70 protein-coding genes, 2 rRNA genes and 2 other annotated features (1 of these 74 cut by a window edge) are annotated in these 55,941 nt (G+C 41.6%); all 72 genes read right to left on the bottom strand.

Annotated elements, in window-relative coordinates; genetic code table 11:
* Positions 1 to 48: 48 nt before the first annotated feature.
* Entirely contained in the window at positions 49 to 1,065 is a 1,017-nt protein-coding gene (locus tag ISX45_RS16510) for an Mrp/NBP35 family ATP-binding protein (RefSeq protein WP_194519425.1), read from the bottom strand.
* Between the two features lie 108 nt (positions 1,066 to 1,173).
* A complete protein-coding gene (gene cwlD / locus ISX45_RS16505; protein WP_181557588.1) occupies positions 1,174 to 1,881 on the bottom strand; it encodes an N-acetylmuramoyl-L-alanine amidase CwlD in 708 nt (235 codons plus the stop codon).
* Between the two features lie 65 nt (positions 1,882 to 1,946).
* Entirely contained in the window at positions 1,947 to 2,387 is a 441-nt protein-coding gene (locus ISX45_RS16500; protein ID WP_194519424.1) for a YbaK family protein, read from the bottom strand.
* A gap of 128 nt (positions 2,388 to 2,515) precedes the next feature.
* Positions 2,516 to 2,908 (bottom strand): 30S ribosomal protein S9, encoded by a 393-nt coding sequence (gene rpsI / locus ISX45_RS16495; protein ID WP_181557590.1) that lies wholly within the window; start codon positions 2,906 to 2,908, stop codon positions 2,516 to 2,518.
* A gap of 21 nt (positions 2,909 to 2,929) precedes the next feature.
* Complete coding sequence (gene rplM, locus ISX45_RS16490; RefSeq protein ID WP_181557591.1) at positions 2,930 to 3,367, bottom strand: 50S ribosomal protein L13; 438 nt, start codon at positions 3,365 to 3,367, stop codon at positions 2,930 to 2,932.
* Between the two features lie 149 nt (positions 3,368 to 3,516).
* Positions 3,517 to 4,260: a tRNA pseudouridine(38-40) synthase TruA gene (gene truA / locus ISX45_RS16485; RefSeq protein ID WP_194519423.1), complete on the bottom strand. Its 744-nt coding sequence runs from the start codon at positions 4,258 to 4,260 to the stop codon at positions 3,517 to 3,519.
* Between the two features lie 13 nt (positions 4,261 to 4,273).
* Positions 4,274 to 5,071 (bottom strand): energy-coupling factor transporter transmembrane component T family protein, encoded by a 798-nt coding sequence (locus tag ISX45_RS16480; RefSeq protein WP_194519422.1) that lies wholly within the window; start codon positions 5,069 to 5,071, stop codon positions 4,274 to 4,276.
* Complete coding sequence (locus ISX45_RS16475) at positions 5,061 to 5,936, bottom strand: energy-coupling factor ABC transporter ATP-binding protein (RefSeq protein ID WP_194519421.1); 876 nt, start codon at positions 5,934 to 5,936, stop codon at positions 5,061 to 5,063. The genes ISX45_RS16480 and ISX45_RS16475 overlap by 11 nt, the downstream gene beginning before the upstream one ends.
* On the bottom strand, positions 5,912 to 6,742 hold the full coding sequence (locus ISX45_RS16470; protein WP_181557595.1) for an energy-coupling factor ABC transporter ATP-binding protein: 831 nt from the start codon (positions 6,740 to 6,742) through the stop codon (positions 5,912 to 5,914). The genes ISX45_RS16475 and ISX45_RS16470 overlap by 25 nt, the downstream gene beginning before the upstream one ends.
* 132 nt (positions 6,743 to 6,874) lie before the next feature.
* Entirely contained in the window at positions 6,875 to 7,237 is a 363-nt protein-coding gene (gene rplQ, locus ISX45_RS16465; RefSeq protein WP_181557596.1) for a 50S ribosomal protein L17, read from the bottom strand.
* Between the two features lie 61 nt (positions 7,238 to 7,298).
* The gene (locus ISX45_RS16460; RefSeq protein ID WP_194519420.1) at positions 7,299 to 8,243 is read right to left on the bottom strand and encodes a DNA-directed RNA polymerase subunit alpha; all 945 of its coding nucleotides are present in this window, start codon (positions 8,241 to 8,243) and stop codon (positions 7,299 to 7,301) included.
* 163 nt (positions 8,244 to 8,406) lie between these two features.
* Positions 8,407 to 8,796 carry a 30S ribosomal protein S11 gene (gene rpsK / locus ISX45_RS16455; RefSeq protein ID WP_181557413.1) on the bottom strand — a complete coding sequence of 130 codons (390 nt, stop codon included), beginning with the start codon at positions 8,794 to 8,796 and terminating at the stop codon, positions 8,407 to 8,409.
* 25 nt (positions 8,797 to 8,821) lie between these two features.
* The gene (gene rpsM, locus ISX45_RS16450) at positions 8,822 to 9,187 is read right to left on the bottom strand and encodes a 30S ribosomal protein S13 (RefSeq protein ID WP_044895215.1); all 366 of its coding nucleotides are present in this window, start codon (positions 9,185 to 9,187) and stop codon (positions 8,822 to 8,824) included.
* A gap of 22 nt (positions 9,188 to 9,209) precedes the next feature.
* Positions 9,210 to 9,323: a 50S ribosomal protein L36 gene (gene rpmJ / locus ISX45_RS16445; protein WP_000868344.1), complete on the bottom strand. Its 114-nt coding sequence runs from the start codon at positions 9,321 to 9,323 to the stop codon at positions 9,210 to 9,212.
* Between the two features lie 34 nt (positions 9,324 to 9,357).
* Positions 9,358 to 9,576 carry a translation initiation factor IF-1 gene (gene infA, locus ISX45_RS16440; RefSeq protein ID WP_003247618.1) on the bottom strand — a complete coding sequence of 73 codons (219 nt, stop codon included), beginning with the start codon at positions 9,574 to 9,576 and terminating at the stop codon, positions 9,358 to 9,360.
* Positions 9,554 to 9,889, bottom strand: a complete 336-nt coding sequence (locus ISX45_RS16435) for a KOW domain-containing RNA-binding protein (RefSeq protein WP_181557414.1) — start codon at positions 9,887 to 9,889, stop codon at positions 9,554 to 9,556. Before ISX45_RS16435 ends, infA begins: the two co-directional genes overlap by 23 nt.
* A 21-nt stretch (positions 9,890 to 9,910) precedes the next feature.
* Positions 9,911 to 10,657, bottom strand: coding sequence for a type I methionyl aminopeptidase (gene map / locus ISX45_RS16430; protein WP_181557415.1), 747 nt, complete (start codon positions 10,655 to 10,657; stop codon positions 9,911 to 9,913).
* Positions 10,657 to 11,307 (bottom strand): adenylate kinase, encoded by a 651-nt coding sequence (locus ISX45_RS16425; protein WP_181557416.1) that lies wholly within the window; start codon positions 11,305 to 11,307, stop codon positions 10,657 to 10,659. Before ISX45_RS16425 ends, map begins: the two co-directional genes overlap by 1 nt.
* A 54-nt stretch (positions 11,308 to 11,361) precedes the next feature.
* Positions 11,362 to 12,654 (bottom strand): preprotein translocase subunit SecY, encoded by a 1,293-nt coding sequence (gene secY, locus ISX45_RS16420; RefSeq protein WP_194519419.1) that lies wholly within the window; start codon positions 12,652 to 12,654, stop codon positions 11,362 to 11,364.
* Positions 12,654 to 13,094: a 50S ribosomal protein L15 gene (gene rplO, locus ISX45_RS16415; protein WP_194519418.1), complete on the bottom strand. Its 441-nt coding sequence runs from the start codon at positions 13,092 to 13,094 to the stop codon at positions 12,654 to 12,656. Before rplO ends, secY begins: the two co-directional genes overlap by 1 nt.
* A 30-nt stretch (positions 13,095 to 13,124) precedes the next feature.
* Positions 13,125 to 13,313, bottom strand: coding sequence for a 50S ribosomal protein L30 (rpmD, locus tag ISX45_RS16410; protein ID WP_181557419.1), 189 nt, complete (start codon positions 13,311 to 13,313; stop codon positions 13,125 to 13,127).
* 13 nt (positions 13,314 to 13,326) lie between these two features.
* Positions 13,327 to 13,827 (bottom strand): 30S ribosomal protein S5, encoded by a 501-nt coding sequence (gene rpsE / locus ISX45_RS16405; RefSeq protein ID WP_003397684.1) that lies wholly within the window; start codon positions 13,825 to 13,827, stop codon positions 13,327 to 13,329.
* Positions 13,828 to 13,846: 19 nt separating this feature from the next.
* A complete protein-coding gene (gene rplR, locus ISX45_RS16400) occupies positions 13,847 to 14,209 on the bottom strand; it encodes a 50S ribosomal protein L18 (RefSeq protein ID WP_181557420.1) in 363 nt (120 codons plus the stop codon).
* Between the two features lie 32 nt (positions 14,210 to 14,241).
* Complete coding sequence (gene rplF / locus ISX45_RS16395; protein WP_181557421.1) at positions 14,242 to 14,778, bottom strand: 50S ribosomal protein L6; 537 nt, start codon at positions 14,776 to 14,778, stop codon at positions 14,242 to 14,244.
* Positions 14,779 to 14,808: 30 nt separating this feature from the next.
* Positions 14,809 to 15,207, bottom strand: coding sequence for a 30S ribosomal protein S8 (rpsH, locus tag ISX45_RS16390; protein ID WP_181557422.1), 399 nt, complete (start codon positions 15,205 to 15,207; stop codon positions 14,809 to 14,811).
* 33 nt (positions 15,208 to 15,240) lie between these two features.
* Complete coding sequence (rpsN, locus tag ISX45_RS16385; protein WP_003397678.1) at positions 15,241 to 15,426, bottom strand: 30S ribosomal protein S14; 186 nt, start codon at positions 15,424 to 15,426, stop codon at positions 15,241 to 15,243.
* Between the two features lie 33 nt (positions 15,427 to 15,459).
* Positions 15,460 to 15,999, bottom strand: a complete 540-nt coding sequence (rplE, locus tag ISX45_RS16380) for a 50S ribosomal protein L5 (RefSeq protein WP_181557423.1) — start codon at positions 15,997 to 15,999, stop codon at positions 15,460 to 15,462.
* Positions 16,000 to 16,026: 27 nt separating this feature from the next.
* Positions 16,027 to 16,338: a 50S ribosomal protein L24 gene (gene rplX / locus ISX45_RS16375; RefSeq protein ID WP_181557424.1), complete on the bottom strand. Its 312-nt coding sequence runs from the start codon at positions 16,336 to 16,338 to the stop codon at positions 16,027 to 16,029.
* 37 nt (positions 16,339 to 16,375) lie between these two features.
* Positions 16,376 to 16,744: a 50S ribosomal protein L14 gene (gene rplN / locus ISX45_RS16370; RefSeq protein ID WP_181557425.1), complete on the bottom strand. Its 369-nt coding sequence runs from the start codon at positions 16,742 to 16,744 to the stop codon at positions 16,376 to 16,378.
* 44 nt (positions 16,745 to 16,788) lie between these two features.
* Entirely contained in the window at positions 16,789 to 17,052 is a 264-nt protein-coding gene (gene rpsQ / locus ISX45_RS16365; protein WP_181557426.1) for a 30S ribosomal protein S17, read from the bottom strand.
* A gap of 23 nt (positions 17,053 to 17,075) precedes the next feature.
* Entirely contained in the window at positions 17,076 to 17,276 is a 201-nt protein-coding gene (gene rpmC, locus ISX45_RS16360) for a 50S ribosomal protein L29 (protein WP_181557427.1), read from the bottom strand.
* Positions 17,266 to 17,700, bottom strand: a complete 435-nt coding sequence (gene rplP / locus ISX45_RS16355; protein ID WP_181557428.1) for a 50S ribosomal protein L16 — start codon at positions 17,698 to 17,700, stop codon at positions 17,266 to 17,268. Before rplP ends, rpmC begins: the two co-directional genes overlap by 11 nt.
* A gap of 2 nt (positions 17,701 to 17,702) precedes the next feature.
* A complete protein-coding gene (rpsC, locus tag ISX45_RS16350; protein WP_181557429.1) occupies positions 17,703 to 18,359 on the bottom strand; it encodes a 30S ribosomal protein S3 in 657 nt (218 codons plus the stop codon).
* A 3-nt stretch (positions 18,360 to 18,362) separates the two neighbouring features.
* Positions 18,363 to 18,704 (bottom strand): 50S ribosomal protein L22, encoded by a 342-nt coding sequence (rplV, locus tag ISX45_RS16345; protein ID WP_181557430.1) that lies wholly within the window; start codon positions 18,702 to 18,704, stop codon positions 18,363 to 18,365.
* A gap of 17 nt (positions 18,705 to 18,721) precedes the next feature.
* Positions 18,722 to 19,000, bottom strand: coding sequence for a 30S ribosomal protein S19 (gene rpsS, locus ISX45_RS16340; RefSeq protein ID WP_181557431.1), 279 nt, complete (start codon positions 18,998 to 19,000; stop codon positions 18,722 to 18,724).
* Between the two features lie 57 nt (positions 19,001 to 19,057).
* On the bottom strand, positions 19,058 to 19,888 hold the full coding sequence (rplB, locus tag ISX45_RS16335; RefSeq protein WP_181557432.1) for a 50S ribosomal protein L2: 831 nt from the start codon (positions 19,886 to 19,888) through the stop codon (positions 19,058 to 19,060).
* 34 nt (positions 19,889 to 19,922) lie between these two features.
* Complete coding sequence (rplW, locus tag ISX45_RS16330) at positions 19,923 to 20,210, bottom strand: 50S ribosomal protein L23 (protein ID WP_181557433.1); 288 nt, start codon at positions 20,208 to 20,210, stop codon at positions 19,923 to 19,925.
* On the bottom strand, positions 20,210 to 20,833 hold the full coding sequence (rplD, locus tag ISX45_RS16325; protein ID WP_181557434.1) for a 50S ribosomal protein L4: 624 nt from the start codon (positions 20,831 to 20,833) through the stop codon (positions 20,210 to 20,212). Before rplD ends, rplW begins: the two co-directional genes overlap by 1 nt.
* Before the next feature lie 27 nt (positions 20,834 to 20,860).
* Positions 20,861 to 21,496: a 50S ribosomal protein L3 gene (rplC, locus tag ISX45_RS16320; protein WP_181557435.1), complete on the bottom strand. Its 636-nt coding sequence runs from the start codon at positions 21,494 to 21,496 to the stop codon at positions 20,861 to 20,863.
* Positions 21,497 to 21,521: 25 nt separating this feature from the next.
* Positions 21,522 to 21,830, bottom strand: coding sequence for a 30S ribosomal protein S10 (gene rpsJ / locus ISX45_RS16315; RefSeq protein ID WP_003247558.1), 309 nt, complete (start codon positions 21,828 to 21,830; stop codon positions 21,522 to 21,524).
* 307 nt (positions 21,831 to 22,137) lie between these two features.
* Positions 22,138 to 23,325: an elongation factor Tu gene (gene tuf, locus ISX45_RS16310; RefSeq protein WP_181557436.1), complete on the bottom strand. Its 1,188-nt coding sequence runs from the start codon at positions 23,323 to 23,325 to the stop codon at positions 22,138 to 22,140.
* Positions 23,326 to 23,459: 134 nt separating this feature from the next.
* Positions 23,460 to 25,538, bottom strand: coding sequence for an elongation factor G (gene fusA / locus ISX45_RS16305; RefSeq protein ID WP_181557437.1), 2,079 nt, complete (start codon positions 25,536 to 25,538; stop codon positions 23,460 to 23,462).
* 149 nt (positions 25,539 to 25,687) lie between these two features.
* Positions 25,688 to 26,158: a 30S ribosomal protein S7 gene (rpsG, locus tag ISX45_RS16300; protein WP_181557438.1), complete on the bottom strand. Its 471-nt coding sequence runs from the start codon at positions 26,156 to 26,158 to the stop codon at positions 25,688 to 25,690.
* Positions 26,159 to 26,205: 47 nt separating this feature from the next.
* Entirely contained in the window at positions 26,206 to 26,628 is a 423-nt protein-coding gene (rpsL, locus tag ISX45_RS16295) for a 30S ribosomal protein S12 (RefSeq protein WP_027410231.1), read from the bottom strand.
* A gap of 104 nt (positions 26,629 to 26,732) precedes the next feature.
* Positions 26,733 to 26,981 (bottom strand): 50S ribosomal protein L7ae-like protein, encoded by a 249-nt coding sequence (locus ISX45_RS16290; RefSeq protein ID WP_181557439.1) that lies wholly within the window; start codon positions 26,979 to 26,981, stop codon positions 26,733 to 26,735.
* Positions 26,982 to 27,114: 133 nt separating this feature from the next.
* A complete protein-coding gene (gene rpoC, locus ISX45_RS16285) occupies positions 27,115 to 30,717 on the bottom strand; it encodes a DNA-directed RNA polymerase subunit beta' (protein ID WP_181557440.1) in 3,603 nt (1,200 codons plus the stop codon).
* A 172-nt stretch (positions 30,718 to 30,889) separates the two neighbouring features.
* The gene (gene rpoB / locus ISX45_RS16280; protein ID WP_181557441.1) at positions 30,890 to 34,456 is read right to left on the bottom strand and encodes a DNA-directed RNA polymerase subunit beta; all 3,567 of its coding nucleotides are present in this window, start codon (positions 34,454 to 34,456) and stop codon (positions 30,890 to 30,892) included.
* 233 nt (positions 34,457 to 34,689) lie between these two features.
* The gene (locus tag ISX45_RS16275) at positions 34,690 to 35,292 is read right to left on the bottom strand and encodes a class I SAM-dependent methyltransferase (RefSeq protein WP_181557442.1); all 603 of its coding nucleotides are present in this window, start codon (positions 35,290 to 35,292) and stop codon (positions 34,690 to 34,692) included.
* Positions 35,293 to 35,397: 105 nt separating this feature from the next.
* Positions 35,398 to 35,766: a 50S ribosomal protein L7/L12 gene (rplL, locus tag ISX45_RS16270; RefSeq protein WP_181538847.1), complete on the bottom strand. Its 369-nt coding sequence runs from the start codon at positions 35,764 to 35,766 to the stop codon at positions 35,398 to 35,400.
* A 55-nt stretch (positions 35,767 to 35,821) separates the two neighbouring features.
* The gene (rplJ, locus tag ISX45_RS16265; protein WP_194519417.1) at positions 35,822 to 36,322 is read right to left on the bottom strand and encodes a 50S ribosomal protein L10; all 501 of its coding nucleotides are present in this window, start codon (positions 36,320 to 36,322) and stop codon (positions 35,822 to 35,824) included.
* Positions 36,323 to 36,364: 42 nt separating this feature from the next.
* Positions 36,365 to 36,511 (bottom strand) — a sequence feature (ribosomal protein L10 leader region).
* A 50-nt stretch (positions 36,512 to 36,561) separates the two neighbouring features.
* Entirely contained in the window at positions 36,562 to 37,263 is a 702-nt protein-coding gene (gene rplA / locus ISX45_RS16260) for a 50S ribosomal protein L1 (protein ID WP_181557444.1), read from the bottom strand.
* A gap of 111 nt (positions 37,264 to 37,374) precedes the next feature.
* Positions 37,375 to 37,800, bottom strand: coding sequence for a 50S ribosomal protein L11 (rplK, locus tag ISX45_RS16255; protein ID WP_027410223.1), 426 nt, complete (start codon positions 37,798 to 37,800; stop codon positions 37,375 to 37,377).
* Positions 37,801 to 38,104: 304 nt separating this feature from the next.
* Positions 38,105 to 38,638 (bottom strand): transcription termination/antitermination protein NusG, encoded by a 534-nt coding sequence (gene nusG, locus ISX45_RS16250; RefSeq protein WP_181557445.1) that lies wholly within the window; start codon positions 38,636 to 38,638, stop codon positions 38,105 to 38,107.
* Between the two features lie 124 nt (positions 38,639 to 38,762).
* On the bottom strand, positions 38,763 to 38,945 hold the full coding sequence (secE, locus tag ISX45_RS16245; protein WP_181557446.1) for a preprotein translocase subunit SecE: 183 nt from the start codon (positions 38,943 to 38,945) through the stop codon (positions 38,763 to 38,765).
* A 69-nt stretch (positions 38,946 to 39,014) separates the two neighbouring features.
* Positions 39,015 to 39,164, bottom strand: coding sequence for a 50S ribosomal protein L33 (rpmG, locus tag ISX45_RS16240; protein ID WP_194519416.1), 150 nt, complete (start codon positions 39,162 to 39,164; stop codon positions 39,015 to 39,017).
* A 113-nt stretch (positions 39,165 to 39,277) separates the two neighbouring features.
* On the bottom strand, positions 39,278 to 39,925 hold the full coding sequence (gene sigH, locus ISX45_RS16235; RefSeq protein WP_181557448.1) for an RNA polymerase sporulation sigma factor SigH: 648 nt from the start codon (positions 39,923 to 39,925) through the stop codon (positions 39,278 to 39,280).
* A gap of 68 nt (positions 39,926 to 39,993) precedes the next feature.
* Entirely contained in the window at positions 39,994 to 40,506 is a 513-nt protein-coding gene (locus ISX45_RS16230) for an NYN domain-containing protein (protein ID WP_181557449.1), read from the bottom strand.
* 5 nt (positions 40,507 to 40,511) lie between these two features.
* Complete coding sequence (gene rlmB / locus ISX45_RS16225) at positions 40,512 to 41,249, bottom strand: 23S rRNA (guanosine(2251)-2'-O)-methyltransferase RlmB (RefSeq protein WP_194519415.1); 738 nt, start codon at positions 41,247 to 41,249, stop codon at positions 40,512 to 40,514.
* Positions 41,250 to 41,251: 2 nt separating this feature from the next.
* The gene (locus tag ISX45_RS16220; RefSeq protein ID WP_194519414.1) at positions 41,252 to 41,671 is read right to left on the bottom strand and encodes a Mini-ribonuclease 3; all 420 of its coding nucleotides are present in this window, start codon (positions 41,669 to 41,671) and stop codon (positions 41,252 to 41,254) included.
* Between the two features lie 7 nt (positions 41,672 to 41,678).
* On the bottom strand, positions 41,679 to 43,079 hold the full coding sequence (gene cysS / locus ISX45_RS16215) for a cysteine--tRNA ligase (protein WP_194519413.1): 1,401 nt from the start codon (positions 43,077 to 43,079) through the stop codon (positions 41,679 to 41,681).
* Positions 43,057 to 43,725, bottom strand: a complete 669-nt coding sequence (cysE, locus tag ISX45_RS16210) for a serine O-acetyltransferase (RefSeq protein WP_181557453.1) — start codon at positions 43,723 to 43,725, stop codon at positions 43,057 to 43,059. Before cysE ends, cysS begins: the two co-directional genes overlap by 23 nt.
* A gap of 65 nt (positions 43,726 to 43,790) precedes the next feature.
* Positions 43,791 to 44,020, bottom strand: a binding site (T-box leader).
* A gap of 43 nt (positions 44,021 to 44,063) precedes the next feature.
* Entirely contained in the window at positions 44,064 to 45,524 is a 1,461-nt protein-coding gene (gene gltX / locus ISX45_RS16205; RefSeq protein WP_181557454.1) for a glutamate--tRNA ligase, read from the bottom strand.
* Positions 45,525 to 45,597: 73 nt separating this feature from the next.
* Positions 45,598 to 46,074 (bottom strand): 2-C-methyl-D-erythritol 2,4-cyclodiphosphate synthase, encoded by a 477-nt coding sequence (gene ispF / locus ISX45_RS16200; protein WP_181557455.1) that lies wholly within the window; start codon positions 46,072 to 46,074, stop codon positions 45,598 to 45,600.
* A gap of 17 nt (positions 46,075 to 46,091) precedes the next feature.
* Positions 46,092 to 46,778, bottom strand: a complete 687-nt coding sequence (gene ispD / locus ISX45_RS16195; protein WP_181557456.1) for a 2-C-methyl-D-erythritol 4-phosphate cytidylyltransferase — start codon at positions 46,776 to 46,778, stop codon at positions 46,092 to 46,094.
* A 23-nt stretch (positions 46,779 to 46,801) separates the two neighbouring features.
* A complete protein-coding gene (locus ISX45_RS16190) occupies positions 46,802 to 47,896 on the bottom strand; it encodes a PIN/TRAM domain-containing protein (RefSeq protein WP_181557457.1) in 1,095 nt (364 codons plus the stop codon).
* A 113-nt stretch (positions 47,897 to 48,009) separates the two neighbouring features.
* Positions 48,010 to 49,389 carry a DNA repair protein RadA gene (gene radA, locus ISX45_RS16185; RefSeq protein WP_181557458.1) on the bottom strand — a complete coding sequence of 460 codons (1,380 nt, stop codon included), beginning with the start codon at positions 49,387 to 49,389 and terminating at the stop codon, positions 48,010 to 48,012.
* 82 nt (positions 49,390 to 49,471) lie between these two features.
* Positions 49,472 to 51,904: an ATP-dependent protease ATP-binding subunit ClpC gene (gene clpC / locus ISX45_RS16180; protein WP_181557462.1), complete on the bottom strand. Its 2,433-nt coding sequence runs from the start codon at positions 51,902 to 51,904 to the stop codon at positions 49,472 to 49,474.
* The gene (locus ISX45_RS16175; RefSeq protein ID WP_181557459.1) at positions 51,904 to 52,992 is read right to left on the bottom strand and encodes a protein-arginine kinase McsB; all 1,089 of its coding nucleotides are present in this window, start codon (positions 52,990 to 52,992) and stop codon (positions 51,904 to 51,906) included. The genes clpC and ISX45_RS16175 overlap by 1 nt, the downstream gene beginning before the upstream one ends.
* 4 nt (positions 52,993 to 52,996) lie before the next feature.
* Positions 52,997 to 53,545: a protein-arginine kinase activator protein McsA gene (locus ISX45_RS16170; RefSeq protein ID WP_194519412.1), complete on the bottom strand. Its 549-nt coding sequence runs from the start codon at positions 53,543 to 53,545 to the stop codon at positions 52,997 to 52,999.
* 16 nt (positions 53,546 to 53,561) lie between these two features.
* Positions 53,562 to 54,023 (bottom strand): CtsR family transcriptional regulator, encoded by a 462-nt coding sequence (locus tag ISX45_RS16165; RefSeq protein ID WP_181557461.1) that lies wholly within the window; start codon positions 54,021 to 54,023, stop codon positions 53,562 to 53,564.
* Positions 54,024 to 54,614: 591 nt separating this feature from the next.
* Positions 54,615 to 54,731 (bottom strand): 5S ribosomal RNA (rrf, locus tag ISX45_RS16160).
* A 127-nt stretch (positions 54,732 to 54,858) separates the two neighbouring features.
* Positions 54,859 to 55,941, bottom strand: a 23S ribosomal RNA gene (locus ISX45_RS16155) (it continues 1,844 nt past the right edge of the window).

Genomic DNA, 55,941 nt, shown 5'->3' with positions numbered 1-55,941 from the left:
GAAGGAGCCCTCTCATGAAAAGAGACGCTCCTTTTGCTTTTATATGCGTTACGATCTTTCAATAATTTTACGCGCAATGTTCATATAAATTTTACCGATTGGATGGTCTTCCGCATATACAGACGGAGCAAAATCGTCATCATTCCAATCAGGCTGCTGGAGCGGCAACTGCCCTAATAGCTCTGTTTGCAGTTCTTTTGCAAGCTTCTCACCGCCTCCTTTGCCGAAGACGTATTCTTTTTCACCTGTTCGTCTGCTTTCAAAATAGGACATGTTTTCGATGACACCAATAATTTGATGTTCCGTCCGAAGGGCCATCGCCCCTGCCCTCGCGGCAACAAATGCTGCTGTCGGATGAGGCGTTGTAACAATAATTTCTTTACAGCTCGGAAGCAGCGAATGAACATCCAATGCGACATCTCCTGTTCCCGGTGGTAAATCTAACAGTAAATAATCCAATTCTCCCCATTCGACTTCTTGGAAAAAGCTGTTTAACATTTTTCCTAACATCGGGCCACGCCAAATGACAGGGGCATTGTCTTCCACAAAAAATCCCATTGAAATGACTTTAACCCCGAACCGTTCTACAGGGATAATTTTTTCTCCCCGCACAACAGGTCTCTCGACAATCCCCATCATATCAGGAATGCTAAATCCGTAAATATCCGCATCGATAAGCCCCACTTTTTTTCCAAGACGGGCAAGAGAAACAGCTAGGTTAACGGAAACAGTTGATTTTCCTACTCCTCCTTTACCGCTTGCAATCGCGATATAGGTCGTTTGTTTTTGAGAGTCACGATGCTTGGCGATTTCCTCATCGGAAAGTTGAGTAAATCGTAATCCTACTGACACAGCTCCTGCATTTTTTAATACCTGTACAACTGTCGTTTGCACTTGCAACTGCTCTGCTGTCCCTGTTTTCGCTAAAGCAATTTTGACACTCACATGTCCTTTGTCTTCCTTAATTTTGATTTCTTGAATCGCGTTTGTTTCTTTAAACGTTTTATGTAAAAACGGGTCTTGTATGTTTTCTAACAATCCTCTTACATCACTTTCCGTTAACATCGCTCATCACCAATCCTTATGTATTCGTTTTCATATTTTTACTATAACATACATTTGGAGGAATCGTGAACTTTATGCTTCCACCGCTATAGAAATAGAAAATCCTCCCTAGTTAGGAGGATTTTTTTCGTTTGAAAAGTATCGCAACACTCCATTATATATGGAGGCGGCAAGTTTCGTTTGATACTGGTCTGAAGCTAAAAGTTCGCGTTCTTCCGGGTTGGACAAAAACCCTACTTCAACAAGGGCCCCCGGTTTTTTCGCATATTTTAATAAATAAACCGTATTAATGACTTTGGCAGAACGATCCGTGTTTTCTAAATTGCGACGAAGCTCTGCTTGAATAAATTTGGCAAGCCGTTCATTTTCTATCAATGAACCGTAGTAAAAAGTTTGTGCTCCGCGCCAACGAGGAGAAGGGATGGCATTCAGATGAATGCTAATAAATAAATCTGCTTCAGATTCGTTAATAAATTTTACTCGCTTTCGTAAATCTTCCACTTTTCTACGGCTATACCCTCTTGTATCTTTATCAGCTAAGTCGCTATCATCTTCGCGTGTCAATAATACAAGCGCCCCTTGTTGCTGTAAATAGTCACGTAACTTTTTCGCGACATGTAAAGCAATGTCTTTCTCGATCACTTCTCCCCCTACGGCTCCACCGTCAGGTCCCCCGTGCCCGGGGTCCAAAACGATAATCCGTCCGGAAAGAGGAAGATTCCATGATTTCGTTGAACTTGTATCTGTAAAGATATACTGCAAAAAAATGATGAGCATAACGAAACCAATAACTGCACCCCATAGTTTTACTTTCATCGTTTCTCCTCCTGCGTTTCCCCCTTATTTATCTTATATGGGACAAGAGGAGAAAATAGAACTCATTAATGAAGTTTCAAGCGGCGCCGCTTTTTTCCTTTTTCAAATCCTTCGATCCACCAGTGGGAAATATAATGTTCGCACATATAATATAACGATTCACCTACGAATACATCATCAATATTTCCCCAAAAACATAAAAAGTCAAACAAGGTATCGATTAAGTATTTTTCTTCACGCTCTGAACGTCGTCTCACCATTTCCATCGGTTCACCGTAATAACCAAAGCGGCTGTAACTCGCTCCCAGTAAGTATGCCTCAATAGCTATATCAACACATCCATCTTCAATGACAGAAGGAAAAACGCGATATGTTCGATAAAAAGAGTCAAAGCATTCATGAACATGCTTTTTGAGCTTCTCAAGGGATAATTCCCGAAGCATTTTTCGCTCATATGTGATTTGCTTTTCCCTTTTCTTTTCCTTAAAAGACGTAATCACATTCATTTGCTTTCACGCTCCTTTGAGATGTAGTTTCTAACGATTTATCCCAAACATGCGTGAAAAAGAAATGATGAAAACAGAAAAAAATCCCAGCCGAATTGGCTGGGATTTTGCTAAACATATTATTAACATTAGCGTTTTGAGAATTGAGGTGCGCGACGAGCGCCTTTAAGACCGTATTTCTTACGCTCTTTCATACGAGCATCGCGAGTTAATAAGCCCGCACGTTTCAACGTTTGACGATATTCTGGATCAACTTCTAATAGCGCACGTGCAATACCGTGACGAATTGCACCCGCTTGACCAGAGAAACCGCCACCTTTTACGTTTACTAATACGTCATAGCTACCTAATGTTTCTGTCAATACTAATGGTTGTTTTACAACTTCGATTAATGCTTGAGATGGAATATAATCTTGAATGTCGCGATTATTGATGATAATGCGTCCATCACCAGGAACTAAGCGTACACGCGCAACAGAACTTTTGCGACGGCCTGTGCCATAATATTGTACCTGTGCCAAAATAATACCCTCCTTAATCGATTATCCGCGAAGTTCGTAAACTTCTGGTTTTTGTGCTTGATGTGGATGTTCGCTGCCTCTGTAAACATGTAATTTTTTGAACATTTGACGGCCAAGACGACCTTTTGGAAGCATACCACGAACCGCTAATTCAAGCATTTTTTCAGGATAGTTCGTACGCATTTCAAGTGCTGTTCTTACTTTTAATCCGCCTGGATGCAAACTGTGACGATAATACAATTTGTCTGTTAACTTTTTACCCGTTAACTCGATTTTCTCTGCATTGATGATAATGACATGATCACCAGTGTCTACATGTGGTGTAAAAGTTGGTTTATGTTTGCCGCGTAAAATTGCTGCTACTTCACTTGCAAGACGACCTAGCGTTTTGCCTTCAGCGTCAACAACGTACCATTTACGTTCTACTTCCTTTGGCTTCGCCATGTAAGTTGTACGCATGATTTTCCCTCCTAAAATAAAAAAATGAGCTACGTTTTTATATTTATTTCAACACGATTAATTCCGGGGCTAATCGTGGGGTTAAAATACATACCATATGATATAATATCTCTTTAGGATACTAATGTCAAGAAAATGTTACACCAGGATTAGTTGTCATAGTAGACATTCCATAAATATAAGCCATGAGGGGGAGCTGTTTTTCCTGCAAGGCGGCGATCTTTTCCTTGTAAAATCGAAGGAATACAATCTGCCTCTCTTTTTCCTTGCCCAATCTCCAGTATCGTCCCGACAAGAATTCGTACCATATTATACAGAAAACCATTGCCGACAAAGCGAAATTCGAGACCGTTATGAGATGAAATGGCTTCCGCTTCATAAATAGTCCGCACTCGATCTTCAATTTCTGTCTTCGCTGAACAAAAACTTGTAAAATCGTGAGTTCCTTTCACCGCGTTCAGTGCATGCTTGATCGCTTCTATGTCCAATGCATATGGATAGTGATAACAATAGTATCGCGAAAACACATCTTGCTCTTCGGCCGTTCGTATTTTATAGCGATACTCTTTTGCGGTCGCACTAAAGCGAGCGTGAAAAGAAAAATCCACTTCCTGCACGTCTCTTACGACAATATCATCAGGCAATAGAGCATTTAATGCTTTTTGCCAACGTTCAGCTGGAAGAAGCAAAGAAGAATCAAAATGAATGACCTGTCCGTATGCATGAACACCTGCATCCGTTCTTCCAGAAGCCACTACACGAACCATCTCGCCTTTATGCATCTTTGCTAACGTTTGTTCCAATTCGCCTTGTACCGTCCGTTTATTTGGTTGAACTTGGTAGCCAGCAAAATGCGTACCGTCATAAGAAATAATACATTTTATTCTTTTCATCGCCGATTCCTCACTATGAACGTAATACGAACAAGATCATCGCTAATACAAAGACAGCTATCAAACAGAATGTATCCAAAGGCTTCCATGTGAGCTGACGAAATTTCGTCCTTCCTTCCCCGCCGCGGTAGCCCCGTGCTTCCATGGCAGTCGCTAACTCCTCGGCACGCTTGAACGAATTAATAAATAAAGGAACGAGCAAAGAAACAATGGCTTTTACTCTTTCGGAAAAAGAGCCTCCGGAAAAATCGACTCCACGCGCCGCTTGAGCTTTCATAATTTTTTCTGTTTCTTCTAATAACGTCGGAATAAATCGAAGCGAAATTGACATCATTAACGCAAGTTCATGAACAGGAACATGAAGTTTTTTTAATGGCGCCAGAAGACTTTCAACTCCATCCGTTACCTCAATCGGCGTTGTCGTCAACGTTAACAATGTGGTTATCATGATGAATAATAAAAAACGAAGAGAAATAAAAATTCCTTGCTTGATACCGCCCTCATAAATAGCAAGCCGGCCCCATTGATAAAGCAAATCCCCTTCTTTTGTCATGAACATATGCAGCAAAAATGTCACTAGCACAATCCAAAGAATTGGTTTCAGGCCCCTTAAAATAAAAGCAATCGGGATTCGCGATAAAAAGAGAAGAACAAGTGTAAACATCGTTAAAACGGTATATGTTACACTATTGTTCGCTAAAAAAACAATAAACACGTAGATAAACACTAACAGCAACTTTGCGCGTGGATCCATACGGTGAATAATGGAATCGCCAGGTACATATTTTCCGATAATCATACTATTGATCATGGCCATTCACCCTAGAAAATAATTTTTCGACTCCTTCAATCACTTGCTCAATCGTTAAACATGGTGAAGGAATTTCTACCCCAAGTTTCTTTTCCAGTTTCTGTTTGAACAATACTGTTTCCGGCACATCAAGTCCAATTTGTAATAAAGCGTCTGGGTCATGGAAGATTTGTTGGGGTGTTCCTGTTTTCCAAACTGTTCCTTTATGCATCACAATCATATGGTCAGCGTATTTTGCTGCATCTTCCATGTGATGTGTCACTAAAATGGTTGTGAGTTTCTTCTCGTGATGAAGGCGATAAAACATTTCCATAATTTCTGTGCGACCTCTAGGGTCTAAGCCGGCTGTTGGTTCATCTAATACGATCACCTCTGGCTCCATGGCAAGGACTCCAGCGATGGCCACGCGGCGCATTTGCCCACCGCTTAAATCAAAAGGCGATTTTGTTAACACTTCTTCCGGAAGCCCTACTAACGAAAGAAGTTCTCTTGCTTTTTGTTTCGCCTCTTCTTCTGGAACACCAAAGTTCATAGGGCCAAAACAAATATCTTTTTCCACTGTTTCTTCGAATAACTGATGTTCAGGAAATTGGAATACAATCCCGACTTTTTTGCGTAACGGTTTTAACTGTTTTTGTCGTTTTCCACTTGTAATCGCTTGCTCGCCTACAATGACCTTTCCATTTGTTGGTTGTAACAAACCGTTTAAATGCTGCAATAATGTAGATTTCCCGGAGCCGGTATGACCGATAATTGCAACATACGAACCGCTTTCTATTGTTATATTGACATCGTATAATGCCCTGCGCGCAAATGGTGAGTTGGCATGATAAACATGTTCTACTTGCTGGAATATAATGTCCATAACTCGTCTACCAACTCCTCTACCGTAAAATAGTTCGAAGATAAAGGAAGGCCATGTTGTTTTAACTGGTTACTTACTTTTACAGCAAATGGCAAGTCCAGCCCGACTCGTTCTAACTTTACCCCTAGCGAAAAAATTTGTTTTGGTGTTCCTTCTGCCATAATTTCCCCTTTGTTCATGACAATGACTCGATCCGCTTTGGCGACTTCTTCAAGGTCATGAGTAATCGATAAAACAGTAATATGCTGTTTTTTGTTTAAATGTCGAACCGTTTCCAATACTTCTTGCTTTCCTTTTGGATCTAACATCGATGTCGCTTCATCCAAAATGATTAAATCCGGTTGTAGCGCAATAATTCCAGCAATAGCGACACGTTGTTTCTGTCCGCCAGAAAGATGATGAGGCTCATGCTGCAAAAATTCTTCCATGTTTACTTGCTGAACAGCTTCCCTTACCCGTTTGATCATGTCTTCGCGGGGTACTCCGTTATTTTCTAAGCCAAACGCTACATCATCTTCGACCGTTGTACCGACAAATTGGTTATCCGGGTTTTGAAATACCATCCCGACTCGCTTACGAATATCCCAAATCGTTTCTTCATTGAGTACAGTGTTAAACAGTTTGATAATTCCATTTTCCGGTTTAAGCAGACCAATAAGTAGCTTGGCAATCGTTGATTTACCAGACCCATTATGTCCAACAATGGCGACCCATTCACCTTTTTTTACTTGAAACGTCACATTCTGAATCGCGTAATGAGACTGATTCGGATATTTAAAAGATAGCTTTTCTACCGATAGAATCATGTGACTCGACTTCTCTCCTCTCTTCCACTCTATCTCTACTCTACTATAACAAAAGAAAAAGGAAAATAAAAAAAGGGCATAGATCCAGTTCAAAATAAACTGTCCCGCCCTTGTTAATTCACCGAATCGTTATTAAACTAGTTCAATGATTACCATTGGAGCGCCATCACCACGACGTGGACCAAGTTTCATAATACGAGTGTAACCACCTTGACGATCTTGGTAACGTGGCGCGATATCGCTGAATAATTTTTGGATGGCATCTTGACCTGTTTCTGTATTGGCTACTTCTTTGCGGATAAACGCAGCTGCTTGACGACGAGCATGTAAATCGCCGCGTTTGCCAAGAGTAATCATTTTTTCTACTACTGAGCGCAATTCTTTCGCACGAGCTTCTGTTGTTTCGACACGCTCGTTAATAATTAAATCCGTCGCTAAGTCACGAAGTAACGCTTTGCGCTGAGCGCTTGTACGTCCTAATTTTCTGTATGACATGAGATGTCCCTCCTTTTTGAATGACTTGTAACATGAAAATGCCTAGTTAAGCCAATGTTAACTAGTCATCCTTACGTAACCCTAATCCTAGTTCCTCCAGTTTTGCTTTGACTTCTTCTAAAGACTTTCTTCCAAGGTTACGCACTTTCATCATATCTTCTTCTGTTTTTTGTGCAAGCTCTTGAACGGTATTAATACCGGCGCGTTTTAAACAGTTATACGAACGGACAGAAAGATCAAGCTCTTCAATCGTCATTTCAAGCACTTTTTCTTTTTGGTCTTCTTCTTTTTCAACCATGATTTCTGCATTTTGCGCTTCATCCGTAAGACCAACAAAAATATTCAAGTGCTCGGTCAAAATTTTCGCACCAAGGGCAATAGCTTCTTTTGGTCCGATGCTTCCGTCTGTCCATACATCAATCGTTAACTTATCATAATTCGTTACTTGACCAACACGCGTATTTTCAACTTGATAAGCAACGCGTGAGACAGGTGTATAAATTGAATCGATAGGGATAACACCTATTGGCTGATCCTCGCGTTTATTTGCATCAGCTGGAGTATACCCACGTCCACGCTTTGCTGTCATTCGCATGCGCAAGCGGCCACCTTCCGCTAGCGTGGCAATGTGCAGGTCCGGATTTAAGATTTCTACATCGCTGTCGTGAGTAATATCAGCAGCCGTGACAACTCCTTCACCCTGTACATCAATTTCAAGCGTCTTTTCTTCGTCAGAGTAAATTTTTAACGCAAGCTTTTTTATGTTTAAAATAATTGCTGTCACATCTTCTACGACGCCTTCAATTGTTGAGAACTCATGCAGCACACCATCTATTTGAATAGATGTCACAGCGGCACCAGGGAGTGAGGATAATAGGATACGACGTAAGGAGTTACCCAAAGTTGTACCATATCCACGCTCAAGTGGTTCAACGACGAATTTGCCATATTTGGCATCTTCGCTGATTTCAACCGTCTCGATTTTTGGTTTTTCGATTTCAATCATGATATATACCCTCCTTCAAAACGTCGAAACCCCGACCAAACGATACACGCCTAATCGAAATTCCCCCATGAATAAGTTCCCGAATGTGCGCAGTAGCTGAGTAAAATTTCTCTGCTATATCATATCCCATTATTGACAAGGATACAAATTCTATACAGAGAAATTACACACGGCGACGTTTTGGCGGACGGCATCCGTTATGCGGAACAGGAGTAACGTCTTTAATCGCTGTAATTTCTAATCCAGCCGCTTGAAGTGCACGAATTGCAGCCTCACGACCAGCACCAGGACCTTTTACGTTCACTTCAACAGTTTTCATACCATGTTCCATAGAAGCTTTCGCAGCTGCTTCTGCAGCCATTTGTGCTGCAAATGGAGTAGATTTACGAGAACCTTTAAAGCCTAATGCCCCTGCGCTTGACCAAGCAATCGCATTTCCATGAACATCGGTAATTGTGACGATCGTGTTGTTAAATGTAGAGCGAATGTGAGCAATACCAGATTCAATATTTTTTTTCACACGGCGTTTACGTGTATTTGTTTTACGTGCCATTCGTTGAATTACCTCCTTTACTCAATTATTTTTTCTTGTTCGCTACCGTACGACGTGGGCCTTTACGTGTGCGAGCATTGTTTTTCGTATTTTGACCACGAACTGGTAAACCACGACGATGACGAAGACCGCGATAGCAACCAATTTCCATTAAACGTTTAATGTTTAATGATACTTCTCGACGAAGATCTCCTTCTACTTTAAGACGGTCTACGATTTCACGGATTTTTCCTAATTCTTCTTCTGTTAAGTCACGAACGCGAGTATCTTCAGACACACCTGCTTCTGCTAAGATCTTTTGTGCAGTTGGTTTACCGATACCGTAAATATATGTTAAAGAAATAACTACACGTTTATCACGAGGAATATCTACACCTGCAATACGTGCCATATTATATACACCTCCTTAAAAATTACCCTTGTTTTTGTTTATGTTTTGGATTTTCACAAATAACCATGACTTTTCCTCTTCTACGAATAACTTTGCATTTTTCGCAGATTGGTTTCACAGATGGTCTCACTTTCATGTTCTTTTACCTCCTTATTCATGCGGAGTGCTCATTATTTATAGCGATACGTAATTCTACCACGCGTTAAATCGTACGGAGATAATTCTACCGTAACTTTGTCTCCAGGTAAAATGCGAATGAAGTGCATACGAATTTTACCAGAAACATGCGCTAAAACCGTATGTCCGTTTTCTAGCTCAACTCGAAACATTGCATTCGGTAATGTTTCAACAACTGTACCTTCCACTTCAATTACATCGTCCTTCGCCATGGATCGGCTCTCCCTTCTTCGAATCAGTAACATATTGATTGGCAAATTTCGTTAATGCATAACGTAATTTGCCGTTTGTCACACGACCAGTTTCAATAATGCTGTTTCGTACTTCCGAAGAAATGTAATCAAGCAACTGAATGTGCTGTACATTTTTTCGCTTTGGAACATCAAATGTACGTCTACTTCCGTCTGCAAGTAGAACAAACCGTTCATCAACTACTCCAACAATGACAGCATATTGTCCTGCTTCACGACCATGTGTGATTAACACAATTTGCCCAATTTGGCACGGTGAGCATTTCCCCGACAACGGTCTCACCTTCAAATTGATTTAGAGGGTAGTTAAAATTTCATAGCCGGTCTCCGTAATGGCGATCGTATGCTCAAAATGAGCGCACATTTTTCCATCCACTGTTACAACGGTCCAATCATCTTCAAGCGTCCTTACATAACGGCTTCCGGCATTGACCATTGGTTCGATGCATAGCACCATTCCCGGTTTTAACCGTGGTCCTTTATTTGGTGGACCATAATGTGGAATTTGCGGGTCTTCATGTAAGTTTTGACCAATTCCGTGCCCGACATACTCCCGAACGATGGAAAAGTGATGCGATTCGACATATGTTTGAATCGCGTGGGAAATATTTGATAAACGGGCACCTGGTTTTGCTTCCTGCAATCCCTTATATAATGATTGCTCTGTTACTTCAAGAAGCTTTTTGGTTTCTTCCGCAATCTCCCCAACGGGATATGTCCATGCTGAATCAGCATGATACCCATTGTACTGGGCGCCAATATCAATGCTAATAATGTCGCCTTCCTTTAATACTCGGTCACCGGGTATGCCGTGAACAAGCTCCTCATTCACTGAGGCACAAATGCTTCCAGGGAAACCGTTATACCCTTTAAATGAGGGGATAGCTCCATGTTGTCGAATGACCGTTTCCGCGATGCGATCTAATTCCTTTGTCGTAATCCCTGGCTGAATATGTTTCACTAGCTCTTGATGAGTGAGAGCAACAATTCTTCCTGCCTCCCGCATGATTTCAATTTCACGCGGAGTTTTACAAATAATCATTATTGTAAGCCCCCAAGCAGTTCACAAATATCGGCAAACACTTTCTCAATGTCCTGTTGTCCGTTAATGTGGCGCAAATAGCCTTTTTCCTCGTAAAAGTCGATCAATGGCTGCGTTTGCTTCAGATTGACTTCAAGGCGGTTTGCTACCGTTTCTTCATTGTCGTCGGCACGTTGATACAATTCGCCACCGCATTTATCGCAAACACCCGGTTGGGCAGGCGGATTGAACAAGAGATGATATGTCGCACCGCAGCTTTTGCAAATGCGTCTTCCCGTTAAACGCTCCATTAGAATGTCTTTGTCAACTTGAATATGAATGACATAGTCGATAGAGCGATTTAACTCGGCAAGAAGCGTTTCAAGTGCCTCCGCTTGAGCAACTGTTCGTGGAAACCCATCAAGCAAAAATCCTTTTTGGCAATCGTCTTTGCTTAAGCGTTCACGAACAATGCCGATCGTTACCTCATCTGGAACAAGATCCCCACGGTCCATGTATGCCTTGGCTTCCAACCCTAATGGCGTACCTTCTTTTATCGCCGCGCGGAACATGTCACCAGTCGAAATATGAGGTATTCCATATTTCTCGACGATTTTCTCTGCTTGAGTACCTTTTCCGGCACCCGGCAACCCCATTAAGACTAAGTTCATGATCGTTCCCCCTCAGCTCTATGCGAGGTAGAGGGAATCACTTCCCCAAACCTCTTACTTAATAAAGCCTTTATAATGGCGTTTTACTAGTTGACTCTCAAGCTGTTTCATTGTCTCAAGCGCAACACCGATAACAATTAGCAAGCTTGTTCCACCAATTCGAGCGGAAGACGGCAAATTAGCAAACTTGACAAAGAAAATAGGAAGAATGGCGATTGCGGCTAAGAATAATGAACCGACGAATGTAAGCCGATAAAGAACTTTCGTTACATACTCTTGGGTGTTCTTTCCTGGACGTATGCCTGGAATATAACCACCTTGCTTTTTTAAGTTGTCCGCCATTTGTTCTGGATTCACTTGAACAAAAGCATAGAAGTACGTAAACGCAATAATTAACACCACGTATATAATCATACCAACTGGGTGTGTATAATCAAATATTTTTCGAATCCACAAAGTTACATCATTCGAGCCGAAAAACGACGCAATCGTTAGTGGAGTAAAAATAAACGAAACAGCAAAAATAACAGGAATAACCCCTGCTGGATTCACTTTTAACGGCAAGTGGGTGGAATGACCACCGACTGGGCTACGTCCCTCTAACCGTTTGGCATATTGAATCGGAATTTTCCGCAATGCTTGTTGGACATAAATGACTCCAACAATGACCGCAATAACCGCTAACGCAATCAGAAGAACCGTAACGATTCGTAAAAACAGCTCGTCACCAGCGTTCTCGAATTGCTGTGCATAAATTTGATTAATGGTCGTTGGAATACCGGAAACAATCCCAGCAAAAATGATGATCGATATTCCGTTTCCAACACCCTTAGCTGTGATTTGCTCTCCTAACCACATTAAAAACGATGTACCCGCAGTTAATACCGTCGCAATTAACAGATAGGTTGATATCCCAGGATTTTTAATTAATAATCCACCTGCAAGATTATTAAATCCGTAAGACATTCCAAGTGCTTCGATAAAACCTAGCACAACCGTAAAGTAGCGGGTAAACTGAGCTAATTTACGCCGTCCAACTTCTCCTTGTTTGGACCATTCCGTAAATTTAGGAACAACATCCATCTGTAACAGCTGTACGATGATGGATGCTGTAATATAAGGCATAATCCCCATTGCAAAAATGGAGAAGTTTTTCAAAGCCCCTCCTCCGAATGTATTGAGAACGCCGAAGACATTCATTTGATCTTGGACTTTTAATACATCGACGTTAACATTCGGTACTGGAATAAACGTTCCAATGCGAAAAACAATAAGCATGAGGAGAGTAAAAATGATTTTTTTTCTTATATCACCCACGCGCATAAAGTTGGAGATTGTCCGAAACATTAAATCACCTCAGTTTTACCGCCAGCAGCTTCAATTGCTTCTTTCGCAGCAGAGGAGAATTTATGTGCTTTTACTGTTAATTTTTTCTCAATTTGACCGTTACCTAAGATTTTCACACCATCTTTTAACTTGCTGACAACGCCCGTTTCAAGTAAAAGTTCAGGTGTTACTTCTGTGCCATCTTCAAAACGGTTAAGCGCATCAAGGTTTACGATCGCGTATTCTTTACGATTGATATTCGTAAAACCACGTTTTGGAAGACGACGGAATAAAGGAGTTTGACCGCCTTCAAAACCAAGTCGTACACCGCCACCTGAACGAGCGTTTTGACCTTTATGACCTCTACCAGACGTTTTACCGTTACCAGAACCGATACCACGGCCCACACGATTGCGTTCTTTGCGGGAACCTAGTGCTGGTTGTAATTCATGAAGTTTCATCGCGAGGCACCTCCTTATATACAATATACATTATTGTTCTAATTCTTGTACTTTTACAAGATGAGACACTTTATTGATCATGCCACGAATAGCTGGATTGTCGTTATGAACAACCGTTTGATGTAATTTGCGTAATCCTAATGTTCTAACTGTTACACGTTGGTCCTCAGGACGACCAATTACGCTACGAGTGAGGGTAATCGCTAATTTTTTCGCCATTGTATTTCCCTCCTTATCCTAACAGTTCCTCAACTGTTTTGCCGCGCAATTTCGCTACATCTTCTGCACGTTTTAATTGTTTTAAACCATCAATTGTTGCACGCACCATGTTGATTGGTGTGTTAGAGCCGATAGATTTTGATAAAATATCGCTAATACCTGCTAGTTCTAATACTGCACGTGCAGGACCACCAGCAATAACCCCTGTACCTTCAGAAGCTGGTTTTAAGATGATTTCTCCTGCACCAAAGTGACCGATCACTTCATGAGGAATTGTAGTACCAACGATTGGCACAGTAATTAAGTTTTTCTTAGCATCTTCAATTGCTTTACGAATCGCATCTGGAACCTCTTGCGCTTTTCCTGTTCCAAAGCCAACATGTCCGTTTTTGTCACCGACAACAACTAAAGCAGCGAAACGGAAGCGGCGTCCACCTTTTACTACTTTTGCTACGCGGTTAACGGCTACCACGCGTTCTTCAAGTTCAAGTTTGTTTGGATCAATGCGACGCATCTCTGTCCCTCCTTTATAATTAGAATTCTAAACCAGCTTCACGAGCAGCGTCAGCAAGTGCTTTTACACGTCCATGATATAAATATCCACCGCGGTCAAACACTACGCTTTTAATTCCTTTTTCTAACGCACGTTTAGCTACTAATTCGCCTACTTTTTGAGCTGCTTCAATATTTCCAGTTGATTCTAGGTCGAATTCTTTATCTAATGTGGAAGCACTCACAATCGTTACTGCTTTTACGTCATCAATAATTTGTGCGTAAATGTGTTTGTTAGAACGGAACACATTTAAACGCGGACGTTCAGCAGTTCCGAATACTTTTCTACGAACACGCGCATGTCTTTTTTTACGAACTGCGTTTTTATCAAGCTTCGTGATCATTTATGTCACTCCTTTCATTTCGCTAAGCAGCATTATTTACCTGTTTTACCTTCTTTGCGACGTACAACTTCACCTTCGTAACGAATTCCTTTTCCTTTGTAAGGCTCTGGAGCACGAACCGCACGAATGTTAGCTGCTAGTTCACCAACGCGTTGTTTGTCCGCACCTTTTACAACGATTTTTGTTTGTGAAGGAACTTCAATTTCTAGTCCTTCTTCTGGTTCGATTTCTACTGGATGAGAGTATCCAACGCTAAGTACAAGCTTTTTCCCTTGTTTAGAAGCACGGTAACCGACACCGACTAACTCAAGAGCTTTCTCGTACCCTTTCGAAACTCCTTCAATCATGTTCGCTAGCAAGCTGCGAGTCGTACCGTGAAGAGCACGGTGTTCTTTTTCGTCGCTTGGACGAGAAACCGTAATCACATTATCCTCTAATTTGATTGTCATATCAGGATGGAAAGTGCGAGTCAATTCGCCTTTCGGTCCTTTCACCGTAACAGTGTTGCCGTTTACTGTAACCGTTACACCGGCTGGGATTTCAACTGGCTTTTTACCAACACGTGACATACATGACACCTCCATTCTTAACAAGACTAATTACCAAATGTATGCTAAAACTTCGCCGCCAGTTCCTTTTTGACGTGCTTCTTTATCTGTTAAAACGCCTTGAGACGTAGAAAGAATCGCGATACCTAAACCGTTCAATACGCGAGGTACTTCATGAGCTTTCGCATAAACACGCAAACCAGGTTTGCTGATGCGTTTTAAACCAGTAATAACACGTTCGTTATTTGGACCGTATTTTAAGAAAATACGGAGGATACCTTGTTTGTTGTCTTCAATGTATTCTACATCACGAATGAATCCTTCGCGTTTTAAAATTTCCGCGATTTCTCTTTTAATTTTAGAAGCAGGAACTTCTAATTTTTCGTGACGTACCATGTTCGCATTACGAATGCGAGTAAGCATATCTGCAATTGGATCTGTCATCACCATTATGTTTTACCTCCTTCCCAATTCACGGGTTAATTACCAACTTGCTTTTTTCACACCAGGAATTTGACCTTTGTATGCTAATTCACGGAAACAAATACGGCAAAGTTTAAATTTGCGATACACAGAGTGTGGACGTCCGCAACGCTCACAGCGAGTGTACGCTTGCACTTTAAACTTTGGCGTGCGTTTTTGTTTCGCGATCATTGATTTTTTAGCCACGTTTTCGCCTCCCTCTTTTTGCGATTGGGATCATTATTTTTGAAATGGCATACCGAGTAATGTTAATAATTCACGAGCTTCTTCGTCCGTTTTCGCTGTTGTGACAATAACGATATCCATACCACGAACTTTGTTTACTTTATCGTAGTCGATTTCAGGGAAAATTAATTGTTCTTTAATCCCTAATGTATAGTTACCGCGACCGTCAAATGATTTTTTAGATACGCCACGGAAGTCACGAACGCGTGGAAGCGATACAGAGATTAATTTATCTAGGAATTCGTACATGCGCTCTCCGCGTAATGTAACTTTTGCTCCGATTGGCATCCCTTCACGAAGACGGAAGCCAGCGATTGATTTTTTCGCACGAGTAACAACTGGTTTTTGACCAGAAATTAATGCTAATTCTTCTACCGCGTTGTCTAATGCTTTCGGGTTTTGTACTGCATCACCAACACCCATGTTGATGACGATTTTTTCGATTTTTGGAACTTGCATTACAGATTTATAGTTAAACTTGCTCATAAGAGCAGGAGTAACTTCTTTTAGATATTTTTCTTTTAGGCGGTTCATGTAAGTACCTCCTTTCTTACATTACGATTATTTATCTAAAATTTCACCGGATTTTTTCGCGTAACGTACTTTTTTACCATCTACGATTTTATATCCTACACGAGTAGGTGTTCCTGTTTTTGGGTCTAAAGGCATAACGTTTGATACGTGAATTGGTGCCTCTTTGCTAATGATACCGCCTTGAGGATTCGCTTGAGATGGTTTTGCGTGTTTTTTCACAATGTTTACGCCTTCTACAAGCACTCGGTTTTTCTTAGGAAACGCCGCAAGAACAACGCCTTGTTTCCCTTTGTCTTTTCCGGAGATTACTTGGACTTTGTCACCTTTTTTTACATGCATCGTAGTTCGCACCTCCTTGAAAGGCTTTCTCTCTTAATTAAATTACTTCTGGAGCTAAAGATACGATTTTCATAAAGTTGTTGTCGCGCAACTCGCGTGCAACAGGCCCGAAAATACGCGTACCGCGTGGGCTTTTATCATCACGGATGATGACGCAAGCATTTTCGTCAAAGCGGATGTAAGAACCGTCTGGGCGACGAACCCCACGTTTTGTACGAACAACGACCGCTTTTACTACTTGGCCTTTTTTAACAACGCCACCTGGTGTTGCTTCCTTAACTGTCGCCACAACAACGTCACCGATGTTTGCATAACGGCGACCAGAACCACCTAGCACTTTAATGACAAGCACTTCGCGTGCACCTGAGTTATCAGCAACTTTCAAACGAGATTCTTGTTGAATCATGTACGAAACCTCCCTTCGGATTTGTTAGCCGATCCGAACCATTATTAAATAATAACTGCTTTTTCTACCACTTCGACAAGACGGAAACGTTTTGTTGCAGAAAGCGGACGAGTTTCCATGATTTTTACGATATCGCCAACTTTTGCTACGTTGTTTTCGTCATGAGCTTTGTATTTTTTGGAGTATTTTACACGCTTTCCGTAAAGCGGATGTTTTTTATACGTTTCTACAAGAACCGTAATCGTTTTGTCCATTTTGTCAGATACGACACGGCCAACGTATACTTTGCGTTGATTGCGTTCACTCATTTCGCGAACCTCCTCTCAAGCATTTATTTATTAGCAGCGATCTCTCTTTCGCGAATAATCGTTTTCATGCGAGCGATATCTTTGCGCACTTCACGAATGCGCGCCGTATTTTCTAATTGGCCAGTCGCCAATTGAAAGCGAAGGTTAAATAATTCTTCTTTCAACGATTTAATTTTTTGTTCAATTTCGGCAGTGGTAAGTTCACGGATTTCTTTAGCTTTCATTTGATTCACCACCAATTTCTTCACGTTTTACGAACTTGCATTTGATTGGAAGTTTGTGAGAAGCAAGACGCAATGCTTCACGTGCTACTTCTTCAGAAACGCCCGCTACTTCAAACATTACTTTACCAGGTTTCACAACTGCTACCCAACCTTCAGGAGCACCTTTACCGGAACCCATGCGCACTTCTAAAGGTTTTGCAGTATAAGGTTTAGAAGGGAAAATTTTAATCCAAACTTTACCGCCACGTCTCATATAACGAGTCATCGCACGACGAGCAGCTTCGATTTGACGGTTTGTAATCCAAGCAGATTCTAATGCTTGTAAACCGAATTCACCAAAATGAACTTCCGTGCCACCTTTTGCACGACCTTTCATGCGTCCGCGATGTTCACGACGATATTTTACGCGTTTTGGCATTAACATGATTATTTTCCTCCTTCCTCAGTTTTCTTTTTAGTAGGAAGGACCTCTCCACGATAAATCCATACTTTCACACCGATTTTTCCGTAAGTTGTATCAGCTTCTGCTGTTGCATAATCGATGTCAGCGCGAAGAGTGTGGAGTGGAACTGTTCCTTCACTATAATGTTCAGAACGAGCGATATCTGCACCACCTAAGCGACCAGATACCATTGTTTTAATTCCTTTTGCACCAGCACGCATTGCGCGTTGAATTGCTTGTTTTTGCGCACGACGGAATGAAACGCGGTTTTCGATTTGGCGTGCAATGTTTTCTGCTACTAGCTTCGCATCCAAGTCTGCTTTTTTGATTTCAAGGATGTTGATATGAACGCGTTTTCCAGTTAATTGAGTTAAAGCTTTACGAAGCGCTTCTACTTCTGTACCGCCTTTACCGATGACCATACCAGGTTTCGCAGTATGAATCGTAATATTTACGCGGTTTGCTGCGCGCTCAATTTCGACTCGAGATACCGCTGCATCAACTAAGCGTTTCGTAATATACTCACGAATTTTAATATCTTCATGTAAAAGGTCTGCATAGTCTTTATCCGCGTACCATCTTGATTCCCAATCGCGGATAATGCCGATGCGAAGACCGACTGGATTCACCTTTTGACCCACTGATTATCCCTCCTTCTTTTCTGAAACAACGATTGTAATATGACTTGTGCGTTTGTTAATCGCGCTAGCACGACCCATCGCGCGAGGACGGAAACGTTTTAACGTTGGGCCTTCATCTACATATGCTTCTGTAATCACTAATTTGTTTACATCCATATCGTAGTTATGTTCTGCGTTTGCAACCGCAGACTTCAATACTTTCTCAATAATTGGAGAAGCAGCTTTTGGAGTGTGGCGAAGAATTGCTACCGCTTCACCTACTTGCTTTCCTCGAATTAAATCGATCACTAAACGAGCTTTACGAGGAGCAATACGGACTGTTCTCGCAACAGCTTTAGCTTGCATAAGTAAGCCTCCTCTCATTAACGTTTTGTTTTCTTATCGTCGCCAGCATGACCTTTAAATGTACGAGTTGGCGCGAATTCACCGAGCTTGTGTCCTACCATGTCTTCTGTAATGTATACAGGCACATGTTTACGTCCATCGTATACTGCAATGGTATGACCAACAAATTGTGGAAAAATGGTTGAACGACGAGACCATGTTTTAATAACTTGTTTTTGCCCTGTTTCATTTAATTTTTCGATTTTTTTCATTAAATGATCATCACAGAACGGACCTTTTTTTAAGCTGCGACCCATAAATGAACCTCCCTTCGTGATTGTTCTACGGTTCTTAAGAACCGTAGTTCAACCCCGTTATTTTTTACGACGACGTACGATAAATTTATCCGATTTGTTTTTCTTTTTGCGTGTTTTGAAGCCAAGTGTTGGTTTACCCCATGGAGTCATTGGTGATTTACGTCCGATTGGTGCTTTACCTTCACCACCACCGTGTGGGTGATCAACAGGGTTCATAACAGAACCGCGGACAGTTGGACGAATACCTAACCAACGAGCACGTCCTGCTTTTCCGATATTCACAAGCTCATGTTGCTCGTTTCCTACTTGACCAACAGTTGCGCGGCAAGCTCCTAAAATCATACGAACTTCGCCCGAAGCTAAGCGAACAAGTACGTATTTTCCTTCTTTACCAAGCACTTGAGCAGATGTACCAGCGGAACGAACTAATTGTCCACCTTTCCCTGGTTTTAATTCGATGTTGTGTACTAATGTACCAACAGGAATGTTTTCAAGCGGTAATGCGTTACCTACTTTAATATCCGCATTTGGACCAGACATGATTTCCATGCCGACTTCTAAGTTCTTCGGAGCGATGATATAACGTTTTTCACCGTCTAAGTAGTGAATTAACGCAATGTTAGCTGAACGGTTTGGATCATATTCGATTGTAGCAACGCGTCCTGGAATGCCATCCTTGTCGCGTTTAAAATCGATAATACGATATTGACGTTTATGACCGCCACCTTGGTGACGTACAGTGATTTTACCTTGGTTGTTGCGACCAGCTTTTTTCTTTAAAGGCGCAAGCAATGATTTCTCTGGCTGATCCGTTGTGATTTCCGAGAAATCAAGAACTGTCATACCACGACGACCATTTGATGTTGGCTTATATTTTTTAATCGCCATGTCGGTTTCCCTCCTTCACTTTTAAACTTTAAGCTTATGCTTCAAATAGTTCAATGTCTTTGCTGTCTGGCGTTAGCGTTACAATCGCTTTACGACGGCGATTCGTAAAACCGCTATAACGACCTACACGTTTGAATTTTCCTTTATAGTTCATGATGTTGACTTTTTCCACTTTTACGCCAAAGATCGCTTCAATTGCGTCTTTTACTTCCGTTTTGTTCGCTTTTACGTCAACTTCAAACGTATATTTTTTTTGAGCTGTTAAATTCATTGAGTTTTCAGTGATAACGGGGCGCTTAATAATATCGCGAGGATCTTTCATTATGCAAGCACCTCCTCTACTTTTTCCACGGCAGCTTTAGTAATGACAAGCTTGTCGTGGTTTAAGACATCAAGAACGTTAATTCCATTTGCCGTAACAACTGTTACTCCCGGAATGTTACGCGCAGATAGTGTAACATTTTCGTTCACATCAGCTGTTACAATGAGTGCTTTACGGTCAACAGAAAGGTTGTTTAAAATTTTCACCATTTCTTTTGTCTTTGGCGCTTCAAGCGTTAAATTATCTAATACAACAATGTTGTTCTCAAGAACTTTAGAAGATAACGCCGATTTAATAGCTAAACGACGAACTTTTTTCGGTAATTTATAGCTGTAGCTGCGTGGAACCGGACCAAATACTGTACCACCACCGCGCCATTGAGGAGCACGAATCGAACCTTGACGAGCGCGTCCAGTACCTTTTTGACGCCATGGTTTACGGCCACCGCCGCTTACTTCAGCACGATTTTTTGTTTTATGCGTCCCTTGACGCAAAGAAGCGCGTTGCATAATAACTGCTTCGAATAATACGTGTTTATTTGGTTCAATACCAAATACAGAATCGTTTAATTCGATTTCTCCAACAGTTGCTCCGTTTTGGTTATACAATGCTACTTTTGGCATTGGATAGTTCCTCCTTTCTTAAAGAAATTATTTCACTTTTGCTTTAACCGCACTTTTAATAACAACTAATCCTTTTTTCGGACCAGGTACGTTTCCTTTAACAAGAATTAAATTGCGCTCTGGATCAACTTTTACAACCGTTAAGTTTTGAACCGTTACACGTTCGCCACCCATGCGACCTGGTAGTTCTTTAGATTTGAATACGCGGTTTGGCGCAATCGGACCCATTGAACCAGGACGACGATGATAACGAGAACCGTGTGACATAGGTCCACGAGATTGTCCATGGCGTTTAATCGCACCTTGGAATCCTTTACCTTTTGAAATACCTGTTACGTCTACAACATCGCCTTCAGCGAAAATGTCAACTTTGACTTCCTGACCAACTTCGTATTCCGCAACGTTTGCCCCGCGGATTTCACGGATGAAGCGCTTAGGTGCAGTATTCGCTTTCGCTACATGTCCTTTTTCTGGTTTATTGGCTAATTTTTCACGTTTGTCTTCAAAACCTAATTGAATCGCCTCATAGCCGTCGTTTTCAATAGTTTTCTTTTGTAAAACGACGTTTGGAGTCGCTTCAATTACTGTTACAGGAATTAAATCGCCATTTTCCGCGAATACTTGCGTCATACCAATTTTTCTACCTAAGATTCCTTTGGTCATTCGTCACACCTCCTATTAAACTAAATTAAAGCTTAATTTCAATATCAACACCAGACGGTAAGTCAAGGCGCATTAATGAATCTACCGTTTGTGGAGTAGGGTTTACGATATCGATCAAACGTTTATGTGTACGCATTTCAAATTGCTCACGAGAATCTTTATACTTGTGAACAGCGCGTAAAATCGTATAAACCGTTCTTTCGGTTGGTAACGGGATCGGTCCAGATACCTTTGCACCAGAACGTTTTGCTGTTTCTACGATTTTTTCAGCAGATTGATCAAGGATTCGATGATCGTAAGCTTTTAAACGGATACGAATTTTTTCTTTTGCCATTATTTTCCCTCCTTCTTCGCCTATTTTAAAAATAGACATTCTCCGTGGAAATTTCCTGACACTCGCCATGGCAAAGCGGCCGGGTGTATCAGCAACCTTCCACTTCATCGCAGTCAAAGACCAACATTAGATATTATACAGATATCAGTGCCCAATTGCAAGTAAAATCTTGTTTACTTACACACTTCTTTTATTATACATGCTGGTATATGCTATTTCAATTCATTGTGGAATTGTTTGAATTTTACTTCATAATACTAAAAAACAGGCTTGTCTTAGACAAGCCTGTTTTAGGTTTAGCTATTAATTACTCAATGATAGAAGATACAGAACCAGCGCCTACTGTACGGCCGCCTTCACGGATAGAGAATTTTGTACCTTCTTCAATCGCGATTGGCGCGATTAATTCTACTGTCATTTCAACGTTGTCGCCAGGCATTACCATCTCTACGCCTTCTGGAAGAGTGATGATACCTGTTACGTCAGTTGTACGGAAGTAGAATTGTGGACGGTAGTTAGTGAAGAATGGAGTATGACGTCCACCTTCTTCTTTAGATAATACGTAAACTTGCGCTTTGAATTTTGTATGCGGAGTGATTGTTCCTGGTTTTGCAAGTACTTGACCACGCTGTACTTCGTCACGAGATACACCGCGAAGAAGCGCACCGATGTTGTCACCAGCTTCAGCTTGGTCAAGAAGCTTACGGAACATTTCCACACCAGTAACTGTTGTAGCTTTTGGTTCATCAGAAAGACCGATGATTTCTACAGCGTCACCAACTTTTAAGATACCGCGCTCAACACGACCAGTTGCAACTGTACCACGACCAGTGATTGAGAATACGTCCTCAACTGGCATCATGAATGGTTTGTCAGTTTCACGTTGTGGAGTTGGGATGTATTCATCAACAGCATTCATAAGCTCAACGATTTTTGCTTCCCATTCAGGGTCGCCTTCAAGAGCTTTTAATGCAGAACCTTTGATAACTGGAACTTCATCTCCAGGGAACTCGTATTCAGATAATAAATCACGTACTTCCATTTCAACAAGTTCTAATAATTCTTCATCGTCTACCATATCGCATTTGTTTAAGAATACTACGATGTATGGTACACCTACTTGACGAGATAAAAGAATGTGCTCACGAGTTTGTGGCATTGGACCGTCAGCAGCAGATACTACAAGGATTGCACCGTCCATTTGTGCTGCACCAGTGATCATGTTTTTCACGTAGTCAGCGTGACCTGGGCAGTCAACGTGTGCATAGTGACGGTTGTCAGTTTCGTACTCAACGTGTGCAGTTGAGATTGTAATACCGCGTTCACGCTCTTCTGGAGCAGCGTCGATTTGGTCGTACGCACGAGCTTCTGCTTTACCTTGTTTTGCAAGAACTGTCGTAATCGCAGCTGTTAAAGTTGTTTTACCATGGTCAACGTGGCCGATTGTACCAATGTTAACGTGTGGTTTAGTGCGTTCGAATTTCGCTTTAGCCATTAGAAATATCCTCCTTATTAATTAAGTGTAATTTTAAAAATTTATAAGTATAGAATGCCTGGGAGCAAATACATAGCATATTTACTCCCAAGTCTTACATAAGTATTTATACTTGAACTATGCCTAGAAATCAATTATTCACCTTTATTTTTTTTGATGATTTCTTCAGCAATGCTCTTAGGAACTTCTTCATAGTGGTCAAATACCATGGAGAATGTTCCGCGTCCTTGAGTATTTGAACGTAATGAAGTTGCGTATCCGAACATTTCAGCAAGCGGAACCATTGCATGTACAACTTGTGCATTACCGCGAGCTTCCATGCCTTCTACACGTCCACGACGGGAAGTGATGTCACCCATAATGTCTCCAAGGTATTCTTCAGGGATAACAACTTCTACTTTCATAATTGGCTCAAGCAACACAGGATCACATTTTGCTGCTGCATTTTTCAATGCAAGAGAGGCAGCGATTTTGAATGCCATTTCACTTGAGTCTACATCGTGGTAAGAACCATCGAATAATTTAGCTTTAATATCAACCACTGGATAGCCAGCAAGAACGCCATTTTGCATTGCGTCTTCAAGACCTGCTTGAATTGCCGGGATGTACTCTTTCGGAACAACCCCACCGACAATCGCATTTTCAAACTCGAAACCTTTTCCTTCTTCGTTTGGAGTGAATTCGATCCAAACATGACCGTATTGACCGCGACCACCAGATTGACGCACAAATTTACCTTCTACTTGTGCAGACTTACGGAATGTTTCGCGATATGCTACTTGTGGAGCACCAACGTTTGCTTCAACTTTGAACTCGCGACGCATACGGTCAACAATGATATCAAGGTGAAGCTCACCCATACCTGCAATGATCGTTTGACCCGTTTCTTGATCTGTCCATGCACGGAATGTCGGGTCTTCTTCTTGCAGTTTTTGTAAAGCTGTACTCATTTTATCTTGGTCAGCTTTTGATTTCGGTTCAATTGCGATCTGAATAACTGGCTCTGGGAATTGCATAGACTCTAACACAACAAGGTGCTTTTCATCACATAGAGTATCACCAGTTGTTGTATCTTTTAAACCTACAGCTGCAGCGATATCACCTGCATATACGGTTGAGATTTCTTCGCGATGGTTCGCATGCATTTGTAGGATACGACCGATACGTTCGCGTTTGCGTTTTGTCGAGTTCATTACATATGAGCCAGAATCTAATGTACCAGAGTAAACGCGGAAGAATGTAAGCTTACCAACATAAGGGTCAGTCATAATTTTGAACGCTAATGCCGCGAATGGTGCATCGTCACGAGATTCACGAACTACTTCTTCTTCCGTATCTGGAACAATACCTTTAATTGGTGGAATATCCACTGGAGAAGGTAAGTAGTCGACAACACCATCAAGCATTAACTGAACACCTTTGTTTTTGAACGCAGAGCCGCAAAATACAGGGAAAAATTCAACGCTAACAGTTGCTTTTCGAATTGCAGCTTTTAGCTCTTCTACTGTAATTTCTTCCCCTTCTAAATATTTCATCATAAGCTCTTCATCAAGCTCTGCTACTGCTTCGATAAGCTTTCCGCGATATTCTTCAGCCATGTCACGATAGTCTTCAGGAATTTCAATACGCTCAATGTTTTTTCCTAGCTCATCGTGGTAGTGATATGCACACATTTCAACAAGGTCAATGATGCCAGAAAATTGATCTTCTGCACCAATTGGCAATTGAACTGGATGTGCATTTGCTTGCAAGCGTTCATGCAATGTTTTTACAGAATACAAGAAATCTGCGCCAATCTTGTCCATTTTGTTAACGAATACAATACGTGGAACTCCGTACGTAGTCGCTTGGCGCCATACTGTTTCTGTTTGTGGTTCTACCCCAGACTGTGCATCGAGTACAGCAACTGCACCGTCAAGTACGCGTAAAGAACGCTCAACTTCTACAGTGAAGTCTACGTGTCCTGGAGTATCGATGATGTTAATGCGGTGACCTTTCCATTGTGCTGTTGTTGCCGCAGACGTGATCGTAATTCCACGTTCTTGCTCTTGTTCCATCCAGTCCATTGTCGCCGCGCCTTCATGCACTTCACCGATTTTATGAACGCGACCAGTGTAGAAAAGAATGCGCTCTGTTGTTGTTGTTTTACCGGCATCAATGTGAGCCATGATACCAATATTGCGAGTTTTTTCCAAGGAGAACTCTCTTGCCATGGTGGTTTTTTCTCCTTCCTTAAGTAAGTATCGTGTTTGAAAAAATCTTTGTAAATATAGGAATATAGGTGAGTGCACGAGAGGGTTCACCTCACGTCGACTTCACCTATTTCCTATTATACAAAAAATGGATTACACAACCATAATGATTACCAACGATAATGAGCAAATGCTTTGTTTGCCTCTGCCATTTTATGCGTATCTTCGCGTTTCTTAACAGCTGCACCTGTATTGTTAGCAGCATCTAAAATTTCATTTGCTAAGCGCTCTTCCATTGTTTTTTCACCACGAAGGCGCGCATAGTTCACTAACCAACGAAGCCCTAGAGTTGTACGACGTTCTGGACGCACTTCAACTGGAACTTGATAGTTAGCACCACCAACACGACGAGCGCGTACTTCAAGAACTGGCATCACATTTTTTAGTGCTTGTTCAAACACTTCCATTGGATCTTTGCCAGTACGTTCACGAATAATATCAAATGCAGTGTAAAGAATTTTTTGTGCCTTTCCTTTTTTGCCATCGATCATAATTTTGTTGATGAGGCGTGTTACTAGTTTAGAATTGTAAATCGGATCTGGTAGCACATCTCTTTTAGCAACCGGACCTTTACGTGGCATAGTTTTTCCTCCTTTCAAGAAAAAATCCTATTTTTCTTTTGTTCTCATTATTTTTTCGCTGCTTTTGGTTTTTTCGCACCGTATTTGGAGCGACCTTGCATACGGTTTGCTACACCAGCCGTGTCTAGCGCACCACGAACGATATGGTAACGCACACCTGGCAAGTCTTTTACACGTCCACCGCGAATCAATACGACGCTGTGTTCTTGTAAGTTATGACCGATACCAGGGATGTAAGCTGTTACCTCGATACCGTTTGATAAGCGTACACGTGCATATTTACGAAGCGCTGAGTTTGGCTTCTTTGGTGTCATCGTACCCACACGTGTGCAAACACCACGTTTTTGTGGAGAAGCAACGTTTGTTTGTACTTTTTTGAAGCTGTTGTACCCTTTGTTTAGTGCAGGGGATTTAGATTTCACAACTTTTCTCGTACGACCTTTGCGTACTAACTGGTTAATTGTAGGCATGATAAATTTCCTCCCTTCACACATAAGTTCAAGCCCACACATCCAGGCGGCTCATTATTTATGCAAAAACAAAGTTTTTGTAGTAAAATCCCACAAAAACAGTTTTAACGAATAATTGCAACAGCAGCAGCTCCTACTTGGATTTTGCATGCTTTTCCAAGTTTTTTCATCGAATCTACTTTTGTTACAGGAACATTCGCTTCTTTTGCTGCCTCCATAATTTTATTAATTATGGCAGAATCAGCATCCTCAGCAAGAATAACTTCCTGCGCTTTTCCTTCTTTCAGAGCTCTCACTGTTTGTTTTGTTCCTACTACGAACTGTTTAGCCTGCAATACTTTTTCATAAGACATATAAAATATCCTCCAAAGTACCAGGTTTTTTGGAACACCTTTATTACATTAACATTTTCTCAAGGCATTGTCAACTCTATTTATAAAAATAATTTGTTACCGACAAGAGCTTCTCTTGTCGGTAACTCGTAAATTATTTATTTGATGTTACTACATCCTCGTCGGCCTTTTTCTTGACTACAGGCTTAATTTTTCGGTAACGAGCCATTCCTGTTCCAGCAGGAACAAGCTTACCGATAATAACATTTTCTTTAAGACCTAGCAGCTCATCACGTTTTCCTTTAATTGCTGCGTCTGTAAGTACGCGTGTTGTTTCTTGGAAAGACGCAGCGGATAAGAACGAGTCTGTCTCAAGCGATGCTTTTGTAATACCAAGCAGCACAGGTCGAGCGGTAGCTGGTCTCTTTCCTTCAAGCAATACTTTTGCGTTTGCATCGGTAAATTGATGCACATCGAGAAGTGTACCCGGAAGCACATCTGTGTCCCCTGCATCAATGACACGAACTTTTCGAAGCATTTGACGAACCATTACTTCGATATGTTTGTCACTAATTTCTACCCCTTGCATCCGGTATACTTTTTGTACTTCACGCAATAAGTATTCTTGGACAGCAGTAATGTCTTTGACTTTGAGAAGTTCTTTCGGGTCAATCGAACCTTCTGTTAGCTCTTGGCCACGCTCAACTTGCTGACCTTCTTGGACTTTCAATCTTGCGTTGTATGGAGCGGTATATGTGCGTGTTTCCACTTCTCCTTTTACAACGATTTCCTGTTGGCGATCGCGTGTTTCATTAATAGAAACAACGACGCCGTCAATTTCTGAAATAACCGCTTGACCTTTTGGATTGCGTGCTTCAAATAGCTCTTGAACACGCGGCAAACCTTGAGTAATGTCGTCTCCGGCTACCCCACCGGTATGGAATGTACGCATCGTTAACTGCGTACCTGGCTCACCGATCGATTGGGCAGCGATGATACCGACCGCTTCTCCGACCTCTACTTCTACACCAGTCGCTAAGTTGCGACCGTAGCATTTTTTACATACGCCGTGTCTTGTATTGCATGTGAATGCGGAACGAATCCACACTTCGTCAATTCCCGCTTTAATAATCTCATTGGCGATATCTTCTGTAATCATCTCATTTTCTCGAACGATGACTTCGCCCGTTTCTGGATGTTTCACCGTTTTTCTTGCGTAACGACCGACAATACGCTCTTCTAGTTTAACAATGACTTCTGTTCCATCTGTTAACGCTCTTACAAGCATACCGCGGTCTGTACCGCAATCATCTTCTCTAACGATAACATCTTGAGCAACGTCAACAAGCCGTCTTGTGAGATAACCAGAGTCTGCTGTTTTAAGTGCCGTATCCGCCAGACCTTTACGCGCACCGTGCGTAGAGATAAAGTACTCTAATACCGTTAAACCTTCGCGGAACGAAGATTTAATTGGCAACTCGATAATTCGACCTGCTGGATTGGCCATGAGACCGCGCATACCCGCAAGCTGCGTAAAGTTTGACGCGTTACCGCGAGCACCAGAGTCGCTCATCATAAAGATTGGATTTCGCTTATCCAATGATTCCATTAGCTTGCTTTGAATTTTATCTTTCGCTGCACTCCAAATGGAAATAACGCGCTCATAACGTTCTTCATCAGTAATTAACCCGCGTCTAAACTGCTTTAAGACCGTATCGACTTTCGCTTGTGCTTCTTGTAAAATTTCTTGTTTTTCCGGCAATACGACGATATCGGCAACGCCGATGGTAATACCCGCTTTCGTTGAGTATTGGAAACCAAGATCCTTCATGCGGTCCAACATTTTTGATGTTTCCGTGATTTTGAAACGCTTAAATACTTCCGCAATGATGTTTCCAAGAATTTTTTTCTTAAATGGAGGAACAAGCTCGCGTTTGCGAATTTCCTCTTTTACATTTACACCTTTATCAAGGAAGTACTTATCAGGAGTACGTTCCTCTAGGTTTTCTTTTGTAGGCTCGTTAATGTAAGGGAACGACTTCGGTAAAATCTCGTTGAAAATTAATTTACCGACGGTCGTAATTAATAATTTATTATTTTGTTCTTCTGTGAACGTTTCGTTTTTCAATGAACCTGCATGAATGGCGATGCGGCTGTGAAGATGTACATAGCCGTTATGGTACGCCAATAACGCTTCGTCCGTATCTTTAAATACCATTCCTTCACCGATGGCACCTTCGCGTTCCATTGTTAGGTAGTAGTTTCCTAATACCATGTCTTGCGAAGGAGTAACAACCGGTTTTCCGTCTTTCGGATTCAAAATATTTTGCGCTGCAAGCATGAGTAAGCGAGCTTCCGCTTGTGCTTCTGCAGATAACGGAACGTGTACCGCCATTTGGTCACCGTCGAAGTCAGCGTTATACGCTGTACATACGAGCGGATGCAAACGAATCGCACGGCCTTCGACAAGCGTAGGCTCAAACGCTTGAATACCGAGTCTGTGCAACGTTGGGGCGCGGTTTAAAAGTACCGGGTGTTCTTTAATTACAGATTCTAACACGTCCCATACTTCCGGATGTACACGCTCAATTTTCCGTTTTGCACTTTTTATGTTGTGCGCTAATCCTCTTTCAACCAATTCTTTCATAACGAATGGCTTAAACAATTCAAGCGCCATTTCTTTCGGTAAGCCGCATTGATACATTTTTAAGTTCGGCCCTACCACAATAACGGAACGACCAGAATAGTCAACACGTTTACCGAGCAAGTTTTGACGGAAGCGTCCTTGCTTACCTTTCAACATATGGGATAAAGATTTTAGTGGCCGATTACCCGGACCTGTCACTGGACGACCGCGGCGACCGTTGTCGATTAACGCATCAACCGCTTCTTGAAGCATGCGTTTCTCGTTTTGCACAATAATGCTTGGTGCACCAAGATCTAAAAGACGTTTCAATCGATTGTTGCGGTTAATGACGCGACGATATAAATCATTTAGGTCAGATGTCGCGAAACGACCGCCATCTAATTGAACCATTGGACGTAATTCAGGCGGAATGACCGGAAGTACGTCTAAAACCATCCATGCCGGATCGTTCCCAGAGTTGCGGAACGCCTCTAACACTTCAAGACGTTTAATCGCCCGAGTACGTCTTTGGCCTTGAGCAGTTTTTAATTCTTCTTTTAATGCTTCGACTTCTTTTTCAAGATCAATATCTTGAAGAAGTTTTTTAATCGCTTCTGCTCCCATGGACGCTTGAAATGATTGACCGTATTTTTCACGATACGCGCGATATTCCTTTTCAGAAAGAAGTTGTTTTTTCTCAAGCGGCGTATCGCCTGGGTCAGTTACTACATAGGAAGCAAAATAAATCACTTCTTCCAAAGCGCGTGGAGACATGTCTAAAACAAGTCCCATACGGCTTGGGATTCCTTTGAAATACCAGATATGTGAAACAGGAGCAGCTAGTTCAATATGTCCCATGCGTTCGCGACGAACTTTAGCGCGGGTTACTTCAACACCGCAACGGTCACAAACAACACCTTTATAACGTACGCGCTTATATTTACCACAATGACATTCCCAGTCTTTCGTTGGACCGAAAATGCGCTCACAGAACAATCCGTCTTTTTCTGGCTTTAATGTACGATAGTTAATTGTCTCTGGTTTTTTTACTTCACCGTACGACCAAGAACGAATTTTTTCTGGTGAAGCAAGTCCGATTTTCATATACTCAAAATTATTTACATCTAGCAAGGGGCCTACCTCCCTCTTCGTCTCTAGGTTTTACCCTTATTGCTTTTAAAACCGTTACACGATTGAAGTTAGCACGTTTATTTTTGTTCCACAGCCCACCGCAAACAGAGGATTGAACCCTTGTCATAATCAGGGGGCTGCGGAACAGACGATCGGCGATAGTGAAAATAGCTTACTCTTTTGTTACAACATCTTTTTCTTCTGTCTTTTCAGCTGTGTCCATCCCTACCGTCACTGAATCAGCTGGTTGGACGTCATCATCCTCATCAAAGTTTTCCATGTTAATTTCTTTCTCATCGCTAGAAAGAATCGTTACATCCATTCCTAAACTTTGCAATTCTTTAATTAATACTTTGAATGATTCTGGAACGCCTGGTTCCGGAACATTTTCGCCTTTGACGATGGCTTCATATGTTTTCACACGACCGACGACATCATCTGATTTAACAGTAAGGATTTCTTGTAACGTATAAGCAGCACCATAAGCTTCCAACGCCCAAACTTCCATCTCACCGAAGCGCTGCCCACCAAATTGCGCCTTACCACCAAGCGGTTGTTGCGTAACAAGTGAGTATGGTCCTGTCGAACGAGCATGAAGCTTATCGTCGACCATATGAGCAAGTTTAATCATATACATAATCCCAACAGATACGCGGTTATCAAACGGTTCGCCTGTTCTTCCATCGTAAAGAACGGTTTTCCCGTCACGAGCCATTCCCGCTTCTTCTAAAATCGCCCATACATCTTCTTCGCGAGCACCGTCAAATACAGGAGACGCGACATGAAGACCAAGCTTTTTCGCTGCCATACCGAGATGTAATTCAAGCACCTGTCCGATGTTCATACGTGAAGGTACCCCTAATGGGTTTAACATGATATCGATCGGTGTACCATCAGGCAAGAACGGCATATCTTCCTCTGGTAAAATTCTTGAGATAACCCCTTTATTACCATGGCGCCCAGCCATTTTATCTCCTTCAGAGATTTTCCGTTTTTGAACGATGTAAACACGCACAAGCTGGTTTACACCCGGTGGGAGTTCATCTCCGTCTTCTCGATTGAAGACTTTAACATCCAATACGATACCGCCGCCACCATGTGGTACACGAAGCGATGTATCGCGTACTTCACGAGCTTTTTCGCCGAAAATAGCATGGAGTAGACGTTCCTCTGCAGTCAGTTCCGTTACCCCTTTTGGCGTAACTTTACCGACAAGCAAATCACCGTCTTTCACTTCTGCACCAATGCGAACGATACCGCGTTCATCCAAGTTGCGTAACGCATCTTCACCGACGTTCGGAATATCGCGTGTAATTTCCTCTGGCCCAAGTTTTGTATCGCGAGATTCAGATTCATATTCTTCAATATGAATGGATGTATACACATCTTCTTTAACAAGCCGTTCGCTCATAATAATAGCGTCTTCGTAGTTATATCCATCCCATGTCATGAAGGCAACAAGCACGTTACGGCCAAGTGCAAGTTCTCCTTTTTCCATGGATGGACCGTCTGCAAGAATTTCGCCTTTTTCTACGATATCGCCTTTTTTCACAATCGGACGTTGGTTGTAACATGTTCCTTGGTTAGAGCGAACGAATTTCAAAAGGCGGTATTTATCAAGATCGCCTTTGACTTCTTGACCATCGACTTCAATTAGGCGACGAACCCAAATTTCTTTCGCCTCGACTCTTTCTACGATTCCTCTATGTTTGCAAATAACAGCAGCTCCGGAATCCTTCGCTGATACATACTCCATTCCTGTACCAACGATCGGTGCTTCTGGCTCTAAAAGCGGCACCGCTTGACGCTGCATGTTCGCCCCCATCAATGCGCGGTTAGAGTCGTCATTTTCTAAGAATGGAATGCAGGCTGTCGCTGCTGATACAACTTGTTTTGGTGATACGTCCATGTAGTCCACACGATCGCGTTTGACAACGATGTTCTCACCGCGGAAACGCGCAACAATATCTTCATCTAAAAACGTTCCATCTTCAGCAATGCGCGCATTTGCTTGGGCAACCACATAGTTATCTTCTTCGTCGGCTGTTAAGTAGTCAATGCGATTTGTCACTTTTCCTGTTTCAGGGTCAACACGACGGTATGGCGTTTCGATGAACCCGAATTTATTCACTTTCGCATACGTAGAAAGCGAGTTAATTAACCCGATGTTCGGACCCTCTGGTGTTTCAATCGGACACATGCGGCCATAGTGAGAATAGTGAACATCACGCACTTCAAAGCCAGCACGTTCGCGAGTTAAACCACCTGGTCCTAGTGCAGAAAGACGACGTTTATGTGTTAATTCCGCAAGCGGGTTCGTTTGATCCATGAACTGTGAAAGTTGCGAGCTGCCGAAAAACTCTTTAATCGCCGCAATCACAGGACGAATGTTGATCAGTTGTTGCGGTGTAATCGTATTTGTGTCTTGAATCGACATACGCTCACGCACAACGCGTTCCATTCGTGATAATCCAATTCTAAATTGGTTTTGCAATAGCTCACCAACAGAGCGGAGACGACGATTTCCTAAATGGTCAATGTCATCTGTATCTCCTACCCCATGTAGCAAGTTAAAGAAATAGCTAATGGAAGCAATAATATCCCCCGGCGTAATGTGCTTTACATCCTCCGCAATATAGCCGTTACCAATCACATTGATAATTTGTTCGCCATCTGGATCATCCGGCGAATAAATTTTAATTGATTGCAACGTAAACTCTTCATCTACAACGCCACCGGAAGGCTTGTAGACGCGAAAACCAACTCCATTTTCTAATTGCGGCAAGATTCGATCCAATGTTCTGCGGTCGATGATCGTACCTTTTTCAGCAATAATCTCGCCTGTTTCTGGGTCCACAAGTGTTTCAGCCAGACGTTGGTTAAAGAGTCGATTCTTAATATGAAGTTTTTTATTGATTTTATAGCGTCCTACACTCGCTAAGTCATAACGTTTTGGATCAAAGAAGCGAGAAATTAATAGACTTTTTGCGTTTTCAACCGTTGGTGGTTCACCTGGGCGTAAGCGCTCATAAATTTCAATCAACGCTTTTTCCGTGCTTTCCGTATTATCTTTTTCAAGGGTATTGCGAAGATACTCATTATCACCGATTAAATCGATAATTTCTTGATCAGATCCAAACCCAAGAGCACGGAGCAGTACAGTTACAGGTAGTTTACGAGTTCGGTCAATGCGTACATACACAACATCTTTTGCGTCGGTTTCGTATTCAAGCCATGCACCGCGGTTTGGAATGACTGTCGCGGAAAAACCTCGTTTTCCGTTTTTATCGACTTTACCGCTATAATATACACTTGGTGAGCGAACAAGCTGGGAAACAATAACACGTTCAGCACCGTTGATGATGAACGTCCCTGTTTCTGTCATAAGAGGGAAGTCTCCCATAAAGACATCCTGCTCTTTCACTTCACCTGTTTCCTTATTAATCAAGCGAACTTTAACACGGAGTGGTGCAGCATATGTAACATCCCGTTCTTTTGCTTCTTCAACAGAATACTTTGGTTCGCCTAAGCTATAATCAACAAATTCAAGGGAAAGGTTTCCGGCAAAATCTTCAATTGGGGAAATTTCTTTAAACATTTCCCGCAAACCTTCATCAAGAAACCATTGATAAGAGGAAGTTTGAATTTCGATAAGATTTGGCAATTCTAATACTTCACTAATACGCGCGTAACTTCTTCGTTGGCGGTGTCGTCCATATTGAACTAGTTGACCTGTCAACTGATTCACCCCTCAAATTCAAGCATTAATAAAATCGAAGGTAACCCTCAACATGTTTGCCTTACTATCAGACAAAAGAAAAATGGTTTCTATGAAGAAAACCACATTTTCACCTATTTATTGATTTTATAATTTTTCCCATTAAGGGTAAAATTATACCTATTACATATTTGATATCCGATTGAGGCTACACATTTGGCATTTTATAATGGTATCATAAACAAAAAAAGCTGTCAACGTTTTTTCGCCTTTATGATATAATATCCTTTTTTCTTTTTGACCACTTCTACATCAGGAAATAAAGATTGTAATTTTTCAAGCGCTGAAGGGGCACCTTGTTTTTTCTGAATAACAACCCACAGTTCTCCTTGAGGATGGAGATGAGCCATACTTTGTTCGAAAATGGAATAAACCACATTTTTTCCAGCACGAATCGGCGGGTTCGTCAAAATTGCTGCAAACATTTTATCTCCCACTTGGTCAAACAAATCACTTTGGTAGACGAACGCATTGTCAATGTGATTGATTTGCTTATTTTGATTAGCTAACTCAACAGCTCGTTCGTTAATATCAATCATTTCTACACGGCGTTCCGAAAAAGATTTTGCGATCGCTAAACCAATCGGACCGTAACCACATCCCACATCCAAGAAATCCCCTTCGACTTCCGGATTTTCAAATGCCTCAATTAATAAACGCGAACCAAAATCCACTTCTCGTTTTGAAAACACACCACTATCGGTTGTAAAAGTAAATTCGTTCCCCCTTAACGTAAATTTCCATGTTTGTGGATTACTCGAAGAAGATGGAGTTTTCGAATAATAATGTTCACTCAAATGACATCACCTTTTCATTACGTTTTCTATATTATTCATCATACCCATTTCTGTCCAATAAAAAAGCCCGCTACTATGAGCGAGCTTTTTAACATCTAGACATAATTACTTAATTTCTACACTAGCGCCAGCTTCTTCAAGTTTCGCTTTGATTTCTTCAGCTTCTTCTTTAGAAACGCCTTCTTTAACTGGTTTTGGAGTGTTGTCAACTAAATCTTTTGCTTCTTTTAAGCCAAGGCCAGTGATTTCACGAACAACTTTGATAACTTTGATTTTTTGTGCGCCGCCATCAGCAAGAATAACATCGAATTCTGTTTTCTCAGCAGCAGCGTCGCCACCAGCAGCAGCACCACCAGCAACTACTACAGGAGCAGCAGCAGTTACACCGAACTCTTCTTCAATTGCTTTTACTAATTCGTTTAACTCTAAAACAGTCATATTTTTAACCGCTTCAATAATTTGTTCTTTCGTCATGGTCATGTTCCTCCTTAATCATGATTTTTATTCGATTCCATATAGAAAAATGGGATTAAGCACCTTGTTCTTCTTTTTTATCTGCAACAGCTTTTGCAACAAGAGCAAAGTTGCGGATAGGTGCTTGAAGAACGCTAAGCAACATAGAAAGCAAGCCTTCGCGAGAAGGAAGGGATGCAAGTGCTTTTACGTCTTCTACTGTTGCAATGTTGCCTTCGATGACACCTGCTTTAATTTCTAGTGCTTCATTTTTCTTTGCGAATTCATATAAAATTTTTGCAGGCGCTACTACATCTTCGTTACTGAACGCAATCGCGTTTGGTCCAGTAAGAACTTCGTTTAATCCTTCTAATCCAACTTCAGCAGCTGCGCGACGTGTTAGCGTATTTTTATACACTTTAAACTCAACGCCCGCTTCGCGAAGTTGTTTACGAAGCTCCGTGACTTCAGCAACGCTAAGACCGCGGTAGTCTACGATAACCGTTGATTTGCTCGCGCGGAGTTTTTCAGCAATTTCCGCGACAGTCTGTTTTTTGAGTTCGATTGCGCTGCTCATTTTTACACCTCCTGTAGAAGTTAAAATGAAACACCACTTATACCGCATCACAAAAAACCTCCATGCCTACGTAGACATGGAGGTACTATAAAGTGTATGACGATACACTTTTCTATACGTTCAAACACCTCGGTAGGAAATTAAGCTCATTCGAGCACCTACTGTCTACGGTACAAATGATATTCTCTTTTCAGACAAAATCTATCATACTAAACAGGATTTGAAAAGTCAACCCTGATTTATCGTGCTACAACAAATGTAGAAGGATCCACTTTAATGCCAGGTCCCATAGTTGAAGTAACCGTTACGTTTTTCACGTAAGTACCTTTCGCTGCAGCTGGCTTCACTTTTAAAATCGTTTCGTAAATGGTTGTGAAGTTATCTACTAACTTGTCATTGTCAAAAGAAACTTTACCGATTGGAACATGAATGTTACCTGCTTTGTCAACACGGTATTCCACTTTACCAGCTTTAATTTCTTTTACTGCTTTCTCTACGTCAAATGTAACGGTACCTGTTTTAGGGTTTGGCATTAATCCTTTAGGACCTAGGATGCGTCCTAATTTACCAACTTCGCCCATCATATCAGGAGTTGCTACGATGACATCAAAATCAAACCAACCTTGTTGGATTTTGTTGATATAATCTGTATCGCCTACATAATCCGCACCCGCAGCTTCTGCTTCTTTCGCTTTTTCACCTTTAGCGAATACGAGCACACGTTGAACTTTACCCGTTCCGTGTGGCAACACAACAGCACCGCGGATTTGTTGATCTGCTTTTTTCGGATCTACCCCTAAACGGAACGCAACTTCAACAGTCGCATCAAATTTAGCAACATTTGTTTTCTTTACAAGCTCGATTGCTTCAGTTACAGAATACGCTTTAGAGCGGTCAACAAGCTTTGCCGCTTCTAAATATTTTTTTCCTCTTTTCGCCATGTAAATTTCCTCCTCATTGTGGTTTTAGCGGAATGACCTCCCACGAATAAAGGTTGCGAAAAGGATAAACCCTTGTAGTCGCAACCTTCCACAGCCAGCTCTTCATACACATTAGTCTTCGATAACAATACCCATGCTGCGGGCTGTACCTTCAACCATGCGCATAGCAGCTTCAATGCTCGCCGCGTTTAAGTCTGGCATTTTTGTCTCAGCAATCTCACGCACTTTGTCGCGTTTGATTGTCGCTACTTTATTACGGTTTGGTTCACCAGAACCAGACTCAATACCAGCTGCTTTCTTCAACAATACAGCAGCAGGCGGAGTTTTCGTAATAAATGTAAATGAACGGTCTTCATACACCGTAATTTCAACAGGAATAATCAAACCTGCTTGGTCAGCTGTACGAGCGTTGAACTCTTTACAGAATCCCATAATATTTACACCAGCTTGACCTAAGGCTGGACCAACTGGTGGTGCCGGGTTCGCTTTACCTGCAGGGATTTGTAATTTCACGACTTTAATTACTTTTTTAGCCACGAGACACACCTCCTTAAGTCCGTGATGTGGTATTAGGGGTTGCCCCTCCCACTCATTAGGTTACGAATAATGCTATGAAACATTATTCTGTCATAAGGATGTAACCCTTCACCCTATTTCCTCTCAATTCACACCTTGAGAGATCATGTCCTATCGAAAGATATACATAGCTCCCTTATACATCACGCATAAGTTCATCGCTTTTTAAACAAACCGTTATTTTTACGATATTTGTCTCTGTCTGTGAGACATACCGACTTTAAAATATTATCACTTTTCTTGTTTGAATGCAAGTTGTTTCATATTATATTTTTTGAATTTGTGAAAAGTCCAGCTCTACTGGTGTCTCACGTCCGAACATGTTGACAAGCACTTTTACTTTCTGCTTGTCTACATCGATCTCTTCAATCGTACCTGTAAAGTTCGCAAAAGGTCCTTCCTTTACTTGTACCGTTTCTTTTAATTCGTAATCAACATCAAGTTGTGATAACGGAACTCCCATCCGTTTTAAAATAGCGTTCACTTCTTCTTCAAGCAGCGGCGTTGGTTTTGAACCCGCTCCACTTGAGCCAACAAATCCTGTAACTCCTGGCGTGTTACGCACAACATACCAAGAATCATCTGTCATAACCATCTCAACTAACACATATCCTGGAAATACTTTCCGTTTTGTCACCTTTTGCTTCCCGTTTTTTGTGTCCGTCTCTTCTTCCTCAGGAACAACAACACGGAAAATTTTATCTTGCATCCCCATTGACTCTACTCTTTTTTCTAAGTTCGCTTTCACTTTATTTTCATAGCCTGAATACGTATGAATGACATACCAGTTTTTTTCCATTGATTGGGACTTAAATGTCCTTTCCCTCCCCAAAACGATTTCCTTTTATAAACAAAACAAAAACCCGTTTCCGGGCTTTCTAGTGTCTATGATTATTTTTCATTATACCATATGAAATCGAGACTTATTCAAACACAAAACGAATTAATGAAGAAATTCCCAAATCAACCACCGCAAAAAATACCGACATAAACGCCACAGTTGCTAACACTGTAATCGTATAATTAATCAGTTCCTTACGCTTTGGCCAACTGACTTTCTTCATCTCACGCACAACTTCGCTAAAAAATTTTGTTATTCGCTGCATGATCAGTAACCTCCAACAACTTAAAAGCTGCCTTTACGATTTCTTATTATCGTATCAGGGTGCAAAGATTTATTTTGTTTCACGGTGGAGGGTATGCATGTTACAAACTTTGCAAAATTTATTCATCTCAAGGCGTTCTTGGAGATTTCCCGTATTTTTCATCGTTGAATAATTACGGCTATTACACTTGCTGCATGCTAATATGACTTTTTTGCGCATATACGTCCCACCGTTCTACATACGTCTTTAAAAATTTAACATACACGTATTTCCTGTGTCAATGACTATTATGAGAAGCGTTTTCCATCGTCTTTGGAAACGCAAAACAAATTTTATAAACTAATTTCTCGACACTCTAAATATTTTTCTAGTTTTCGTTTCACTCGCTGAAGCGCATTATCAATTGATTTGACGTGACGGTTAAGCTCTTCAGAAATTTCCTGATAAGAACGACCGTCTAAATATAAAACGAGCACTTTGCGTTCTAAATCACTTAACAGCTCGGCCATTTTTACTTCAATATCATCCACTTCTTCACGATTAATAATTAATTCTTCGGGATCCATCACCTTTGTTCCAGAAATGACATCCATTAACGTTCGATCTGATTCATCATCATAGATTGGTTTATCAAGGGAGACATAGGAGTTGAGAGGGATGTGTTTTTGCCTTGTCGCTGTTTTAATAGCGGTAATCATTTGTCTTGTAATACATAGCTCAGCAAACGCCTTAAAAGAGGTAAGCTTGTCCTCTTTAAAGTCACGAATCGCTTTATATAAACCAATCATCCCCTCTTGGATAATATCTTCCCGATCCGCTCCTACTAAAAAATACGAACGCGCTTTGGCACGTACAAAATTTTGGTATTTATGAATGAGAAAATCTAACGCATCGCCATCCCCCTGATGAACAAGCTCAACTAATTCCTCGTCCTCAAAACGTTCGTACTTCTCCGCTTTTCCTTTGAAGCCTTCGCCCACGCCGATCCCCCCGACCGCACAAATCGCTAGAATTATTATACAGTACAAATTTTTACAGCGTCAACCGCTCATTTTTCGCCTCTTCTCCATTTTTCAAAAATTCTCGCAACTTCGTCGGTTAAAGGAATTTTTGATAGCGGCTTTTTTTCTTGAATTATTTTCACTTTTTTTGAAATATTTTTCTCAATGGTCTCCATTTCTATAAGGAGCTCTCTCGCTGATTTTCGCAATGCACCCTGTCCAAAAATAGCCCATTGCTCCGTATAATCAGATGTAGCAACATACACTTTTGTACGAACATTGATTAAACTTTTCGCTAGTTTTTCAATCCGCTCGTCCGCCGTCTCGTTTTCTCTTGTAAAAATGACCTCTACTTGATAATTTTTATATTTTTTCTCGATTCCTTGTACGAGGTGTGCATCAAAAACAATAATGACTTTATAACCGGTAAATCCTTGGTACTCAGCCATTTTGGAAATTAACAAATCCCTCGCTGACGCAAGATCATCCTCCTCTTTAAGTTTGCGCAGCTCTGGCCAAGCACCAATGATGTTATATCCATCAACAATGAGGATATCCATATCATTTATTCTCCTAAAGGATAACGTTTGCGATACACCTCATACATTAGCAAGCTAGCAGCTACAGATGCATTTAAAGATGTAACATGTCCTCTCATCGGAAGGCGAAATAAAAAATCGCATTTTTCTAAAATTAATCTTCCAATCCCTTTTCCCTCACTACCAATGACAAGCGCTAGCGGCATCGTTCCATCCAACGACCGATAATCATCGTTTGCTTTTGCATCTGTTCCAACAATCCAAACGCCGCGCTCCTTTAACTCGTCAATCGTTCGTGCCAAATTTGTCACTCGCGCCACTGGAATATATTCAATCGCACCTGTCGAGGCTTTGGCAACGGTGGCTGTCAAACCAACCGAACGGCGTTTTGGAATAATAATCCCATGCGCCCCTACAGCATCTGCTGTTCTCATAATCGAACCTAAATTATGCGGATCTTCTAACTCATCTAAGATTAAAAAGAAAGGCGGCTCGTTTTTTTCGGCAGCACGTTGAAACAAATCATCCATCTCGTAATAACGATACGCAGCAACTTGGGCAACAATCCCTTGGTGACTTCCTTCTACCATTTGGTCAAGTTTCTTTTTTGGGACATATTGCACGAGCACGCCGTTTTGCTTTGCTAATTGAATAATGGGTTGAATTGTGCTTCGGTGCACTCCTTCTGCAATCCAAATTTTATTGATTTCTCGCTCTGACTTTAGCGCTTCGATCACAGGATTTTTCCCAATAATAAAATCCATCTTTACAACTTCCTTTCCTCGCTTTCGATAATGTCGAAAGAATAACGAATGAGTTCTTCCATTCGATTTTTGTTATTTCCTAAAAAATGATAGCCAATGAGCGCTTCAAAAGCTGTGCTATATCGATACGTTTGTACATCGGTATTTTTCGGAACGGTAGCGGACTTGGCATTTCGACCGCGGCGCATAACCGCCTGTTCATCTTCTGTTAATACCTCTTGTTCTAATAATGCTAACATAATTTTTGCTTGCGCTTTAGCCGACACGTATCGGATTGCCTGTTTATGTAACTCATTTGGTTTTACGTTTCCTTTGGAAAGGAGGCGATGCCGGACATACAGCTCATAAACGGCATCACCGATATAAGCAAGAGCTAATCCGTTTAATTGTTTTACATCTTTAATGGCCTGTAAAAGATTCATTTGGCTCTTATCCTCTTTTCCATCTCGTTCCTTGTGGAGTATCTTCTAAAATAATATTTTTGGCTTTTAATTCGTCACGAATTTGGTCAGCTAAGGCAAAGTTGCGATTTTTTCGCGCTTCGTTCCGCTTTTGAATTAATTCTTCAATTTCCTCATCTAGCAGAGCTTCTTCCTGCAATGTAATTCCTAATACATCCAGCAACTGCTCAAACTCATGTAAAAAGGCATGAATCACTTTTTCGGAGGTATTCTTCTCAAGCAAATATAAATTCGCTTGTTTAGATAACTCAAATAATACTGCAATCGCATTAGCTGTATTAAAATCATCGTCCATTTCTCGAATGAAAGCCTCGCGCAATTGTTGAATTTTTTGAAGCCACTGATCATTATCATTTGTTAAATTGCTGCTGCTTGCAAGACGATGTTTTAAGTTGAAATAGGATGTTTTTAATCGTTCTAAACCATTTTTCGTACTTTCCAACAATTCCTCGCTGTAATTAATTGGATGACGATAATGGACAGAGAGCATAAAAAACCGTAATACTTGTGGATCAATTTGCTTAATAATGTCATGAACGAGCACAAAGTTGCCAAGTGATTTTGACATTTTTTCGTTATTAATATTAAGATAACCATTATGCAGCCAATATTTCGCAAACGGTTTTCCTGTTAATGCTTCCGATTGGGCAATTTCATTTTCATGGTGTGGGAACGTTAAGTCTTGCCCTCCTGCATGAATATCAATCGTGTCACCTAAATATTTGCGCGCCATGGCTGAACATTCAATATGCCAACCCGGTCTTCCTTTTCCCCACGGGCTATCCCAAGAAATTTCCCCTTCTTTCGCGGCTTTCCATAAGGCAAAATCAAGTGGATCGTGTTTCTTTTCCCCGACCTCGATACGCGCTCCTGCCCGCAACTCATCGATCGATTGATGAGAAAGTTTTCCGTACTCAGCAAACTTTCGCGTTTTGTAATACACATCGCCGTCTACTTCGTATGCATAGCCTTTTTCAATCAAATTTTCAATGAATTCAATGATGATATCAATATTTTCTGTCACACGCGGATGAGCGTCCGCCTTTTTGCATCCTAACGCGGATACGTCTTCGAAATACGCTCGGATAAACCGCTCCGCAATAGTCGGAACATCCTCTCCTAACTCTCTTGCTGCTTTAATTAATTTATCATCGACGTCAGTAAAATTAGAAACATATTGAACATCGTAACCGCGAAACTCTAAATAGCGACGAATGGTATCGAACACGATAGCGGCCCGGGCGTTTCCAATATGAATGTAGTTATAGACAGTCGGACCGCATACATACATTTTAACTTTGTTAGGTTCTATCGGTTCAAACACTTCCTTTTTCCTCGTCATCGTATTATAAAGCCGAATGCTGCTCATCTTGAACCTTCCCTTCCTTTAAAGCTCTGATTTCGTTTCGTAATTTTTCAATTTCTGCCTCTAGCTCTTTTAACCGATCAGCAACTGGGTCTGGTAAATCGGTATGATTTAAATCTTTTTTCACTTTGACCCCGTTACGTACGACCACCCGTCCTGGGATCCCCACTACTGTCGAGTTTGGTGGCACATCTTTTAATACTACAGATCCCGCCCCTATTTTTGAATTCTCTCCAATCGTAATGGAACCCAATACTTTTGCTCCTGCCGAAATCAAACAGTTGTCTTTAATCGTTGGATGCCGCTTGCCCTTCTCTTTCCCTGTCCCGCCTAATGTGACTCCTTGATAAACCGTCACGTTATCACCAATTTCACATGTTTCCCCTATCACGACACCCATGCCATGGTCGATAAAAAAGCGCCGACCAATTTTCGCACCGGGGTGAATTTCAATGCCTGTGAAAAAACGGCTAATTTGCGAGATCAGTCTCGCAATAAAGTAAAATTTCCGTTTATACAACGCATGGGCAATGCGATGAGCCCAAATCGCATGAAGCCCTGAATACGTAAGAATGACCTCTAAATAACTTCTTGCTGCTGGATCTTGCTCAAAAATTACTTCAATATCTTCTTTTAATGTTTTAAACATAATCCTCCCTCCATGTTAACAACATGAATTAGAAACATACTAAAAGAGCGTCTCTGTGTTGATCACACAGAGACGCTCAAATAGCGCGGTTCCACTCTGTTTAGCTAAACGATTTGTTTAGCTCACTCGAATCTGATAACGGAAGGACATCCGCTCCATTCTACTACAGAACGTCTCTGGTTCGAAAGGAGGCTCCGAGGGGCATTTCAAAAACATCGAACATGAATCACTTCCAGCCAAGGTGATTCTCTCTGTAATGCCAATGTTTTTTACTTCTCCTCGTCAACGCTTTACGTGCTATTTACTTTTTTTAGTATATTATCAAATAAACAAAATGGTTAACGAATCGCTTTTTCTAAACGGCTCACAACTTTTTCTTTTCCTAATAGTTGGATAGCGAGAGGAAGTTCAGGACCATGGGTTTGTCCCGTTGTTGCGACCCGAATCGGCATAAATAATTTTTTCCCTTTTTGTCCCGTTGCTTTTTGCACCGACTTAATCGCTGCCTTAATGCCATCGACTGTAAACGGCTCTAACTGCTTAATTTCTTCTAAAAATGCCTTGAGCACTTCTGGAACTTGTTCCTCTGCTAATACTTCTTTTGCTTCCTCATTATACTCAATCTCTTCCTTAAAGAACAGCTCGGATAGTTCCACAATTTCGGCTCCATAGCTCATTTGCTCCTGATATAAAGCGATCAAGTTACGAGCCCATTCTCGCTGCTGTTCGCTCATCTGTTCCGGCAAACGTCCCGCTTTAATTAAGTGAGGAAGAGATAGCTCTACCAATCGGTCTAAATCAAGCTTTTTGATATATTGGTTATTCATCCATGTCAACTTTTGCTTATCAAACATCGAAGGAGATTTCGATAAGCGTGATACATCAAATATACGGATTAGCTCTTCTTTCGTAAAAATTTCTTCTTCCCCTTCTGGTGACCAGCCTAACAGTGCAAAGAAATTAAACATCGCTTCCGGCAAGTAACCGAGCTCTTTATATTGTGAAACAAATTGGATGATTGACTCATCGCGTTTAGATAATTTCTTACGATTTTCGTTTACGATTAACGTTAAATGCGCGTACGTTGGCGCTTCCCAACCGAAGTATTCATAAATCATGAGCTGCTTTGGTGTATTCGATAAATGCTCTTCACCACGGAATACATGGGTAATTTTCATTAAATGGTCATCAATGACAACGGCAAAATTATATGTTGGAATGCCATTGGCTTTGACAATAACCCAATCGCCGATATCTTTTGATTCAAATGACACTTTCCCGCGCACCATATCTTCAAACTCGTACACTTTTCCTTCCGGCACTTTAATGCGAACCGTATACGGTTTTCCTTCCGCTTCGAACTGCGCCACTTGCTCTGGGGTTAAATGGCGGCACTTTCCGCTATATTGTGGAGCCGCAATCCCTGCTGCTTTTTGCGCTTCACGCTCTTGCTCTAATTCTTCAGGCGTGCAGAAACATTTATACGCATATCCTTTCTCTAATAGTTCGTTCACGTATTGACGATATATATCGAGGCGCTCTGTTTGCCGGTAAGGGCCGTACCCGCCGTCTTTGTCAATCGACTCGTCATACTCAATTCCCAACCATTTTAAATTCTCGAGCTGGGACTGTTCTCCGCCTTCTACGTTCCGCTCGATATCGGTATCCTCGATTCGAACAATAAATTTCCCGTTGTGATGACGAGCAAATAAATAATTGAATAGAGCCGTTCTAGCTCCACCAATATGTAAATGGCCTGTTGGACTCGGCGCATATCGTACTCTGACTTCTTGTGACATTGTCAATGACCCTCCAATAATCAAACTATGTACCGTTATTTTAACATTATATCAGTACAAAGTTCAAAACAGATTATTTCTTCTGTAATAAAACGACCGCTTGAGCGGCAATTCCTTCTTCGCGACCAGTGAAACCCAGCTTTTCTGTTGTCGTCGCTTTTACGTTGACTTGAGACAACTCTCCTTCTAGCAGTTGAGCAATTCTTTCTTTCATTTTCTCAATATGCGGAGCCATTTTCGGCTTTTGTGCGATGATCGTACAGTCGATATTCACAAGTTCATATCCTTCTTGCTTCACTAACTTCCATACATGCTGCAAAAGCAAAGCGGAATCAGCATCCTTATACTGTTCATCAGTGTCAGGAAAATGCGTTCCAATATCTCCTGCGCCAATCGCTCCTAAACAAGCATCGGCAATCGCATGTAATAACACATCCGCATCAGAATGTCCGAGCAACCCTTTTTCATAAGGAATGTGAATACCTCCAATGATGAGAGGGCGCCCCTCTACTAACTGATGAACATCGAATCCTTGACCAATCCGAAACATATATTCACTCCTCTTCTTTAGCAGCTTGGCCAATTTGATAAAATGGCTTCAGCAAACAATAAATCATCGGGGGTCGTTAGTTTAATGTTGCGATAGTCCCCTTCAATAATTTTAACTTTCTTACCCATGCGCTCAACGAGACTCGCATCATCTGTTCCTACGTATCCGTCTTTTCTTGCTTGCTCGTGGGCTTCTAGAACAAGGGAAATACGAAAAGCTTGTGGAGTTTGTACAGCCCACAAGCTAGAGCGTTCCACTGTCTCAGCAACAAATCCATCGAAAGCTCTTTTTACAGTGTCTTTCATGGGCACGGCGAGAATTGCGGCACCATGCTCCTCAGCTTCTTTCACAAGCTCATGTATTTTTTCCATCGTGATAAACGGGCGCGCACCATCATGAATAAGTACAATCTCGCTGTTTTTGACCGCTTTTAATCCATTATACACGCTATGTTGCCGTTCTGCGCCGCCGCTTACCATAGAAACCACTTTTTTGATTGGAAATTGCTCGAACAGAGTATGAAATTGCTCTCTCTCTGCCTCATTAATGACAACAATAATTCCTTGACACCAATCGTCTTGCTCAAATACTTTTAATGTATGCACAATGATAGGCTGATGATGAAGCTCGATAAATTGTTTGTTCATCCCAGCCTTCATCCGTTTTCCTTGCCCTGCCGCAGGAATCACTACCTGATATTCCATAACCGATTCTCCTAACTGCTCCCCTATAACGCCTTTTGCAAAAGCTTTAGCTTCGCAAAAATCATTCTTCCTGCTGATGTTTGTAACACGCTTGTGACCAATACGTCAACCCGTTTTCCAATATACTCTTTTCCATCTTCCACAACGATCATCGTACCATCGTCCAAGTAGGCTACTCCTTGATTATGTTCTTTCCCATCTTTAATCACTTGAACATTCAGTTCTTCCCCAGGAAGAACGATTGGCTTGACTGCATTTGCTAAATCATTAATATTGAGTACGCGCACATTTTGCAACTCACACACTTTATTTAAATTAAAATCGTTAGTGACGACAACTCCTGATGTTAATTTTGCAAGTTTGACTAATTTGCTATCGACTTCTTGAATATCGTCAAAATCGCCTTCATAAATTTCGACTTTCATGTCCAATTCCTTTTGAATGCGATTTAAAATATCAAGACCACGACGACCACGGTTTCTTTTTAGCACATCGGACGAATCGGCAATATGCTGCAATTCTTCTAATACAAACCGCGGAATGACGATCGTCCCTTCTAAAAATCCTGTTTGGCAAATATCAGCAATCCGTCCATCAATAATAACACTTGTATCAAGAATTTTTAAGGAACGATTTTTTTGGTTTTCACTTTCTTCCTCTGTTCCTTTTTTCTTAGACATGCGATTAGAAAGGGAAAATAAATTCATTAATTCGTGTCGCTTCTTAAATCCAACTTGAAACCCTAAATAGCCAAGCAAAATGGTTAAAAACACGGGCAACACCGTATTAACGACTTGAAATTGAAACGCTTTAAGCGGCATTACAACTAAAAACGCGACAATTAATCCGAAAATGAGCCCTAAGCTTCCAAATAAAATATCGGTGACAGGTGCTTTCACCAGCGATTCTTCAACCCAGCGAATAAGCTCTACTACATAATCAACTAACCAAAAAGTGATGATAAAGAAAATAAGCGCCCCTACAATAGCCAACATGTACGGGCTATTTAAAATGGCAATGTCATCGAGCTTCAATAATTGAAATAAGTTCGGCAGAAAAATAACCCCTAACGTTCCTCCAATAACGAGAAAAAACAATTGAACAATTCGTTTTACCATTTCTTCACCTCCTCTACTACATTATAAACAGTTTCCATTGTTTGAAACCAATTATAACGACAGTTTTTAATCTTTTTTAAACATTTGATACACATTTGTAACCTTTCTATCACTTACTTGCTTCCTAATGTGTATTCAAGCGCTTCGGCAACGTGAGACACGCCGATGATTTCTACTCCTGCTGGTACATTCCATCCGCCTACATTGTTTTTTGGAATAATAATACGATGAAATCCTAATTTTACTGCTTCCTGTACGCGTTGTTCAATGCGGGAAACGCGGCGGACCTCCCCTGTTAAGCCGACTTCACCGATAATAACATCATAAGGATTCGTAGGCTGATCACGAAAACTGGAGGCAATGCTTACAGCAATCGCTAAATCAATCGCCGGTTCATCCAATTTGACGCCGCCTGCCACTTTTAAGTAAGCATCTTGGTTTTGGAGAAGTAGCCCGACGCGTTTTTCAAGTACTGCCATTAACAAAGAGACGCGGTTATGGTCTATTCCCGTCGCCATTCTCCGCGGATTTCCAAAACTCGTCGGTGAAATTAATGCTTGAATTTCTACTAACACAGGCCGGGTTCCTTCCATAGAGGCAACAACTGTCGACCCTGCCGCTCCTCGTGAACGCTCCTCTAAAAATACTTCGGACGGATTCTCCACTTCCAATAAACCGGTTTCTCTCATCTCAAAAATGCCAATTTCATTGGTGGAACCAAAGCGGTTTTTTACCGCTCGTAAAATGCGGTACGTATGATGACGTTCCCCTTCAAAATAAAGCACGGTATCAACCATATGCTCTAAAATTCTCGGTCCGGCAATTGCCCCCTCTTTTGTCACATGACCGACGATAAAAATGGCAATCCCTTTTGTCTTCGCGATTTTCATTAGCTCTGCTGTGCATTCGCGCACTTGGGACACACTTCCGGGAGCTGACGTAATTTCCGAACGATACACCGTTTGAATTGAATCAATAACGACAAAGGCAGGATTGATTACCTCAATCGCCTCCGCAATATATTCTAAATCCGTCTCTGCTAACACATACAATTCATTAGATGAAACATGAAGGCGATCTGCCCGTAATTTCGTTTGTTTGACCGATTCTTCACCAGATATATATAACACTTTATTTTGTTTCATCGCGAGTTGTGCCGAAACTTGCAAAAGAAGCGTTGATTTTCCGATCCCTGGATCACCGCCAATTAAGACAAGAGAGCCTCTGACAATGCCCCCGCCTAACACGCGGTTCAATTCAGACAGATCTGTTTGTATGCGCGGCTCTTGTGTTGTCGTCACTGTGGTAATCGGTACCGGCTTAGAAATTGTATCGGGAGACGAATGAACGAACACTCCCCTCGTTGTTGGTTTTGCTCGCTCTACTTCCTCTACCATAGAATTCCATGTATAACATCCCGGGCATCTTCCCATCCATTTGACCGACTCGTACCCGCATTCTTGACAAACAAACTTTGTTTTTTTCTTTCCCATTTATCTTATTTCCTTTCCTAACCAAAAATTACCATAAAAGAAAAGGTATGCGCCAACGGGTTGCCGCATACCTCAGAGGTTATTAAACTGTCTGCCCAGATAAAATAACAAACTGTCCGTCTTTTACATCGACAACAACCTTCTGCCCTTTTCCGATCGTTCCTTTTAGCAACTCTTCAGATAGGCGATCTTCAATATGCTTTTGCAGCGCCCGGCGCAATGGACGTGCACCGTATTCAGGATCATATCCTTGTTCAGCAATTTTTTCGATCGCTGCTTGAGTCAATTCTAAATCAATGTCTTGTTCTTTTAAGCGTTTGATAAGCTGTTCTGCCATTAGCTTCACGATTTGGGTTAAATGTTGTTTTTCTAATGAATGGAACACAATAATCTCATCAATACGGTTTAAAAATTCTGGACGGAACGCTTTTTTCAACTCGTCCATGACTTTTTCTTTCATGTCTTTGTATTTTTGGGTTTCGTCTTGAACATTAAAGCCGACATATTTATTTCGTTTTAGCGCATCGGCACCAACATTTGACGTCATAATCACAATGGTATTGCGAAAATCAACCGTTCTGCCTTTAGAATCCGTTAGGCGACCATCTTCTAATACTTGTAAAAGAATATTAAATACATCCGGATGGGCTTTTTCCATCTCATCTAACAAAACGACCGAATATGGTTTACGGCGCACTTTTTCCGTTAACTGACCACCTTCTTCGTATCCTACGTATCCAGGAGGTGAACCAACAAGACGAGACGTTGAGTGTTTCTCCATATATTCAGACATGTCAATCCGAATTAAAGCATCTTCATCACCAAACATTGCTTCTGCTAACGCTCTTGCCAGCTCTGTTTTTCCTACACCTGTTGGGCCCAAGAAAATAAACGAACCAATTGGGCGCTTCGGATCTTTTAATCCCGCACGAGCGCGACGCACCGCCTTCGCTACTGCTTTCACTGCTTCTTCTTGACCGATGACACGCGAATGTAAAATCTCCTCTAACTTCAATAACCGTTCTGTTTCCGTTTGTGCTAATTTTGCCACTGGGATTCCTGTCCAGCTTGATACAACCATCGCGATATCTTCAACCGTTACTTCTGAATTTTCTTGACCTTGTTTTTCTTTCCACGCTCGTTTCGTTTCTTCAAGCTGCTCGCGCAAACGTTGCTCAGTATCGCGCAATGAAGCGGCTTTTTCGAATTCTTGGCTTTGAACAGCGGCATCTTTTTCTTTGCGAACTTCCTCTAATTTTTGTTCAAGCTCCTTTAAGTTTGGCGGAGTGGTAAATGAGCGAAGGCGCACCTTTGAGCAAGCCTCATCAATTAAGTCAATCGCTTTATCTGGGAGGAAACGATCTGTAATGTAACGATCCGATAATTTCACCGCTTGAACAATAGCCTCATCGGAAATCGACACGCGATGATGCGCTTCATAACGGTCACGCAATCCTTTTAAAATTTGGATTGATTCTTCTACCGTTGGCTCATCGACATAAATCGGTTGGAAACGGCGTTCTAACGCAGCGTCTTTTTCGATATATTTGCGATATTCATCTAATGTTGTTGCCCCGATACATTGTAATTCTCCGCGAGCTAGAGACGGTTTTAAAATGTTGGAAGCATCAATTGCTCCTTCTGCGCCACCTGCACCAATCAAGGTGTGAAGCTCGTCAATAAACAAAATAATATTTCCAGCTTGTCGAATTTCATCCATCACTTTTTTTAAACGATCTTCAAATTCACCGCGATATTTTGTACCGGCAACCACTGTTCCCATATCGAGCGTCATCACTCTCTTATCGCGAAGTGTTTCCGGTACTTCATTGTTTACGATTTGTTGCGCTAATCCTTCTGCAATCGCTGTTTTTCCAACGCCGGGCTCCCCGATTAAAACAGGATTATTTTTCGTGCGTCGGCTTAATACTTCAATGACACGTTGAATTTCTTTGCTTCTACCAATGACCGGATCCAAGCTACCTTCCCGAGCGATTGCTGTTAAATCGCGCGCAAGACTATCCAATGTTGGCGTACTCACATGGGAAGCGGCTCCACCTTGATGACCGGAAACGGACTCGTTGCTTCCAAGCAGCTGAAGAACTTGTTGACGAGCCTTATTGAGACTTACTCCTAAATTGTTAAGAACGCGCGCAGCGACACCTTCTCCCTCACGAATTAATCCAAGCAAAATATGTTCTGTCCCTACATAAGAATGCCCTAGTTTTCTTGCTTCATCCATGGAAAGCTCGATGACTTTTTTGGCACGCGGCGTATAATGAATCGTTTGGGAGGATTCATGCCCACGACCAATTAGCGCTTCCACCTCTTTTTGAATTTTATCAGGACCTAATCCTAAAGCCGTTAACGCTTTCGCGGCAATACCTTCTCCTTCACGAATCAATCCTAATAAAATATGCTCCGTCCCAATATTATTATGCCCAAGGCGTACGGCTTCTTCCTGTGCTAAAGCTAACACTTTTTGCGCCCGTTCCGTAAATCTGCCGAACATCATCATTCATCATCCTCCATTGCTTTTTTCTCTTCCATTTTTAAACGTTCACGAATTAATGTTGCTCTAAGAACATCCCGTTCCTCTGGTCTTAACGCTCCCCCTGCATATTGTTGCAAACAGCCCGGCTGTGTTAGAATCATGAGCTCATTTAAAATGTTGCGCGAAATGTTTTTAATATATCCTAAATCGATTCCTAAGCGTACATCAGACAAACATTGTGCGGCTTCTTTAGACTCAATGACCCGACTATTCGCTAATATCCCGTAAGAACGGAAGACTCTGTCTTCTAATTGTATGTTTAAAGTTTTGACTAATGCCTCTCTTGCCATTCTTTCCTGGGCAATTAACTGTTGAACAACACTTTTTAAATCTTCAACAATATCCTCTTCTGATTTTCCTAATGTGATTTGGTTAGATATTTGAAAAATATTCCCCAATGCTTCACTGCCTTCTCCATACGTTCCTCGTACGACTAACCCAAGCTGGTTAATCGCTGGAATAATCCGATTCATTTGTTGTGTTAAAATGAGAGCAGGAAGATGCATCATCACAGAGGCACGCAACCCTGTACCTACGTTTGTAGGACAACTTGTTAAATAACCTCTTTTTTCATCAAATGCATAATTGACATGCGCTTCAATCCAATCATCAAGCCCATTAGCTACTTGTAACGCTTCCGTTAATTGAAATCCAGGAAATAAACATTGAATACGAATATGGTCTTCTTCATTAATCATAATGCTTACTTCTTCGTTTTCAGAAAGCAAGCATGCTCCAAATGGCGAATCTTCTGCTAAATGGGGACTAATTAAATGTTTTTCTACCAATACCCTTTTTTCAATTGGCTGAAGTTCATTCATTTTTAAAAGTTCAAATCGTCCAATTGAATGATACAATTGATTTGAAAAAGTATTTTCAAACAACTCGACAATTTGCTGTGCTTCTGTAGGGTTAAAAACAGTCGGAAATCGAAAATCAGCGATGTTTCTTGCTAATCGAATTCGGCTGCTTAGCACAATATCGGAATCAGGTCCTTCTTGACTCATCCAAGAGCTGACCGCTGTATTCAAAAATTTCTCAAGCGACATAAGATTACAGATCCCCCTCTCCACGTTCACTTAGCTGAGACTCAAGAACGCGAATCTGGTCACGAACTTCGGCCGCTTTTTCAAACTCCTCCTTAACTATTAGCTCTTGGAGTTTTTGCTTTAATTGATTAAGTTGTTTTCGAATATGAATCGTACCACCAGTGCGTCTTGGGATCTTTCCAGCATGCGTAGTGTTGCCGCTATGAAGCCGTCTCAGTATTGGTTGTAACTGGCGTGAGAATGTATAATAACAATGGGAACAACCAAATCTTCCTATTTTTGTAAATTGTTCATACGTCATATTACAGCGCTCACATTGTAAAATGTTAGGGCTTTGAAACGCGCTCGGCTTCGCTTCTGTTATCGGAGATTGGAGATTAAGTAAACCGGCTAACAAGTTATTAATAGAGAAGCCTGTATTGTCAGGAAACATAAACATTTCCCCACGCTCTTGGGCACAGTGCTCACAAAGGTGAAATTCTGTCTTTTCGCCATTGATAATTTTGGTAAAATGCATCGTTGCCGGTCTTTGTTTACACTCTTGACATATCAATGTTTTCACCTCTCCCCTATTTATATTTCAATGATATTAACATCGCTTTTAACATTCGGGCTCTTAACTCATCGCGCTGCGGTAAATCAATATACAGTACCGAACGATCCATAACACTGAGCATAATGTTCGCTTCACGCTCTGAAATTACTTTTTCCTCCACTAAACGACGAATAATATCTTCAGCATTGGATTGGCTAATCCGATGTTGGATGAGCTCCAACAGCTGATCAATTAATTGCGCCTCACTTTTTGTTTTTACTTTCATAATTCGAATGTATCCGCCACCGCCACGCTTGCTCTCAACAATATATCCTCGTTCTAATGTAAAACGTGTATTGATGACATAGTTAATCTGTGAAGGAACACATTGAAATTTATCGGCAATTTCACTTCGCTTAATTTCTACAATTTCTTTATCACTCATATTTAGTACTTGTTTTAAATATTGTTCAATGATATCAGAGATATTTCGCACTCTACCTCCTCCTTGCATACGCAGTTGACTTTGACTATATTTGACCTTACCTTTACTATATAGCGAATTGAAGAAAAATGCAAGAAAGTAACAAATTAATGCCAATAATATGATTGCCGTTTTTGAAAAAAATGAAACAAAAACACGCCAATAAATAGGCTAATTCTCTAATATTTTTTAAAATCCTCTGGATATTTACAAATTTTCTTACATAAGGAACAATCTCAAACAAACAGAATTCTTTTCTAGAATGAACAGTAACATATCTTATCACCTAACACACAGAATCTTTTTCGCCAAGACATTTACGAACAATAAGCCAGGCGAAAAAAAGGATGCTGCTTCATGCAAAAGTCTATGTTCTCGATCAGTCAAAACTTATCTACATTTTATAACGACAAGTTGGTTTTAAGCATCTGCTACAGCTCATTAATAAATTATCCAACATACATAAAAATTGGTTACTGTAATTAGCCCATAAACAAAATATAATGCTCTTATTTAATTGAGCACAACAATAAAACAAATTACAAACAAAAAAGCATGTCCCACAAATTTTATAAACAGGACATGCTTCCCTAATAAAATAAAGCCTAGCGACGACCTACTCTCGCAGGGGCGCTGGCCCCAACTACCATCGGCGCTGGAGAGCTTAACTTCCGTGTTCGGGATGGGAACGGGTGTGACCTCTCCGCCATTGTCACTAGGCAAGATATCGAATTGGACAAATATGATTATAACGAACCTATCGGTTCTGTCAAGAACTTTTTTGTTCTCTCAAAACTAGATAACCGATATCCATGCAAAGAAGCGAACGCTCGGCTTCACCTTTTTCTTGGTTAAGTCCTCGATCGATTAGTATCCGTCAGCTCCACGTGTCGCCACGCTTCCACCTCGGACCTATCAACCTCGTCATCTTCGAGGGATCTTACTCGCTTGACGCGATGGGAAATCTCATCTTGAGGGGGGCTTCACGCTTAGATGCTTTCAGCGCTTATCCCTTCCGCACATAGCTACCCAGCGGTGCCCCTGGCGGGACAACTGGTACACCAGCGGTGCGTCCATCCCGGTCCTCTCGTACTAAGGACAGCTCCTCTCAAATTTCCTACGCCCGCGACGGATAGGGACCGAACTGTCTCACGACGTTCTGAACCCAGCTCGCGTACCGCTTTAATGGGCGAACAGCCCAACCCTTGGGACCGACTACAGCCCCAGGATGCGATGAGCCGACATCGAGGTGCCAAACCTCCCCGTCGATGTGGACTCTTGGGGGAGATAAGCCTGTTATCCCCGGGGTAGCTTTTATCCGTTGAGCGATGGCCCTTCCATGCGGAACCACCGGATCACTAAGCCCGACTTTCGTCCCTGCTCGACTTGTAGGTCTCGCAGTCAAGCTCCCTTCTGCCTTTGCACTCTACGAATGATTTCCAACCATTCTGAGGGAACCTTTGGGCGCCTCCGTTACTCTTTGGGAGGCGACCGCCCCAGTCAAACTGCCCACCTGACACTGTCTCCCACCCCGATCAGGGGTGCGGGTTAGAATTTCAATACCGCCAGGGTGGTATCCCACCGTCGCCTCCACCGAAGCTGGCGCTCCGGCTTCTCAGGCTCCCACCTATCCTGTACAAGCGATACCAAAATTCAATATCAGGCTGCAGTAAAGCTCCACGGGGTCTTTCCGTCCTGTCGCGGGTAACCTGCATCTTCACAGGTACTATAATTTCACCGGGTCTCTCGTTGAGACAGTGCCCAAGTCGTTACACCTTTCGTGCGGGTCGGAACTTACCCGACAAGGAATTTCGCTACCTTAGGACCGTTATAGTTACGGCCGCCGTTTACTGGGGCTTCGGTTCGCACCTTCGCGTAAGCTAAGCGCTCCCCTTAACCTTCCAGCACCGGGCAGGTGTCAGCCCCTATA

The sequence above is a fragment of the Thermaerobacillus caldiproteolyticus genome (assembly GCF_015326725.1).
Taxonomy (GTDB): domain Bacteria; phylum Bacillota; class Bacilli; order Bacillales; family Anoxybacillaceae; genus Thermaerobacillus; species Thermaerobacillus caldiproteolyticus.
Note: the sequence above shows the minus strand (reverse complement) of the source record. Positions and strands in the feature narration are given on the sequence as shown.

Excerpts from the sequence above, each read along its gene's own strand:
- rplB (WP_181557432.1), bottom strand. The coding sequence starts at position 19,888 with ATGGCGATTAAAAAATATAAGCCAACATCAAATGGTCGTCGTGGTATG.
- rpsL (WP_027410231.1), bottom strand. The coding sequence starts at position 26,628 with ATGCCTACAATTAACCAGTTAGTACGCAAAGGTCGTACGAGAAAAGTT.
- secE (WP_181557446.1), bottom strand. The coding sequence starts at position 38,945 with ATGCAGCGAATAACAAAATTTTTTAGCGAAGTTGTGCGTGAGATGAAG.
- rplJ (WP_194519417.1), bottom strand. The coding sequence starts at position 36,322 with ATGAGCAGCGCAATCGAACTCAAAAAACAGACTGTCGCGGAAATTGCT.
- rpsS (WP_181557431.1), bottom strand. The coding sequence starts at position 19,000 with ATGGGTCGCAGCTTAAAAAAAGGTCCGTTCTGTGATGATCATTTAATG.
- rpsQ (WP_181557426.1), bottom strand. The coding sequence starts at position 17,052 with ATGAGTGAACGCAATCAACGCAAAGTATACGTTGGCCGTGTCGTATCT.
- cysE (WP_181557453.1), bottom strand. The coding sequence starts at position 43,725 with ATGTTTAAAACATTAAAAGAAGATATTGAAGTAATTTTTGAGCAAGAT.
- rpsJ (WP_003247558.1), bottom strand. The coding sequence starts at position 21,830 with ATGGCAAAAGAAAAAATTCGTATCCGTTTAAAAGCTTACGATCATCGA.
- rplP (WP_181557428.1), bottom strand. The coding sequence starts at position 17,700 with ATGTTAATGCCAAAACGCGTAAAATATCGTCGTGAACATCGCGGACGC.
- rplQ (WP_181557596.1), bottom strand. The coding sequence starts at position 7,237 with ATGTCATACAGAAAATTAGGACGTACAAGCGCTCAGCGCAAAGCGTTA.
- gltX (WP_181557454.1), bottom strand. The coding sequence starts at position 45,524 with ATGTCACAAGAAGTCAGAGTACGATATGCGCCGAGTCCAACAGGCCAT.
- rpmG (WP_194519416.1), bottom strand. The coding sequence starts at position 39,164 with ATGCGCAAAAAAGTCATATTAGCATGCAGCAAGTGTAATAGCCGTAAT.
- ISX45_RS16470 (WP_181557595.1), bottom strand. The coding sequence starts at position 6,742 with ATGATTCTATCGGTAGAAAAGCTATCTTTTAAATATCCGAATCAGTCT.
- ISX45_RS16290 (WP_181557439.1), bottom strand. The coding sequence starts at position 26,981 with ATGTCTTATGAAAAAGTATTGCAGGCTAAACAGTTCGTAGTAGGAACA.
- infA (WP_003247618.1), bottom strand. The coding sequence starts at position 9,576 with ATGGCGAAGGACGATGTAATTGAAGTGGAAGGTACAGTTGTTGAAACA.
- rplV (WP_181557430.1), bottom strand. The coding sequence starts at position 18,704 with ATGCAAGCTAAAGCTGTTGCGAGAACAGTCCGTATTGCTCCTCGTAAA.
- map (WP_181557415.1), bottom strand. The coding sequence starts at position 10,657 with ATGATTATTTGTAAAACTCCGCGTGAAATTGAAATCATGCGGGAGGCA.
- rlmB (WP_194519415.1), bottom strand. The coding sequence starts at position 41,249 with ATGGATTTTATTATTGGGAAAAATCCTGTGATCGAAGCGCTAAAGTCA.
- fusA (WP_181557437.1), bottom strand. The coding sequence starts at position 25,538 with ATGGCAAGAGAGTTCTCCTTGGAAAAAACTCGCAATATTGGTATCATG.
- ISX45_RS16220 (WP_194519414.1), bottom strand. The coding sequence starts at position 41,671 with ATGAATCTTTTACAGGCCATTAAAGATGTAAAACAATTAAACGGATTA.
- rplC (WP_181557435.1), bottom strand. The coding sequence starts at position 21,496 with ATGACCAAAGGAATCTTAGGTAGAAAAATTGGTATGACGCAAGTATTC.
- ISX45_RS16460 (WP_194519420.1), bottom strand. The coding sequence starts at position 8,243 with ATGATTGAAATCGAAAAACCAAAAATCGAGACGGTTGAAATCAGCGAA.
- rpsK (WP_181557413.1), bottom strand. The coding sequence starts at position 8,796 with ATGGCACGTAAAACAAATACACGTAAACGCCGTGTGAAAAAAAATATT.
- ISX45_RS16475 (WP_194519421.1), bottom strand. The coding sequence starts at position 5,936 with ATGGACATTATATTCCAGCAAGTAGAACATGTTTATCATGCCAACTCA.
- secY (WP_194519419.1), bottom strand. The coding sequence starts at position 12,654 with ATGTTTCGGACAATCTCCAACTTTATGCGCGTGGGTGATATAAGAAAA.
- ispD (WP_181557456.1), bottom strand. The coding sequence starts at position 46,778 with ATGGAATATCAGGTAGTGATTCCTGCGGCAGGGCAAGGAAAACGGATG.
- rplA (WP_181557444.1), bottom strand. The coding sequence starts at position 37,263 with ATGGCGAAAAGAGGAAAAAAATATTTAGAAGCGGCAAAGCTTGTTGAC.
- ispF (WP_181557455.1), bottom strand. The coding sequence starts at position 46,074 with ATGTTTCGGATTGGTCAAGGATTCGATGTTCATCAGTTAGTAGAGGGG.
- tuf (WP_181557436.1), bottom strand. The coding sequence starts at position 23,325 with ATGGCTAAAGCGAAATTCGAACGCACTAAACCACACGTTAACATTGGT.
- ISX45_RS16480 (WP_194519422.1), bottom strand. The coding sequence starts at position 5,071 with ATGATCAATAGTATGATTATCGGAAAATATGTACCTGGCGATTCCATT.
- rplF (WP_181557421.1), bottom strand. The coding sequence starts at position 14,778 with ATGTCACGTGTTGGTAAAAAGCCAGTTGAAATCCCAGCCGGTGTAACG.
- ISX45_RS16500 (WP_194519424.1), bottom strand. The coding sequence starts at position 2,387 with ATGAATGTGATTACGTCTTTTAAGGAAAAGAAAAGGGAAAAGCAAATC.
- cysS (WP_194519413.1), bottom strand. The coding sequence starts at position 43,079 with ATGAGCAGCATTCGGCTTTATAATACGATGACGAGGAAAAAGGAAGTG.
- radA (WP_181557458.1), bottom strand. The coding sequence starts at position 49,389 with ATGGGAAAGAAAAAAACAAAGTTTGTTTGTCAAGAATGCGGGTACGAG.
- rpsG (WP_181557438.1), bottom strand. The coding sequence starts at position 26,158 with ATGCCACGTAAAGGTCCGGTTGCTAAAAGAGATGTGCTACCAGATCCG.
- rpsH (WP_181557422.1), bottom strand. The coding sequence starts at position 15,207 with ATGGTGATGACAGATCCAATTGCAGATATGCTTACTCGCATTCGTAAT.
- rpmC (WP_181557427.1), bottom strand. The coding sequence starts at position 17,276 with ATGAAAGCTAAAGAAATCCGTGAACTTACCACTGCCGAAATTGAACAA.
- rpmJ (WP_000868344.1), bottom strand. The coding sequence starts at position 9,323 with ATGAAAGTGAGACCATCTGTGAAACCAATCTGCGAAAAATGCAAAGTT.
- rpsE (WP_003397684.1), bottom strand. The coding sequence starts at position 13,827 with ATGCGTCGCATTGATCCAAACAAACTTGAACTTGAAGAACGCGTGGTA.
- nusG (WP_181557445.1), bottom strand. The coding sequence starts at position 38,638 with ATGGAAAAAAACTGGTATGTCATTCATACGTATTCAGGCTATGAAAAT.
- rplW (WP_181557433.1), bottom strand. The coding sequence starts at position 20,210 with ATGAAAGATCCTCGCGATATTATTAAGCGCCCCGTTATCACTGAAAAC.
- ISX45_RS16230 (WP_181557449.1), bottom strand. The coding sequence starts at position 40,506 with ATGGATATCCTCATTGTTGATGGATATAACATCATTGGTGCTTGGCCA.
- rplX (WP_181557424.1), bottom strand. The coding sequence starts at position 16,338 with ATGCATGTAAAAAAAGGTGACAAAGTCCAAGTAATCTCCGGAAAAGAC.
- rplO (WP_194519418.1), bottom strand. The coding sequence starts at position 13,094 with ATGAAACTTCATGAATTACAACCAGCACTAGGTTCCCGCAAAGAACGC.
- rplE (WP_181557423.1), bottom strand. The coding sequence starts at position 15,999 with ATGAACCGCCTAAAAGAAAAATATCTAAAAGAAGTTACTCCTGCTCTT.
- ISX45_RS16190 (WP_181557457.1), bottom strand. The coding sequence starts at position 47,896 with ATGGTAAAACGAATTGTTCAATTGTTTTTTCTCGTTATTGGAGGAACG.
- rpmD (WP_181557419.1), bottom strand. The coding sequence starts at position 13,313 with ATGGCGAAAAAATTAGCGATTACCCTCACTCGTAGCGTAATTGGTCGT.
- rpsM (WP_044895215.1), bottom strand. The coding sequence starts at position 9,187 with ATGGCACGTATTGCAGGTGTAGATATTCCTCGTGATAAACGTGTAGTT.
- ISX45_RS16510 (WP_194519425.1), bottom strand. The coding sequence starts at position 1,065 with ATGTTAACGGAAAGTGATGTAAGAGGATTGTTAGAAAACATACAAGAC.
- rplM (WP_181557591.1), bottom strand. The coding sequence starts at position 3,367 with ATGCGTACAACTTACATGGCGAAGCCAAAGGAAGTAGAACGTAAATGG.
- clpC (WP_181557462.1), bottom strand. The coding sequence starts at position 51,904 with ATGATGTTCGGCAGATTTACGGAACGGGCGCAAAAAGTGTTAGCTTTA.
- ISX45_RS16425 (WP_181557416.1), bottom strand. The coding sequence starts at position 11,307 with ATGAACTTAGTCTTAATGGGGTTGCCGGGTGCCGGAAAAGGTACTCAA.
- rplR (WP_181557420.1), bottom strand. The coding sequence starts at position 14,209 with ATGATCACGAAGCTTGATAAAAACGCAGTTCGTAAAAAAAGACATGCG.
- ISX45_RS16175 (WP_181557459.1), bottom strand. The coding sequence starts at position 52,992 with ATGTCGCTTGAGAAATTTTTGAATACAGCGGTCAGCTCTTGGATGAGT.
- truA (WP_194519423.1), bottom strand. The coding sequence starts at position 4,260 with ATGAAAAGAATAAAATGTATTATTTCTTATGACGGTACGCATTTTGCT.
- rplL (WP_181538847.1), bottom strand. The coding sequence starts at position 35,766 with ATGACGAAAGAACAAATTATTGAAGCGGTTAAAAATATGACTGTTTTA.
- rplN (WP_181557425.1), bottom strand. The coding sequence starts at position 16,744 with ATGATTCAACAAGAATCTCGTTTGAAAGTTGCTGATAACTCAGGTGCA.
- rplD (WP_181557434.1), bottom strand. The coding sequence starts at position 20,833 with ATGCCAAAAGTAGCATTGTATAACCAAAACGGAGCAACTGTTGGAGAA.
- cwlD (WP_181557588.1), bottom strand. The coding sequence starts at position 1,881 with ATGAAAGTAAAACTATGGGGTGCAGTTATTGGTTTCGTTATGCTCATC.